54 protein-coding genes and 2 pseudogenes are annotated in these 55,338 nt (G+C 65.6%); 24 read left to right on the top strand and 32 right to left on the bottom strand.

The genetic code is table 11. The features are described from left to right. Positions 1-198 precede the first annotated feature (198 nt). Positions 199-1,461, top strand: coding sequence for a J domain-containing protein (locus ACWRN3_RS00280; RefSeq protein WP_476739543.1), 1,263 nt, complete (start codon positions 199-201; stop codon positions 1,459-1,461). A gap of 79 nt (positions 1,462-1,540) precedes the next feature. Next, entirely contained in the window at positions 1,541-2,290 is a 750-nt protein-coding gene (locus ACWRN3_RS00275) for an SDR family oxidoreductase (protein ID WP_476739542.1), read from the top strand. Between the two features lie 19 nt (positions 2,291-2,309). Here ACWRN3_RS00275 and ACWRN3_RS00270 read toward each other — a convergent pair whose 3' ends face one another. From ACWRN3_RS00270 to ACWRN3_RS00240, 7 genes are read right to left on the bottom strand one after another with little or no spacing between them, the layout of a single operon-like run. Further along, entirely contained in the window at positions 2,310-3,410 is a 1,101-nt protein-coding gene (locus ACWRN3_RS00270) for an oxidoreductase (protein ID WP_476739541.1), read from the bottom strand. Next, positions 3,407-3,745: a hypothetical protein gene (locus ACWRN3_RS00265; RefSeq protein ID WP_324644417.1), complete on the bottom strand. Its 339-nt coding sequence runs from the start codon at positions 3,743-3,745 to the stop codon at positions 3,407-3,409. The genes ACWRN3_RS00270 and ACWRN3_RS00265 overlap by 4 nt, the downstream gene beginning before the upstream one ends. A 41-nt stretch (positions 3,746-3,786) precedes the next feature. Next, entirely contained in the window at positions 3,787-4,527 is a 741-nt protein-coding gene (locus ACWRN3_RS00260) for an SDR family NAD(P)-dependent oxidoreductase (RefSeq protein ID WP_324644416.1), read from the bottom strand. A 37-nt stretch (positions 4,528-4,564) separates the two neighbouring features. Beyond that, complete coding sequence (locus ACWRN3_RS00255) at positions 4,565-5,332, bottom strand: SDR family NAD(P)-dependent oxidoreductase (RefSeq protein ID WP_324644414.1); 768 nt, start codon at positions 5,330-5,332, stop codon at positions 4,565-4,567. Continuing rightward, positions 5,319-6,710: an MFS transporter gene (locus tag ACWRN3_RS00250; RefSeq protein ID WP_159632693.1), complete on the bottom strand. Its 1,392-nt coding sequence runs from the start codon at positions 6,708-6,710 to the stop codon at positions 5,319-5,321. The genes ACWRN3_RS00255 and ACWRN3_RS00250 overlap by 14 nt, the downstream gene beginning before the upstream one ends. Next, a complete protein-coding gene (locus tag ACWRN3_RS00245) occupies positions 6,707-7,597 on the bottom strand; it encodes a polysaccharide deacetylase family protein (RefSeq protein WP_476739540.1) in 891 nt (296 codons plus the stop codon). Before ACWRN3_RS00245 ends, ACWRN3_RS00250 begins: the two co-directional genes overlap by 4 nt. Before the next feature lie 44 nt (positions 7,598-7,641). Continuing rightward, complete coding sequence (locus ACWRN3_RS00240) at positions 7,642-8,661, bottom strand: asparaginase (protein ID WP_476739539.1); 1,020 nt, start codon at positions 8,659-8,661, stop codon at positions 7,642-7,644. Between the two features lie 267 nt (positions 8,662-8,928). Between ACWRN3_RS00240 and ACWRN3_RS00235 the strand changes: the two genes are divergently transcribed. Then, positions 8,929-9,984 carry a LacI family DNA-binding transcriptional regulator gene (locus ACWRN3_RS00235; protein ID WP_324644412.1) on the top strand — a complete coding sequence of 352 codons (1,056 nt, stop codon included), beginning with the start codon at positions 8,929-8,931 and terminating at the stop codon, positions 9,982-9,984. On the opposite strand, the gene ACWRN3_RS00230 is transcribed toward ACWRN3_RS00235, so the two are convergent. After that, positions 9,981-11,426: a PucR family transcriptional regulator gene (locus ACWRN3_RS00230; protein WP_324644410.1), complete on the bottom strand. Its 1,446-nt coding sequence runs from the start codon at positions 11,424-11,426 to the stop codon at positions 9,981-9,983. The two genes, ACWRN3_RS00235 and ACWRN3_RS00230, sit on opposite strands and share 4 nt — an antisense overlap. Positions 11,427-11,526: 100 nt before the next feature. On the opposite strand from ACWRN3_RS00230, the gene pxpA reads away from it, so the two are divergent. The 6 genes from pxpA (at position 11,527) to ACWRN3_RS00200 (ending at position 16,271) form a co-directional block, all read left to right on the top strand. Next, positions 11,527-12,291, top strand: coding sequence for a 5-oxoprolinase subunit PxpA (pxpA, locus tag ACWRN3_RS00225; RefSeq protein WP_255174691.1), 765 nt, complete (start codon positions 11,527-11,529; stop codon positions 12,289-12,291). Between the two features lie 13 nt (positions 12,292-12,304). Continuing rightward, on the top strand, positions 12,305-12,544 hold the full coding sequence (locus tag ACWRN3_RS00220; RefSeq protein WP_018770516.1) for an acetyl-CoA carboxylase: 240 nt from the start codon (positions 12,305-12,307) through the stop codon (positions 12,542-12,544). 9 nt (positions 12,545-12,553) lie between these two features. After that, positions 12,554-13,903, top strand: a complete 1,350-nt coding sequence (locus ACWRN3_RS00215; RefSeq protein ID WP_476739538.1) for an acetyl-CoA carboxylase biotin carboxylase subunit — start codon at positions 12,554-12,556, stop codon at positions 13,901-13,903. Beyond that, positions 13,900-14,805 (top strand): 5-oxoprolinase subunit B family protein, encoded by a 906-nt coding sequence (locus tag ACWRN3_RS00210; RefSeq protein ID WP_476739537.1) that lies wholly within the window; start codon positions 13,900-13,902, stop codon positions 14,803-14,805. The genes ACWRN3_RS00215 and ACWRN3_RS00210 overlap by 4 nt, the downstream gene beginning before the upstream one ends. Further along, positions 14,795-15,781, top strand: a complete 987-nt coding sequence (locus ACWRN3_RS00205) for a 5-oxoprolinase subunit C family protein (RefSeq protein WP_476739536.1) — start codon at positions 14,795-14,797, stop codon at positions 15,779-15,781. Before ACWRN3_RS00210 ends, ACWRN3_RS00205 begins: the two co-directional genes overlap by 11 nt. A gap of 172 nt (positions 15,782-15,953) precedes the next feature. Beyond that, on the top strand, positions 15,954-16,271 hold the full coding sequence (locus ACWRN3_RS00200; RefSeq protein WP_476739535.1) for a hypothetical protein: 318 nt from the start codon (positions 15,954-15,956) through the stop codon (positions 16,269-16,271). A 522-nt stretch (positions 16,272-16,793) separates the two neighbouring features. On the opposite strand, the gene ACWRN3_RS00195 is transcribed toward ACWRN3_RS00200, so the two are convergent. Genes ACWRN3_RS00195 through ACWRN3_RS00180 form a run of 4 tightly spaced genes read right to left on the bottom strand, consistent with a single transcriptional unit; the run spans position 16,794 to position 22,603 of the window. Then, a complete protein-coding gene (locus ACWRN3_RS00195) occupies positions 16,794-19,418 on the bottom strand; it encodes a family 78 glycoside hydrolase catalytic domain (RefSeq protein WP_476739534.1) in 2,625 nt (874 codons plus the stop codon). Positions 19,419-19,473: 55 nt separating this feature from the next. After that, positions 19,474-20,304 carry a carbohydrate ABC transporter permease gene (locus ACWRN3_RS00190; RefSeq protein ID WP_476739533.1) on the bottom strand — a complete coding sequence of 277 codons (831 nt, stop codon included), beginning with the start codon at positions 20,302-20,304 and terminating at the stop codon, positions 19,474-19,476. Then, positions 20,301-21,230, bottom strand: coding sequence for a carbohydrate ABC transporter permease (locus ACWRN3_RS00185; protein WP_476739532.1), 930 nt, complete (start codon positions 21,228-21,230; stop codon positions 20,301-20,303). Before ACWRN3_RS00185 ends, ACWRN3_RS00190 begins: the two co-directional genes overlap by 4 nt. Before the next feature lie 59 nt (positions 21,231-21,289). Beyond that, the gene (locus ACWRN3_RS00180) at positions 21,290-22,603 is read right to left on the bottom strand and encodes an ABC transporter substrate-binding protein (protein WP_476739531.1); all 1,314 of its coding nucleotides are present in this window, start codon (positions 22,601-22,603) and stop codon (positions 21,290-21,292) included. A gap of 206 nt (positions 22,604-22,809) precedes the next feature. Between ACWRN3_RS00180 and ACWRN3_RS00175 the strand changes: the two genes are divergently transcribed. After that, on the top strand, positions 22,810-23,883 hold the full coding sequence (locus ACWRN3_RS00175; protein WP_476739530.1) for a LacI family DNA-binding transcriptional regulator: 1,074 nt from the start codon (positions 22,810-22,812) through the stop codon (positions 23,881-23,883). A 133-nt stretch (positions 23,884-24,016) separates the two neighbouring features. Here ACWRN3_RS00175 and ACWRN3_RS00170 read toward each other — a convergent pair whose 3' ends face one another. Beyond that, positions 24,017-24,337: a GYD domain-containing protein gene (locus tag ACWRN3_RS00170; protein WP_159632709.1), complete on the bottom strand. Its 321-nt coding sequence runs from the start codon at positions 24,335-24,337 to the stop codon at positions 24,017-24,019. 327 nt (positions 24,338-24,664) lie between these two features. On the opposite strand from ACWRN3_RS00170, the gene ACWRN3_RS00165 reads away from it, so the two are divergent. From ACWRN3_RS00165 to ACWRN3_RS00150, 4 genes are read left to right on the top strand one after another with little or no spacing between them, the layout of a single operon-like run. Beyond that, positions 24,665-25,309, top strand: coding sequence for a DUF998 domain-containing protein (locus ACWRN3_RS00165; protein WP_476739529.1), 645 nt, complete (start codon positions 24,665-24,667; stop codon positions 25,307-25,309). After that, positions 25,306-28,017 (top strand): PEP/pyruvate-binding domain-containing protein, encoded by a 2,712-nt coding sequence (locus ACWRN3_RS00160; RefSeq protein ID WP_476739528.1) that lies wholly within the window; start codon positions 25,306-25,308, stop codon positions 28,015-28,017. Before ACWRN3_RS00165 ends, ACWRN3_RS00160 begins: the two co-directional genes overlap by 4 nt. Then, positions 28,014-28,724, top strand: coding sequence for a hypothetical protein (locus ACWRN3_RS00155; RefSeq protein WP_476739527.1), 711 nt, complete (start codon positions 28,014-28,016; stop codon positions 28,722-28,724). Before ACWRN3_RS00160 ends, ACWRN3_RS00155 begins: the two co-directional genes overlap by 4 nt. Before the next feature lie 37 nt (positions 28,725-28,761). Next, positions 28,762-29,364, top strand: coding sequence for a TMEM175 family protein (locus tag ACWRN3_RS00150; RefSeq protein WP_255174683.1), 603 nt, complete (start codon positions 28,762-28,764; stop codon positions 29,362-29,364). A 349-nt stretch (positions 29,365-29,713) separates the two neighbouring features. On the opposite strand, the gene ACWRN3_RS00145 is transcribed toward ACWRN3_RS00150, so the two are convergent. Then, entirely contained in the window at positions 29,714-29,980 is a 267-nt protein-coding gene (locus ACWRN3_RS00145) for a hypothetical protein (RefSeq protein ID WP_476739526.1), read from the bottom strand. Between the two features lie 161 nt (positions 29,981-30,141). Continuing rightward, the gene (locus ACWRN3_RS00140; protein WP_476739525.1) at positions 30,142-30,576 is read right to left on the bottom strand and encodes an SRPBCC family protein; all 435 of its coding nucleotides are present in this window, start codon (positions 30,574-30,576) and stop codon (positions 30,142-30,144) included. Positions 30,577-30,751: 175 nt separating this feature from the next. Here ACWRN3_RS00140 and ACWRN3_RS00135 point away from each other — a divergent pair, with 175 nt between their 5' ends. Beyond that, positions 30,752-31,213 carry a hypothetical protein gene (locus ACWRN3_RS00135; protein ID WP_476739524.1) on the top strand — a complete coding sequence of 154 codons (462 nt, stop codon included), beginning with the start codon at positions 30,752-30,754 and terminating at the stop codon, positions 31,211-31,213. A 6-nt stretch (positions 31,214-31,219) separates the two neighbouring features. On the opposite strand, the gene ACWRN3_RS00130 is transcribed toward ACWRN3_RS00135, so the two are convergent. Beyond that, positions 31,220-32,107 (bottom strand): GmrSD restriction endonuclease domain-containing protein, encoded by an 888-nt coding sequence (locus ACWRN3_RS00130; protein WP_476739523.1) that lies wholly within the window; start codon positions 32,105-32,107, stop codon positions 31,220-31,222. A 357-nt stretch (positions 32,108-32,464) separates the two neighbouring features. Then, on the bottom strand, positions 32,465-32,920 hold the full coding sequence (locus tag ACWRN3_RS00125; protein WP_476739522.1) for a universal stress protein: 456 nt from the start codon (positions 32,918-32,920) through the stop codon (positions 32,465-32,467). Between the two features lie 411 nt (positions 32,921-33,331). On the opposite strand from ACWRN3_RS00125, the gene ACWRN3_RS00120 reads away from it, so the two are divergent. Then, positions 33,332-34,717 (top strand): MBL fold metallo-hydrolase RNA specificity domain-containing protein, encoded by a 1,386-nt coding sequence (locus tag ACWRN3_RS00120; protein WP_476739521.1) that lies wholly within the window; start codon positions 33,332-33,334, stop codon positions 34,715-34,717. A 133-nt stretch (positions 34,718-34,850) separates the two neighbouring features. Here ACWRN3_RS00120 and ACWRN3_RS00115 read toward each other — a convergent pair whose 3' ends face one another. Together ACWRN3_RS00115 and ACWRN3_RS00110 are read right to left on the bottom strand one after the other, a co-directional pair. Beyond that, the gene (locus ACWRN3_RS00115) at positions 34,851-35,882 is read right to left on the bottom strand and encodes a TerC family protein (protein ID WP_255174675.1); all 1,032 of its coding nucleotides are present in this window, start codon (positions 35,880-35,882) and stop codon (positions 34,851-34,853) included. 198 nt (positions 35,883-36,080) lie between these two features. Further along, on the bottom strand, positions 36,081-36,971 hold the full coding sequence (locus ACWRN3_RS00110; protein WP_476739520.1) for a DUF1295 domain-containing protein: 891 nt from the start codon (positions 36,969-36,971) through the stop codon (positions 36,081-36,083). Positions 36,972-37,242: 271 nt separating this feature from the next. On the opposite strand from ACWRN3_RS00110, the gene ACWRN3_RS00105 reads away from it, so the two are divergent. After that, on the top strand, positions 37,243-37,674 hold the full coding sequence (locus tag ACWRN3_RS00105; protein WP_476739519.1) for a DUF2177 family protein: 432 nt from the start codon (positions 37,243-37,245) through the stop codon (positions 37,672-37,674). Positions 37,675-37,905: 231 nt separating this feature from the next. On the opposite strand, the gene ACWRN3_RS00100 is transcribed toward ACWRN3_RS00105, so the two are convergent. The 3 genes from ACWRN3_RS00100 to ACWRN3_RS00090 form a co-directional block, all read right to left on the bottom strand. After that, positions 37,906-38,052 carry an MFS transporter small subunit gene (locus ACWRN3_RS00100; RefSeq protein WP_255174672.1) on the bottom strand — a complete coding sequence of 49 codons (147 nt, stop codon included), beginning with the start codon at positions 38,050-38,052 and terminating at the stop codon, positions 37,906-37,908. A 1-nt stretch (position 38,053) separates the two neighbouring features. Continuing rightward, complete coding sequence (locus tag ACWRN3_RS00095; RefSeq protein ID WP_476739518.1) at positions 38,054-39,439, bottom strand: OFA family MFS transporter; 1,386 nt, start codon at positions 39,437-39,439, stop codon at positions 38,054-38,056. 161 nt (positions 39,440-39,600) lie between these two features. Next, complete coding sequence (locus ACWRN3_RS00090; protein WP_476739517.1) at positions 39,601-40,407, bottom strand: slipin family protein; 807 nt, start codon at positions 40,405-40,407, stop codon at positions 39,601-39,603. Positions 40,408-40,592: 185 nt separating this feature from the next. On the opposite strand from ACWRN3_RS00090, the gene ACWRN3_RS00085 reads away from it, so the two are divergent. Together ACWRN3_RS00085 and ACWRN3_RS00080 are read left to right on the top strand one after the other, a co-directional pair. Further along, positions 40,593-41,045, top strand: a complete 453-nt coding sequence (locus tag ACWRN3_RS00085) for an SRPBCC family protein (protein WP_324644379.1) — start codon at positions 40,593-40,595, stop codon at positions 41,043-41,045. A 62-nt stretch (positions 41,046-41,107) separates the two neighbouring features. After that, positions 41,108-42,783: pseudogene (locus ACWRN3_RS00080) on the top strand (FAD-binding dehydrogenase). Between the two features lie 101 nt (positions 42,784-42,884). Here ACWRN3_RS00080 and ACWRN3_RS00075 read toward each other — a convergent pair. Genes ACWRN3_RS00075 through ACWRN3_RS00065 form a run of 3 tightly spaced genes read right to left on the bottom strand, consistent with a single transcriptional unit; the run spans position 42,885 to position 44,637 of the window. After that, on the bottom strand, positions 42,885-43,457 hold the full coding sequence (locus ACWRN3_RS00075; RefSeq protein ID WP_476739516.1) for a DUF1254 domain-containing protein: 573 nt from the start codon (positions 43,455-43,457) through the stop codon (positions 42,885-42,887). Continuing rightward, positions 43,454-44,128 carry a DUF1214 domain-containing protein gene (locus ACWRN3_RS00070; RefSeq protein WP_476739515.1) on the bottom strand — a complete coding sequence of 225 codons (675 nt, stop codon included), beginning with the start codon at positions 44,126-44,128 and terminating at the stop codon, positions 43,454-43,456. The genes ACWRN3_RS00075 and ACWRN3_RS00070 overlap by 4 nt, the downstream gene beginning before the upstream one ends. Further along, entirely contained in the window at positions 44,125-44,637 is a 513-nt protein-coding gene (locus ACWRN3_RS00065; protein WP_476739514.1) for an N-acetyltransferase family protein, read from the bottom strand. The genes ACWRN3_RS00070 and ACWRN3_RS00065 overlap by 4 nt, the downstream gene beginning before the upstream one ends. Before the next feature lie 50 nt (positions 44,638-44,687). Here ACWRN3_RS00065 and ACWRN3_RS00060 point away from each other — a divergent pair, with 50 nt between their 5' ends. Further along, complete coding sequence (locus tag ACWRN3_RS00060; protein WP_476739513.1) at positions 44,688-45,578, top strand: potassium channel family protein; 891 nt, start codon at positions 44,688-44,690, stop codon at positions 45,576-45,578. Between the two features lie 10 nt (positions 45,579-45,588). On the opposite strand, the gene ACWRN3_RS00055 is transcribed toward ACWRN3_RS00060, so the two are convergent. From ACWRN3_RS00055 to ACWRN3_RS00040, 4 genes are read right to left on the bottom strand one after another with little or no spacing between them, the layout of a single operon-like run. Further along, positions 45,589-46,356, bottom strand: coding sequence for an amino acid ABC transporter ATP-binding protein (locus ACWRN3_RS00055; RefSeq protein WP_476739512.1), 768 nt, complete (start codon positions 46,354-46,356; stop codon positions 45,589-45,591). Then, positions 46,353-47,399 (bottom strand): amino acid ABC transporter permease, encoded by a 1,047-nt coding sequence (locus ACWRN3_RS00050; RefSeq protein WP_255174664.1) that lies wholly within the window; start codon positions 47,397-47,399, stop codon positions 46,353-46,355. Before ACWRN3_RS00050 ends, ACWRN3_RS00055 begins: the two co-directional genes overlap by 4 nt. A gap of 6 nt (positions 47,400-47,405) precedes the next feature. Beyond that, positions 47,406-48,314 (bottom strand): ABC transporter substrate-binding protein, encoded by a 909-nt coding sequence (locus ACWRN3_RS00045; RefSeq protein WP_324644373.1) that lies wholly within the window; start codon positions 48,312-48,314, stop codon positions 47,406-47,408. A gap of 27 nt (positions 48,315-48,341) precedes the next feature. Continuing rightward, a complete protein-coding gene (locus ACWRN3_RS00040) occupies positions 48,342-49,610 on the bottom strand; it encodes an alpha-hydroxy acid oxidase (RefSeq protein WP_324644371.1) in 1,269 nt (422 codons plus the stop codon). Positions 49,611-49,750: 140 nt separating this feature from the next. Between ACWRN3_RS00040 and ACWRN3_RS00035 the strand changes: the two genes are divergently transcribed. From ACWRN3_RS00035 to ACWRN3_RS00025, 3 genes are all read left to right on the top strand, one after another. Beyond that, on the top strand, positions 49,751-51,373 hold the full coding sequence (locus ACWRN3_RS00035; RefSeq protein WP_476739511.1) for a PucR family transcriptional regulator: 1,623 nt from the start codon (positions 49,751-49,753) through the stop codon (positions 51,371-51,373). 54 nt (positions 51,374-51,427) lie between these two features. Then, positions 51,428-51,934: a DinB family protein gene (locus ACWRN3_RS00030; protein WP_476739510.1), complete on the top strand. Its 507-nt coding sequence runs from the start codon at positions 51,428-51,430 to the stop codon at positions 51,932-51,934. Between the two features lie 90 nt (positions 51,935-52,024). Then, positions 52,025-52,762, top strand: coding sequence for a hypothetical protein (locus tag ACWRN3_RS00025; protein ID WP_476739509.1), 738 nt, complete (start codon positions 52,025-52,027; stop codon positions 52,760-52,762). Between the two features lies 1 nt (position 52,763). On the opposite strand, the gene ACWRN3_RS00020 is transcribed toward ACWRN3_RS00025, so the two are convergent. The 3 genes and pseudogenes from ACWRN3_RS00020 to ACWRN3_RS00010 all read right to left on the bottom strand — a co-directional run bounded on the left by ACWRN3_RS00020 (position 52,764) and on the right by ACWRN3_RS00010 (position 54,747). After that, positions 52,764-52,985 (bottom strand): hypothetical protein, encoded by a 222-nt coding sequence (locus tag ACWRN3_RS00020; RefSeq protein ID WP_476739508.1) that lies wholly within the window; start codon positions 52,983-52,985, stop codon positions 52,764-52,766. Between the two features lie 22 nt (positions 52,986-53,007). Next, positions 53,008-53,514 (bottom strand): annotated as a pseudogene (locus tag ACWRN3_RS00015) (CPBP family glutamic-type intramembrane protease); the annotation flags it as partial. A gap of 183 nt (positions 53,515-53,697) precedes the next feature. Further along, positions 53,698-54,747, bottom strand: coding sequence for a helix-turn-helix transcriptional regulator (locus ACWRN3_RS00010; RefSeq protein WP_255174657.1), 1,050 nt, complete (start codon positions 54,745-54,747; stop codon positions 53,698-53,700). A 169-nt stretch (positions 54,748-54,916) separates the two neighbouring features. Between ACWRN3_RS00010 and ACWRN3_RS00005 the strand changes: the two genes are divergently transcribed. After that, the coding region (locus ACWRN3_RS00005; protein WP_476739507.1) for a nuclear transport factor 2 family protein at positions 54,917-55,338 on the top strand (422 nt) is incomplete at its 3' end.

Raw genomic sequence — 55,338 nt, 5'->3', positions numbered from 1 at the left:
TTATATAGACTGCTCAACTCGCCCCTTTCGGTGGCCTTTTGCTGACATTTGAAGGTCAACAATTCGATCAACACGGTGAGGCTGGCTCCGAAGGGCGGTACAAATAGATCTGGAATGAATATTGTTCACATCAACAATTCCGCAGATACGGCATTGTCGCAGGTAGGCTGCCTGAGGGGAACGAGAGGAACAGTCCTGATGGCACAAGCAGCGGTCAGTCATTATGAGGTGCTTGGAGTACCAACCACAGCAGACACAACTGAGATCAAAAAGGCCTATCAACGCAGACTCAAAATGTCGCACCCAGACGTGGGTGGCAGCACAGGACTCTTTAGACTCGTTCAGGAAGCCTACGAGGTCCTGTCCGACCCGGCCCGCAGAGCAGTCTATGACCGTACTGGAAACGAAAGTGACTTTGGGAGAGCCGCAAATAGCGGCAATCAGAGTCGAAACCAGGAACAAGGGCATTCCCGTTCCAGTTCATCTCAGCAAAGTACAAAACAAACTTTTGCTGAAATGGAAGATCCGCCCGTCTTAAGTCCTTGGACCGGACCACCTGTGGAGTACCGGCCTCCGCTTAAACCGGCAACTGGTGACCCTGAGAAGATCCGACGCCCCGCACCAGCGTGGACACGTACCTGGCGCACTGTCTTTTTCGTAATCGGCAGCGTTTTCACCTTCCTGCCGCTTTTCGCCACCGTGTGGTACTTCTTCACCGCTCAATCCAGTCCGACCTGGCTGTCCAAGTGGTTGCCAGGCCTTCTCCTCACGGCGCTGACTGTCTGCTTCTGGTATGTGGTGGCAAAGCTCCCAAAGTGGTGGACAACGAGGAAGCGGCCTGCACCACCAGAGGTCCTCGCTGACGCTTTTCTGATTGAAGAAGTCCTCAACCGCCGAGTCCACGGCGTACCCGGCCGCAGCTTGTCCGTGGGGCGCTTCGGGGACAAAGCAGAGATCGGAGCGGAGGGCGAACGGCGAACAGCGCGGCTGATTACTGCGTCCATCCTCCACGCAATTCCGTCGGCCCGTCTCATCAACGGGCTGCGTTGGCCGGGATCGGAACACGCCGACCTCGATCATGCAGTTATCGCTGGAAACAGAATCGCCCTGATCGACTCCAAAATGTGGGCGGACGGCGTGTATTGGTGGGACAACAAACAGCTCTTCCGCAACGGCCGGGAGCTTAAAGCCTTTGGCCTTGGAGCAGGTGTGGACGCCGTTCGCGCTGCGTACCCCGGATACGTCGTTGAAGGTTGGGTAGTACTGCACTCGGGAACGGGAAGGCTCTCCATGCCATCGGTGGAGCGCGCGGGCATGTTCCCGCTTCCCGGCCGAGCCCCCATCCGGCTCGTTACTCCGTTAGAACTCGCATCCGAGGTCCATGCCTTCCTCATGCAGGCCCATGAACCCAATGTCGTCCATGTTCCCGGACTGGCCGGACTCCTACGCTCCATGTTGTAGATCATGACCGGCACGAAGCCCTTCACGAGCTGAAGAGCCCCGGACCGAGTTGCCGGGGAACCGGCATAGGATTTCTTCCATGAAGATTGCCGTTGCAGGGGGAACCGGTACAGTGGGCCGCCACGTCGTGGCCATCGCCAGGGAGCGTGGGCACGAGGCGGTCAGCCTCAGCCGAGCGGAAGGGGTGGACTTGGTCAACGGGCGCGGCCTCGATCAGGCACTCCAAGATGTCGAGACCGTCATCGACGTCTCCGGCATCCAGGCCATGTCCACCAAGAAAGCCGTGGACTACTTCACTAACGCTACCCAGAACCTGCTGGCCGCTGGGAAGAAGGCCGGCTTAAAGCACCATGTGGCACTGTCCATTGTGGGCATCGACAAAGCCAACTCAGGACTCTACGCCGGGAAGCTGGTGCAGGAGGACGAAGTCAGGCACGGCGGCATTCCCTGGACCCTCCTCCGGTCCACCCAGTTCCACGAGTTCGTCCCGATGTCCATCAAGGCCGCATCAGTGGGCCCGCTGGTCTTCGTTCCCACGATGGTCACCCAACCGGTGGCGGCAAGGGAGGTGGCCGCGGCCCTGGTGGACGCGGCCGAGGCTGGGCCGCAGGGACGCATCCCGGACCTCGGCGGCCCGCGGACCGAACAGCTGAAAAGCCTGGTCGCGGCCTACCTCGCCAAGACGCAGCAGAAGAAACGGATCGTTCCATTGCACCTTCCCGGCCCCATGGGCAAGGCCATGCGCAACGGCTCCCTGATCCCGCTGCCGGGATCCGCCGTCGGACGCCAGACGTACCTGGAGTGGCTCGACGCCATCGAAGCCGCCTGAAAGCCGAGGCTGCCCCGCCCTACCCGTCCTCCAGCTCCCAGTCCTTGACGTCCGCCAGCGGGGCGAAGACGGAGGGGTCCAGCTCCCCGAATTCCAGGTTGTTGCGGACAAGGTGCGGCCAGTTCCGGTTGGCCAAGGCTCCCTTGCCCAGCGCGACAACGTCCGCTGAGCCGTCGGCCAGCATGGACGCGGCCGTATCCGGATCATCGAGCTTGCCGTTGGCGATTACCGGCACCCCGGAGTACCGCTTGGCCAGCGCCGCCAGGGTTTCCTCCGCATCCGCGAACGCGGGCTCGGCGGCACGGTACTCGGTGGTGTGGACAAAATCGATCCCGGCAGCGCCCAGGGTGCCGAAGATGACCTCGGCTTCCGCCACTCCCCCGCCCCACTTGTGCTCGGTGTCGCTGACCTTGGCCTGGGAGATGCGGATACCCACCGTCATATCCGGGCCAACGGCCTCGCGGACGTCGTGGCAAATCTCAGCGGCAAGCCGCACCCTGTTTTCCGGTGAGCCGCCGTACCGGTCGTCGCGCTGGTTCAGGTAGTCCGTGAGGAACTGGTCCAGCAGGTACCCGTTGGCACCGTGGATCTCCACGCCGTCGAACCCGGCCTGCTGCGCGTGCAGCGCCGCCGTGACGAACCCGTCCCGGACCTCTTTCATCTGGGACAACGTGATCGCGGAAGGAACGGGATACGGACCTTCGCCGCGGTAAAACCCCAGCTGCTCCCCCTTCGGTGCCACCGCCGAGGGCCCCACCGAGGAGGTCACATACCGGTTCCCCTGGCTCTGTGCCCCCGCGTGCATCAGCTGCGCGAAGATCTTCGACCCCGCCTCGTGAACGCCGTCCACGACGTTCGCCCAGGACCTGGCCTGCTCCTCCGTCGCGATGCCCGGCTGGAAGTGGTAGCCCTGGCTGTGGGCGGTGTCCGGGTAGATGCCTTCCGTAATCAGCAGCCCAAAGCCGCCGCGCGCAAAGTTCCGGTAGTAGGACGCCATTCTCTCCGTGGCATGTCCGTCCTCGGTGGCGCTGATCCGCGTCATGGGAGCCAGTGCCACCCTGTTGTCCAGCTGGGTGGCACCGATCCGGAGGGGTGACCAGAGCGGGGAATAATCAGTCATTCACAATCTCCTTGATAGTGTTCGGGGTCCGGCAACAGCCCGGCCGCCCGTGCGGGCAGGCCCGCGTTGGCCGGATCCGCTGCGTACGCCTGCCGGCGCCTTCGCAGCCGGTCCACAACCGACGCGTCAGTGAAGCAGCCGAGCACAGCGGACCAGAGTTCTTCGACGGTCTGGCACTGCCGGAAGGCCCCGGCCGCACCGGTCATCAGCCAGCCGTCCTTAAGCGCGGTCACTTTCGGGGCGCCCGGGAGACCGGTGCAGACAGCGTTGACCGTGGCTGCCACGATCAGATGTTGCCGCATGGTCCGCACCGGCCCCAGGGCAGGGTCCGCCACGGTGGTCCTTCCGCAGGCACCGCACATGTCGCTCCCCTTCCTTACGGCATCACGTCGCCGGAGTTGGGCCCCAGCGTCTGCCCGACGAACAGGTTTCCCCCGGGGTCGCTGGCCAGCAGCACGGCGGCAGGCGCCACTTCCTCCGGTGTCCCGAACCGGCCCAGCGGAAGCTCGGCGCGCTTCGCGGCCTTCCAGCTTTCCGAGATGCCCTCCACCAGGGGCGTCTCGATGGGCCCCGGGGCGATGCAGTTGACCAGCACATTGTCCGCCGCCGTTTCCAGGGCCAGGGCTTTGGACAGGCCCACGACGCCGGCCTTGGCCGCACTGTAATGCGTCAGCCCCACGCCGCCCTTGATGGCCAGCTGGGAGGCGATGTTGATGATGCGGCCCCACTTCCGCTGCCGCATCTCCCCCACCACCTCCCGGCAGCACAGGAACACACCCGTCAGGTCCACCGTGAGGGTCTCGTTCCACATGGCCAGGGACATGTCCTCCAGCGGGGACTCCGTCAGCAGGCCCGCACTGTTGACCAGGACGTCGATGCCGCCCAGCCTGTCCCGGGCCTCGGCGAAGGCCGCCCGCACGCTGGCTTCATCGGCAACGTCCACGCGGATGGTGCCAGCCCCTCCGGCCCGGTCCAGCACGGCCACCCGGTCCCCGTTGGCCAGGAAGGCCTCGGCAATGGCCTTGCCGATCCCGCTGGAACCGCCGGTGACCACCACCCCGCGGCCGTTGCCGGGTTGGGTACCACCGGAAGCTTGGTCAGCAGTCGATGTGTTCATGGTGTCCTTTCGTTGTGAGGCGGCTGTCGGGGCGCCGTCAGGCGCGCATCTTCACGGTGAGTCCGCCGTCAACCACCAGCGCCTGGCCCGTGATGTAGCGGGACTCGTCGGAGGTGAGGAACCCGATCACGCTGGCCACTTCCTCCGGTTTGCCCACCCGGCCCCAGGGGATGTCGTTCCCGGCCCGGTGCAGCCCCTCGGGGCCCAGGGAGTTCACCGGGTCCAGGGACTGTGGGGTTTCGATGAGGCCCGGGATCACGGCGTTGGCGCGGATCTGCCGCGGGCCGAGTTCCACGGCCACGCTGCGGACCAGGCCCAGCACCCCTGCCTTGGCCGCGGCGTAGTGGGCGTGTTCCTCCCACCCGTACACCCCGCCGGCGATGGACGAGACCGCAACCAGCGCGCCGCCGTCGGTCATTCTCTCCGCCCCTGCGCGCAGCGTGCGCAGCACGCCGGTGAGGTCCACGTTGAGCATGTCGTGCCAGCGCTCATCGGTCATCTCGCCCAGCGGGGAGTTGCGGAGGATCCCCGCGTTGGCGATGGCGTAGTCCAGCCGCCCGTACTCGTCCACGGCCCGCTGGGCCAGGGCGTCCACCGAGGCGGTGGTGCGGACGTCCACCTCGTGGATCACCGCCTCACCGTTTGCCTCCTTGACCAGCCGGAGGGTTTCCTCCGGATCGTGGGGATCGCCCGGGAAGGTGCCGATGACGGACACCACCCCCTGGCGGGCGTAATGGACGGCGAGGGCACGGCCGATGCCGCTGGCGGCACCGGTGATGATGGCGACTCTGTTAGGCGACGTCATGGGGGTGGTCCTCCATCAGGGCTTCAGCAGGGGGCTTGGCGGCGATCATCAGGAGCCCGGAGACCAGGGTTCCCAGGGCGCCGACCCACAGGGCCGCGGTGCCGGTGCCGGCACCGGCGGCGATGGCGGTGAAGATGGCGCCGCCGAGGATGGTTCCGGGCTGGCTCATGGCGCCGATGAAGGCGGTTCCGGTGGCCCGGCAGCTCACCGGGTAGCACTCGGCCATGAAGTACTGGATGGCCGCGTACGGACCCACCAGGAAGAACAGGCCGGCGCCGTAGGTCAGGATGATCATGAACGGGCTGGTGGCGATGGGGCTGAGCATGATGGAGAAGGAGATGCCCGAGAGGATCCAGCCGCCGATGATGGTCCGCTTCCGGCCGATCTTGTCACCGAGCCAGCCGTGGAAGACGTAGCCGAAGTAGGCCAGCAGGTTGATGACGATCAGCATCCAGAAGGCGTCCGAGAGTTCCACGCCCTTCGCGTTCTTGAGCACGGAGCTGCCCAGGACGCTGAAGATGGTGATGCCGAAGAAGTTCACGATCCAGGCGAGCGAGAAGACAAAGGTGTTCCGGCGCAGGTGCGGCTCCCAGATGCGCTTGAGCGGGGCTGCCGAGGAGTGCTCGACGCCGTACGCGTGGGCCAGGGAGTGCGCGTCTTCAGTCTTTCCGTGCTTTTCCAGCTCGGTCAGCTTGTGGTGCAGTTCGAACTGGGGCGTTTCCTTGAGCTTCCGGGCGATGACCCAGACGATCACGGCGGCCGGGACGGTGGCCATCAGGTACAGGGCACGCCAACCAAGGGAGGGCAGGAAGGCCAGGGCCAGTGCGCTGGCCAGCAGGAAGCCGAGCGGCCAGCCGCCCTGGATGAAGGAGTAGTGGAAGCCGGGGCGCTTGCGCTTGTCCGCGACTTCGGTGACCTGGTAGACCTCGTTCATGTAGGTGGCGTTCACGGCCTGCTCGGAGAATCCGAGGCCGCCGAAGGAACGGACCACCACCAGCATGGCGTTGCTGAAGAACGGGATCCCCGTGGGGATCAGGGCCGTGAGGCCGGAGACGACGGCGGTCCCACCAATGGTGGTCATCATGCCTTTGCGGCGGCCCAGGCGGTCAATGACGGGCCCGATGCCGAAGCAGACGATGGCGGTGCCGACGGCGATCCAGGTGTTGATGGCGTAGGCCTCGGGGGCAGACCAGCCGAATTCCTGCTGCATGGCAGGCAGCAGGGTGCCGAACAGGCCGTAGTCGAAGACGGCCACGGTCCAGGCCAGCAAGGCAAGGACGGTAGCGGTGGTGGTGTGGCGCTTGGAAAAGACCGGGAAGCGGCGCTTCTCGTCCGGGCGGGGCTGCGACAGGTCGACAACCGGTTCTTGGATGCTCATGACTTGTTGTCCTTACGGGGGCTGCGGGAAAGGAAAGAGTCGGCGATCTGGTCGAAGGTGCACCAGGTGACGCCCTCATGGGAGTTGATGTGTTCGATGAGGCGCTCGAGCATGAGGAGCACCTGCGGGCGGCCGGAGACGTCCGGGTGGATGGTCATGGTGAAGATGGCCTGGTCCATTTCGCGGTAGACCCAGTCGAACTGGTCCCGCCACATCTCTTCGATGTCGCGGGGGTTGACGAACCCGTGCGAGTTCGGGGATGCCTTGATGAACATCATCGGAGGCAGGTCATCGAGGTACCAGTTGGCCGGGATTTCCACCAGGTCCGTTTCCTGGCCGCGCTTCAACGGCTCCATCCAGGTCTGGGCGTCCTTGGTGTAATCGATCTTCTTCCAGGAGTCCCCTACGCGGACGTAGTACGGCTCGAAGTCGCGGTGCATCAGGGAGTGGTCGTACTTGATGCCGCGCTCAAGGAGGATCTCGTTGGTAACCGGCGAGAACTCCCACCACGGCGCAACGTAACCGGTAGGCCGGCGGCCGGACACCTTTTCTATCAGTTCGATTGCGCGGTCCAAGATGGCGGTCTCCTGTTCCCGGGTCATGGCGATCGGGTTCTCGTGCGAATATCCGTGCACGCCGATCTCGTGCCCGGCATCCACGATCATCTGCGTCAGTTCCGGGAAGGTTTCGATCGAGTGGCCCGGCACGAACCAGGTGGCCGGGAGGTTGTATTTTTGGAACAACCGGATCAGCCGGGGTCCGCCGACTTCACCGCTGAACAGGCCGCGGCTGATGTCGCACGGGGAGTCCTCTCCTCCGTAGGAGCCGAGCATGCCTGCCACTGCGTCTACGTCCACGCCGAAGGCGACTTGAATGTCCTTAGCCATGAGATTTTCCTTTCAATTCGTTCAAAACCGGGATGTTCTGGGTGTCAGGCGGAAGGTTCAGGGGGCCTCCCTCGTTGGGCAAAAATTTCGGTGATCCGGTCCCGGTCAGGATTGATCCTGAGCAGGAGGCTGAGCAGGATCAGCGACTGTGACGGCCGCAGGTGGCCGGAGCTGATGGCACCGGCAACGCGCAGGTCCTCGCCGCCGCCGCCGGCCCCGTAGATGGGTACCACCGGTCCCGCGTCCACGCGGGTGCTGGTGACCACCACGGCGCCGGACGCGACGGCGGCGGCCACCTCTGCGCAGAGGCTGGCATTTGCATTGCCGCTTCCGGTTCCTTGCAGGACGATGCCTTCCGCTCCTGCTTCAAGGGCGGCGTGCATCAGGGTGGAGTCGGCGCCGGGGTAGGCGGCAACCAGGTCCACCCGTGGGGAGCCGCCGCCCGGCTGGGGCAGGGGCAGGGCCTCTAGCCTGCCGCCGCTGCCGTCCATGGCAACTTCTCCCTGGGCTGATACCTGGCCAAGTACCCCGAAATCGGGGTTCGCAAAGGCATCCAGCCGAAGAGTTTGGCTTTTCCGGACGCCGGCGGCCGGGAAGATGGTGCCGGCAAAGTGGACCATGACGCCCTTGCCCCGCCCGTCCTTCGAACCGGCGACGGCGATGGCCCGGGCCAGGTTGTCCGGCCCGTCGGGAGCGTCGGAGTCTGCTGCCCGCTGCGAGCCGGTGAACACCACCGGCCGCTCGTCCGTGTGCGTCAGGTCGGCGAGGTAGGCGGTCTCCTCCATGGTGTCCGTGCCGTGGGTGACCACCACGCCCAGGACGGTGGGGTCCTTGAGGACTTCCTTGATGGTGGCGCAGATCCTCAGCATGTCGTCGAACGTCAGGAGGTAGGACCCCTTCTGGAATACGTCGAGCACCCGGACAGGGTGGGACACCCGCGGGCCGAGGGCTTTGAACACCTGCTCGCCCGTATCGGAGGCGACCGCGCCGCCGGCCTGGGAAGAACGCGACGAGATGGTGCCTCCGGTAGCCAGCAGCACGACGTGGGAGTCGGTAACAGTCATTTCAGCTCCGGTGGTTTGCTGCGCAATCCGCAACCCAATCGATTGGGTAACTTTCCGCAGAACGGGCATTTGCGATGGAAACGAGGGGCGGCGCCGGAGGTGGGGGCGCCGGGGAAGGTCTGGGATACGCACCTACCCAAACGTTTGGGTAGCGCTGATGAACGACTATAGGATGTGAAGCGGGTCACGTCAAGGGTTGCCTTGGCGCCCTTCCCGGCAGCGCGGGCGGACCTGGGCTACAGTGGCCCCGGTGGGCAGGAGAAGGACATGAAAGAAAAGGCCGACGGCGGCGGAACAGTCACGCTGAAGGATTTGGCTCGGGAGCTGGGCGTCCATCCGTCCACCGTCTCCAGGGTCCTGCATTCCGGTTCCGACGTGGCCAAGGGAGCGGCCTCTGCCGCCACCGCCGAGCGCGTCCGTGAACTGGCCCGCAAGCTGGGCTACTCCCCCGATCCCCAGGCCGCCAGCCTCCGCACCCGCCGCACCAAACTGCTCGGCGTCATCGTCCCCCGCCTTTCGGACCTGGTCCTGGCCATCATGTACGAGGGCATCGACGAAGCCTCGGCCGAGGTGGGGTACTCCGCGTTCGTGATGAACTCGCGCGATGACCCCGACGAACAGCGGCGGAAGATCGACCTCATGCTGGCCCGGCGGGTGGACGGCCTGATCATTGGCGATGCCCACCTTGACGGCGGCCTCCTGCAGGAACTGACCGACCGGAAGGTCCCGTTCGTGCTGATGAACCGCCGGGTGCCGGGCTACCCGTCTGCCACCTGCGACGACGTCGTCGGTGGCGAACTCGTGGCCAGCCACCTGTGGGAAATGGGCCACCGGCAGGTGGCAGTGATCGCAGGCGAGCCCTACGCAAGCACCGCCGTCGACCGCACCGCCGGCTTCCTGGACCGCTGGCGCTCCCTGGGCGGCACCATTTCCGATGACGACGTGGTGTGGTCCAAATTCGATACCGCCGGCGGCCGGGAAGCCGGGGAAAAGATCCTCGCCAGCGGCAAGCCGCGCCCCACCGCCATCTTCGCGGTCAACGACTTCGCCGCCATCGGCGCAATGGGAGCCCTGCGCTCCCGCGGCCTCGCCGTAGGACAGGACGTGGCCGTGGTGGGCTACAACGACACCTCCCTGGCCGCCGAGCTTCCCATTCCGCTGACCTCGGTCCACTCCCCCATGGCGGACATTGGACGGACGGCGGTGCAGCTCATCCAGGCCGTGCTCAGGGGGGAAAAGCCCGAAGCCGTACAGCTGGAACCCACCCTGTTCGTCCGCGAAAGCAGTGCCGCCAGGGCGCCCGCGGAAATGGCGGCCAACTAGGTTCCGGCGGCGACGATCCGCAGTGCCAGCAGGCAGGTGGCCCGCACTTCGCCGTCGTCCAGGTCCACCCGGAGAAGCTCCTCAATCTTGCGCAACCTGTACGTCAGGGTGTTGCGGTGGATGAAGAGCTCCCTGCAAGTCTCGCGGGTATTCCCGCTGTACCGCAGGTAGACCTCAAGCGTTTCACGCAAGGCCGTGCCGCCGTCGGACATCAACGGGGCCAGGAGCCGCCGGGACATGGCCACCAGCCCGGCGCCGGGCAGGCCCTCCACCACGCCGGCCAGGTCAGCGACCGGCGCCTGATGGAGCCCCGGCTCGCCCACACGGCGGCGGGCCAACTGGAGCACCAGCGGCAGTTCGTCCAGGTTCCCGCACCCGGAGACGACGGCGGACAGTTCCGGCCCGTCCTGGAAGGACTTTTGGACGGCTTCCATGAGTTCCATCCCCGCTTCCCCGCGCTGCACCAGCACCGTCGTCAGGCCGGCCTCCTCCATGAACCGCACGGTCCCGAATTCAGCCTGCAGGCCCACCCGCACCCGCCAGGCGATGGTCCGCAGCTTGGCCGGCGCAACATCCCCCGCACCGCCGATCAGCACGACTCCCCACTCCCTGTCCGGCTCGAACCCGGCCTCCGCCGCGTAGCCCCGCAGGGCCGGCGCCGGAGTCCCCCGAGCCTCGTAGAGCGCCTCGATCAACCTGGCAGCTTCCCGCGAATGCAGGGGCGACCGGGACCCCAGGGTGTAGCTCAGCTGCATGGCAATCACCGCAGCCACCGGCCCCAGCAGCGGCTGCAGCACCAGGCTGCTCTTGATTCCCTCGATAGCCAGCCTGAACCGGAGGATTCCGCCGCTGGGCAGGCTCAGGATGGTCCGGGCCGTTCCGCCCCCGGCCGTACCTACCGCCATGAGTTCAAACCCGTTGTGGTCAAGGACCGCCACCCGCGCCCGGATGGTCGTGGCCACCCGTTCCAGGACCTGCGCCAGCGAGTGGCCGCCCGCCGCCAGCCTGGTGCACTCATCCGCCAGGTCCCACCCCGCGCGCAGCTCGGCATAGCGTTCGGCGGCGATAAGTTGATCCACGTGCCGCATCACCTGAATGAACGGCACCTCCGGAGGCAGTTCAAGCAGCGGAAGGCCATGCGCTTCGCAGGCCTTCACCAGCCCCGGCGGCAGTTCCCGGTGCGCTGCGCCCAGGCCGAAGACCAGTCCCGAGACGGGCACGGACATCAGCCGCTCCACGTAGGCATCCCAGATCCGGTAGTCCTTGACGTTCAGGCCCATCCCATTGGTGAGCAGCAGCGCGTTGACGCTGAGGAAGGGCGTGGGGTCCATGTGCTCCGTGGGGGCGCACCAGGCGATGGGCCGGGCCAGGCGTCCCGGACTTCCGGGCACGGCAAGGCGGATGTTCAGCGCGGAATCCGCGGCGAGATCGGCAACACGCATGGCAGGCCCTCCTGGTTAGTGCAAAAAGCATAATCTGCGTGGCCACATTCGGCGATCCGCCCAATTCCGGCCGGGTCCCCGCCTCTGTACCGTTGCCTGCATGCAAAAAAACGTGACGGAAACCACGCCTGCCCAGGTGCTCCTGAATTCGGACATGGGTGAAGGCTTCGGCTTGCACGAGTTCGGCAACGACGCCGCCCTCATGGAAATCATCGACGTCGCCAACGTCGCCTGCGGCTACCACGCCGGGGACCCGGACGTCATGAACCGGACGGTGGCCATGGCCGCCGAACACGGTGTGGCCGTGGGCGCCCACCCCGGGCTCCCCGATCCCATGGGGTTCGGCCGCCGCCGCATGGTGCTCACCCCCGAGGAGGTCGAGTCCATCATCCTCTACCAGACCGGGGCGCTGACTGCCTTCCTGGCGAAGAACGGGCTGTCCCTGAACCACATCAAACCCCACGGCGCGCTCTACGGCATGCTCGCCGGCGACGAAGACCTCATGCAGGCAGCGGCCGGAACCGCCAAACAGTTCGGTGTTCCGTTCTACGGCCTGGCCGGGACCGCCCATGAATCCGTGTGCCGCGCCATGGGCGTGGACTTCGTCGCGGAGCTCTACGTGGACCTCAACTACGGCCCCGGCGGCGAGCTCCTCATCCAGCGACGCCCCGCACCCACCGACCCGGACGCCGCCGCGGAACGCGTCAGCCGGGCTGTGGCAGGCGGGCCCGTGCCCGCCGTCGACGGCACTCCCCTGAACATCGCCTTCCAGAGCATCTGCGTCCACTCGGATGCACCCAACGCCGTCGCCGTCGCCTCCGCCGTCCGCAAGGCACTCGACTCATCCCGATCCACCCACTCCTGAAAGCGAGCAGCACATGGCCACGATAGTTTCACCCCTTCCCGGAGTCTTCTACCGCAAGCCCGGGCCGGGCAAACCCCCATTCGCCAACGAAGGCGACACCATCGAAGTCGGCCAGACCATCGGCATCGTGGAAATCATGAAGCAGTTCACCGAGATCCAGTCCGACGTCGCCGGAACCCTGGAATCCTTTGAAGTCAACGAAGGCGACATGGTCAACCCGGGCGACTCCATCGTCGTCATCCGGGAAGGATAAAGGCAGCCCATGAAACTGTTCATAGCAAACCGCGGCGAGATCGCCGTGCGGATCGCCCGGACCGCCCGCGAAATGGGCATCGAAACCGTCCTGGGAGTCAGCGAGCCCGACGCCGAATCGCTGGCAGCCCGGTCAGCCGACCACTACGTGGTGGTGGGCCCGGCCCAGGCCGCCGGCAGCTACCTGAACCAGGACGCCCTGGTCACCGCCGCCCGGGAACAGGGGTGCGACGCCGTGCACCCGGGCTACGGCTTCCTCTCCGAGAACGCCGACTTCGCCCGGAAGGTGGCCGACGCCGGCCTCACCTGGGTAGGCCCGAATGCGGACACCATCGCCATGATGGGCAACAAATCCCTGGCCCGGGAAGCGGCAGCCAACGCCGGCGTCCCGGTGCTCAAGGGGTCTGACGGCCCCCTTGATCCGGAGGCCGACGCCGTCGACATCGCTCGAGGCATAGGCTACCCGCTGGTGGTGAAGGCATCCGCCGGCGGCGGCGGCCGGGGCATCCGGTTCGTGCACGACGAAAGCGAGCTCCTGGAAACCATCGAGATGGCCAGGGGCGAGGCCGCCGCCGTCTTCGGCGACCCCACCGTCTACCTGGAACGGTTCGTGGAGCATGCCCGCCACGTGGAGGTGCAGGTCCTGGGCGACGGGACCAACTTCATCCACCTCGGAGACCGCGACTGTTCCATGCAGCGCCGATCCCAGAAAGTACTGGAGGAAGCCCCCGCCCCCAACCTCCCGGACGCCGTCCGTGCCACCATCCGGGAATCCTCCGTGGCCCTTGCCCGCCAGTGCGGCTACCACGGAGCGGGCACCGTGGAGTTCCTGTACGACCCCGTCAACCACGAGGCCGCATTCATTGAAATGAACACGCGCATCCAGGTGGAGCACCCCATCACCGAGCAGATTACCGGCGTGGACCTGGTCCGCGAGCAGCTCCTGATTGCCTCCACCGGAGCCATGACCCTTTCCCAGGACGACGTGCACTTCAGCGGCCACGCCATCGAATGCCGCATCAACGCGGAAGACCCCAACCACCACTTTTTCCCCAGCCCGGGAACCATCCGGTCCCTGGACTGGCCATCGGGTGAGGGCATCCGGGTGGACACCGGGGTGGAAGCAGGCTCGGTGGTGAGCCCCTACTACGACTCCCTCCTGGCCAAACTGGCAGTCCACGCACCGGACCGGGATGCCGCCATCGCGGCCACCGTGGCGGCTTTGGAGGCAACACACATCGAAGGGGTCAAGACCACGGTCCCCGTGCACCTGGCACTACTGGCCCGGCCAGAATTCGCCGAGGTCAGCCACCACTCCAAGTTCATTGAAACCGCAGCCGACCTCATGGGGGCAAAATGACCACCGAAGCCGCCGTCCTCCCGGGTGCGCGCTACACCTGGGGCGGGGACGAATTCCTGTTCGTGGAAGTCTCCGAGGCCATGAGCCTGCCCGCGAACTTCAAGGTCATGTCCATCGCCGGCAGGCTATCCGACGCCGGGCTCCCGGGAATCGTGGACATCTGCCCGGCCAACGCATCCCTGCTGGTGCGCTTCGATCCGGACGTCCTGCCTCCTGAGCAGCTGGAAACTGCCGTGCGCGACATCGAGCGGGACCTGACGTCCCACCAGGAACGGGCACTGGAGACCCGGATCGTTGAAGTCCCCGTCTGGTACGAGGACCCGTTCACCGCGGAAGTGGCACAGCGGTTCCGCGAAGGGTTCCACCAGGAGCCCGAAGGCAGCGACATCGACTACGCGGCCAAGGTCAACCACCTCAAGGACGCTGCGGAGTTCATCCAGCGGCACCACGAACAGCCGTGGCTGGTATCCATGGTTGGCTTCGTGGCCGGGCTGCCGTTCCTGTTCCAGCTGGTGGACCGCGAGAAGCAGCTGGAGGTCCCGAAGTACCTGAGCCCGCGGACTGACACCCCCAAGCTGACCGTGGGGCACGGCGGATGCTTCGGCTGCATCTATTCCGTCCGCGGCGCCGGCGGGTACCAGATGTTCGGCGTGGCCGCCGCCCCCATCTTCGACCCCGACCAGGCACTGGCGGACTTCAAGGACTTCATGGTGTTCTTCCGCCCCGGGGACATCGTGAAGTTCAAACCGGTCACGGAGGCGGAATACAACGCCATCCAGGCGGAGATCGCCGCCGGCACCTTCCGCTACCGGCAGGCGCCGGTGACGTTCGAGCTGTCCAGGGCGCTGGCCGACCCGGAAGGCTACAACCGTGAACTCATGGAGGCCCTCAATGGCATTTGAAATTGGAAACCCGGGCCTGGCCACCACGGTCCAGGACCAGGGGCGCACGGGCCACTACAACGTGGGCATCCCGCAAAGCGGTTCCATGGACCAGTACTCGGCCGAGCTGGGAAACGCCCTGGTGGGAAACACCGCACGCGAAGCGGTCCTGGAGTGCACCTACCTGGGCCCGGCGCTGACCACCGACAGCGACGCCGTTATTGCCGTCACCGGAGCCCCTGTGGAGGTGAAGGTCAACGGGGAGCCGCGGCCGCAGTGGAGCCGCCTGCTGCTGAAGGCCGGGGACCAGCTTTCCTTCGGCGTGATCCAGGGCGGCACCCGCTACTACATCGCGGTCCAGGGCGGCATCGACGTGCCGGAGGTGCTGGGCAGCAGGTCCACGTACAGCCTGGGCGCCATCGGCGGGTTCAAGGGCCGCAAGCTCGAAGCGGGCGACGTTGTCCCCGTGGGCGCTCCCCTCAATGGCGGAAGACTCCCCCAGGCCGAAAGCGTCCCGGATGAATTCCGGCCTGTTTTCGCCAAGGAGCAGGAAGTCCGGATTGTGCTGGGGTTGTACGACCACCGCCTGACCGAGGAAGGCCTGGGCAATCTCCTCAACGAGGAGTGGAAAGTGACTCCCGTGGCCGACCGGATGGGTCTTCGCTACTCGGGACCGGGGGTGAAATGGAAGGAGCGGGAACAGCCGTTCGGTGCGGGTTCGGACCCTTCAAACATCGTGGATGCGGGGTATGCCGTGGGATCTATCCAGATTCCCGGTGGCACCCAGCCGATCATCCTGCACCGCGATGCCGTCTCCGGCGGCGGCTACGCGATGGTGGGCACCGTGATCAGCGCTGACATGGACCTGGTGGCCCGGGCGGCGCCCGGAACGGCGACCCGGTTTGCCGCTGTCAGCCTGGCTGATGCCCTGGAGGCCCGCAGGGACCTTGCCGACCGCCGGAACAAGGCCTGGGCGGCACTGGGCGCCAACCGCTGACGGGCAGCGGCGGGTCCCCTGCCCAGGGCCCGCCGCTCCTCGTCGCTGGCCCATTGATCTGCCGCGCGGCACGCTTTCGGCGGGGGAAGTAGGGTAATTTTCCCCCTGTGCGCAGGCCGCCACCGGGTCTACCGTGATGCGCATCAGCGTCCACCGCCGTCGAGGAGCCATCATGGCCGGGTTTGTGCAGATCATCGAATTCACGTCCTCCCGTATCAAGGAGATCGAAGAGCTGGGCCGCCCTTCCCGAACCGAGGGAACCACTCCGCCCACCTTCCGCCACATCATGGCCACCGCTGACCGGGACCATCCCGGGCACTACTTCACGATCGTGGACTTCGATTCCTTTGACTCGGCCATGGAGAATTCCGGCCGGCCGGAGACGTCCGAGTTCGCTGCCCGGATGGCCCAGCTGTGCGACGGGCCCGTGGTTTTCCACAACCTGGATGTCCTGTGGGAGGACACCGGGCACGGTGCAGGCAACGCGTAACAGCAGGACATGGCTTTCCTGACTGTCGCTCCCCTACTACAGGTTTCGATCAAGATTGAGGCAATAAATCCCCTCAATGGACAAAAGCCCTTCCGAATGCAGATGCCGCTTCCTAAGGTGGTCACAGGTTCGACCAGGGGGAAATATCTTGCTCACGACGGACGCATTTCAAGGCAATATCACTGACGGAGCCCGCAACGCGGGACCCGGCAGCCCAAGTAATTCCGCAGCGCACCGCCCCGTTCCGGCACCACCGCGCAAAGGAACCGCGCCCTCCCAGACGCCGGTCCCAAGGGTCAGCGGCCGCGAGCGCGAAGTCCAGCAGCTGATCTACGATCTCGCGCTTCTCGCCGCCAGGCAGTGTCCGCAGTAATTCGGCCAAAGACGGGCCAGCGCACGGCGCCTGATTTCCACCGCTAACCGGCCGGGCCCCGTAGTGGTCGTCGGTCCCGCTGAACTGGTCCAGCCGGAAGGAGACTCTGTTACCGCTGCTGAGGCGGCCAGGCGGTATGCCTTAACCTGTCAGGCTTGTGTTTGACCGCCGGCGCTTGAAAGTACGTTTGCCGCTTCAAAGCTGTGCCGTCCTGAGCCTACTTCCGCCGGTTCCTGCCCCGGGAGCATAACTAACCCGGTGGTACCGGTGGGAATTTCGACGACGACGGACATGTCGCCGCCATCGATCCGCCACTGTACCGCGGCCAGACCGTACGGCGTTTCATGCCGGGCCGAGACCCAGCTGAGGCCACCGCCCGGCTGCGGCTTGATCAGAATCCTGCGGTAACCGGGTTCAAGTGGGGCCAAACCGGCCACCACCCGATGCATCCAATCAGCCACTGCGCCTAAGGCGTAATGGTTGAAGGACGTCATTTCACCGGGGTTGATCGATCCGTCCGGAAGCATGGAATCCCAGCGCTCCCAGATGGTGGTCCCTCCCTGGCCCACGGCGTAGAGCCACGAGGGGCACTCCTCTTCGAGTAGGAGATCGTAGGCGGCGTCAATCTCACCGGACAGCGTGAGCGCATCAGAGACCACCGGCGTTCCCGCAAAGCCAGTTCCGATGCGGTTCCCGTTTTGGTGCACAAGCTCAGCAAGCCGGCCGCCCGCGCGGGCCTTCGAACCCGCATCCGGGAACAGATCAAAGACGATGGCGAGCGCGTACGCGGTCTGGGCGTCGCTGGTCATGATCCCGTCAGGGTGGATGTACTCGCCAGCGAAGGCATCAGCAACAGCCCGCGACAACGTGAGGTAGCGCAGTTCGTCGCCGGACTTGCCAAGCACGGCAGCGGCCTTGGCGAGGTGCCGGGCCGACCACGCGAAATATGCGGTGGCCACCAGGTGCGCGTCCGTCATGGCCTGGGTCGGGTCCTCTGGCGGGGCGCTCGGATCGAGCCAGTCGCCGAGCTGGAAGCTGCCGTTCCAGAGGTGGCTGTCACCGGAGAGACGGTCCAACAAGTCAACCCAGCCCTTTGCGCTCTCATACTGTGCAGCCAGGATTCCTGGATCGTTGAAGCGCTCATACAGCGTCCACGGAGTCAGCACTGCAACGTCTCCCCACACCGCTCCGGGACGGATCGGAGTCCAGTAATTGCCACCGGGGATGACGGGAACGTACCAGGGCACGGTGCCGTCCGGGAGCTGCTCGGCCGCCACATCCTTGAGCCAGGAGGACAGCATGCCGGAGCAGTCGTAAAGGAAGCTGGCCGTCGGGGCGAAGACCTGAATGTCTCCGGTCCAGCCGAGGCGCTCATCACGCTGCGGACAGTCGGTGGGGATGTCCACGAAGTTGCCCTTCATGCTCCACAGCACGTTGTCATGGAGGCGGTTAAGGTCTGGGTTGGAGCATTCGAACCACCCGGTCCGCTGCATGTCTGTGTGGTAGACCCTCGCCACCACATTCGCCGCAACGTCCCCGCCGGTCCAGCCACTGATCTCCGCATAGCGGAAGCCGTGGATAGTGAACCGGGGCTCCCAGGTTTCCTCGCCGGCGCCGGCCAGGGTGTACCTGTCCGTCGCGTCCGCTCCCCGCAGGGGTCGCGTGCACAGCTCGCCGTCCTGCAGGACCTCTGCATGGCGGAGCGTGACGGTGGAACCGGCATCACCGGCAACAGTGATGCGGAGGCGTCCGACGAGGTTTTGGCCGAAGTCGATGAGTGTTTTGCCCGACGGGGACGTCCATACGCTGACTGGGCGTATCTCACCGGTGCAGCGGACCGGCGGTCCTTCGGGGGCCACCAGCGTTTGCGGATCGCGGTCGACGCCCGTGACCGGCGCCCAACCTGAGCCGTCAAAAGCCGCGGTGCTCCAGCCGCCGGGCAGCTGCCGCGCGTCGTACGTCTCGCCCTTGTACAGGCTTGCCTGCAGGATCGGCCCGAACGACGCTGTCCAAGTCCCGTCCGTTCCAATTACGGTGACGGAGCCGTCGTCGTGGGTGACATGGAGCTGGGCCAGCAGCGCAACCTTGTCCCCGTAGAGGTTGCTGTGGCCGCCCCGGAAGCCGATCCGGCCACGGTACCAACCGTCGGCAAGAAGCGCCCCGATGGCGTTGTCGCCGGCGGACAGGTGGCCGGTGACATCGTAGGTGTAGTAGCGCAGCCGCTTGCCGTAAACGGTCCAGCCTGGCGATAAGGCATCGTCGCCGACCCGCGTTCCGTTGATCTCCACTTCGTAGAGTCCGTGGGCCGTCACGTACAAGCGCGCGGAAGCCACGGGCCGGTCAAGGGTGAACGCGCGCCGGAGCAGCGGTGGCCGCCGGACTGCTGCGGGGTCTTCGTCCCAGGCCGGGGTGATGGCCGTAGCCGTCCAGTCTGCAGGGTGCAGAAGTCCGGTCTCGACGGCGGATGGCTGGCTCCATTCGCTGGCGGCCTCATCCGCGGCGCCCCAGACCCGGACGCTCACCTCGGCGCACTGCGCTGAATCCAGCGGCGTACCCTCCCACGGCACGAGCACCGATTCGGCGGACTCGACCCGGCCGCTGGTCCAGGTCCGGCCGCGGGTGGTTACGGAGAGCTGGTACGCGGCCTGTCGCCAGCCCGGCTCTGCCGTGGTCTTCCATGAAATGCGGGGGGCTGCCAGGCCGATGCCGAGCGTGCCGGCGCCAGGGGAAGGGGGCAGGTGTTCGAACGTTGCCGGATGCACTGTGGCGGGCATAGGGAAATCTCCTTGGTGGATGCGGCCTGCTTCGGCCGGCACAGTTTGTGGTCGGTCAGCCCTTGACGGCGCCGGCCGTCATGCCTGCAACGATCTGGCGGTTGAAGAACAGATACATGACGAACGGCGGGATGGTGATGAGCAGGATGTTCATGAAGAGCAGGTTGTAGTTCGTGGTGAACTGGCTCTGGAAGTTGAACAGCGTCAGCTGCACCGTGGCGTTCGCGTCGCCGGGAAGGAAGTAGAGCGGGTGCTGAAAGTCGTTGAAGATGGCCACGGACTGCACCACGATGACGGTGACGATCACGGAACGCAGCAAGGGGAAGATGACCCGGAAGAACAGGCGGACGGGCCCGCATCCGTCGATCACGGCCGCTTCGTCGAGTTCCTTCGGGATGGACGCGATGAAGGCCCTGAAGAGCATGACGCAGAAGGAGAGGCCGAAGGCGACCTCGATGAGGATCAGGCCTGGCAAGGTTCTGAACAGCCCGATGCTTTGAAGCACCCAGATCGTGGGGACGATCGCGGGCGGAATGATCAGCCCGGAAAGGATCAGGAAGTTCGCCACGCCGTTCCAGCGGGACTTGCGGCGCTGCAACACCCAGGCGACCATCGCCGCGAGTACCACCAGGATGGTCACACTGGCCACCGTGAGGATGGTGCTGTTGATGAAGGCTGTCACCAGCATGAATTTTCGGGCAGAGAGCACTTGGGTGAAGTTCTCCACAAACTGGAAGTTGGTCGGCCAGGTGAATTCCAGCTTCGCTGCCTCCTTGCGGTCCTTGACCGCCGTCAGGACCATGAAGAGCAGCGGAACGATGAAGACGACGACGGTCACTGCGATGGCCAGGATGCCAACGGCGTACCTTCTGACGGCGGTGATCACTGTTCCACCTCCTTGCGGTTCAAAAACATGGACAGGGGCAGGATGATGGCCGTCACGATCAGGAACAGCACAACGTTGCCGGCTGTGGAAAGGCCGTAGAAACCGGCCTGGTATTGCTTGTAGATGACCGAGGCGATCACGTCGGACGTGAAACCCGGGCCGCCCTTTGTCATGGCCCAGATCAGGTCGAAGGAGCGCAGACCCCCGATCAGGGAGAGGATGATCACCGTTGCGGTGGCCGGGCGGGCAAGGGGCAGGGTGATGTTGAAGAAGCTCTTGATGGAGGTGGCGCCGTCCATTTTGGCTGCTTCAAAGTATTCCTGGGGGATGGACACGATGCCCGCAATGTAGATGACCGTTGCCAGGCCGACGCCCTTCCAAACGTCCACCAGGGCGACGGAAAGCAACGCCCACGCCGGATCAGTGAGCCAGGCCGGTCCTTTGAGGCCCATAGTGGCCAGCGCTTCGTTGATCATGCCGTTGCGTGGATCCATCAATACTGTGAAGACGATACCGACCCCGATGCTGCTGAGCAGGACCGGGAAAAAGATCACCGAGCGAAGGTATCCGCGGGCAATAATCCGGGATGTCAGCAGCACTGCCAGGAGCATGCCCAGGACCACTTTGAGCGAGGACGTCACCAGGCCGTAGATGAAGGTGTTGGTGAGGCCTTTGAGTAATGCCGGCTCCTGGAAGAACTGGACGAAGTTGTCCAGGCCAATGAAGGTGAATTCAGTGAGGTTCCAGCGGGTGAAGCTGAAGAAGAACGAGGCAAAGGTTGGGACCAGGAACAAGGCGGTGTAGATGACCGCGGCAGGCAGGTAGAACCAGTAGGGGTAGGGCGAGCTGCCCTTGCGGCGCTTGGTGTGCGCAGCGGGCGCCAAGTGGCGTACCGCCGACGGCGTTGGTGCGGTGTTCAGTGTCATGACATCTCTCCAAGGGCTGTCCGGGCCCGGGGGCCCGGACGGCTTGTGGGTTTGGGAGCTTAGTTCCAACCAGGCAGGTTCAGCTGCTTGGCCTGTTTCTTGACGTCCTCGTCATAGAGGGCGGCACCGTCCTTGCCGGAACGGATGCCCGAACCGACCTCGACGGTGATCTGCTCAAGGGCAGGGCCCTTGACCGGGGACAGGAATTCCAATGCCGGGCTGTTCTTGGCCGGGTCTTCGAAGAACGGGAGCATGTCCTTGACCGCGGCGGCAACGTCCGAGGGCAGCTCGCAGTCCTTCACCAGGTACGGTCCTGCCGCGCCGACTGCTGCCGTCTGTGCATCGCATCCTGCCTTGCTGGCGATGAAGGCCTGGAACTTCTTGGCTTCCTCGAGATTCTTTGTGGACTTCGGGATGTACGTTCCGCCGGGCATCCAGACCGTCAGCTTGTTCTTGGCAGCGTCATCGCCCGGAAGCGGGAACAGGCCCAGGTCGTTCAGTTTGTCGGGATGGGTCACCTTGATGTTGTTCAACGCGAAGCTGAGGATTGGGTACTGGGCACCTTCACCACTGACCAGCTTGTCCTGCGCCTGCTGATAGGTGGTGGATGCGAAGTCATCGTTGAAAAATCCCGCCTTCGCTGCCTCTTCCAGGTGCTCGAATCCCTTGACCGCCGCGGGGTTCGTTGCGTACTTGGCTTTGTTGGCGGTGTAGTCCGAGGCAAAGTTCGGGTCAGCTGTCATCACGTTGGCGAAGTCGCCCAGGACGAAGAGCTGGGACGTCCACGTGGTCTGGTAGGACTGGATTATCGGCGCGATGCCAGCGTCTTTGATCTTCCGGCTGTTGGCCATGAACTCGTTCCACGTCTTGGGCACCGACAGTCCGAGCTTCTCGTAAACCTTCTTGTTGTAAAGGAAGGCTCCGGCCATGCCGGTGCTGAAAGGCACTCCATAAGCTTGGCCGCCGGACGTCACCACTGGCTTGAAGGAGTCCGCCACGTTGGACAGGTAGGGCTCATTGGTGATGGGCTGCAAGTTCTGCTCCGGATTGATCTGCTGGAGCAGTGAACCGGTGTTGTAGTTGAAGACGTCGGCCATGTCTCCCGTGGACAGCCGGGTCTTCACGATGTTGTCGCCGTCGCCGCCCTGGGGACGGGTCTCGATGTCGACTTTGATGCCGGGGTTCGCCGCAGTGAATTCTTCAGCCACCTTTTCAGCTGCTGTCACGGTATTCTCGGCGTTGTCCACCAGCCAAGTGATGGTCTTTTCCCCGCCGCCGCTGCTGCCTCCCCCGCTGCAACCGGTCAGGGCCAGCGCCAACACTGTCACTCCCCCAGCCAGAGCGGCCCAGCGCTGCTTGCTCCTTACGGCCATCTTTACCTCCTCGTAGAGCCACGGACCCGGACGGCTCGTGGAACGTTTCAAAAGCGGGTCCTGCTGTCGAACTATAAGCCCGCGTGTGATTGTGTAGATCGGTCTACGTTTGTCCACTGTAAGCCATTTCACATCGGTTGCCAAGAGTTTTTCGTAGATCAATCTACAATTACCGGAGAGCCCATAACTCGGAGGGGAATGCCACCATGGAACAGCTGAAGCGGGCCACCATCAGCGATGTTGCCGTTCACGCCGGAGTCTCCCGGGCGGCCGTCTCCAAGGTGCTGCGGAATGCATATGGGGTGAGCCCGGCGATGCGGAGCAGAGTCGAGGAATCCATGGCGCTCCTCAACTACCGGCCCCTGGCCGCTGCCCGTGGAATGCGCGGCAACAGCTACACCCTGGGCATATTCCTCGTCGACCTTTCCAACACCTTTTTTTCGGTCCTTGTGGAGGGTGTCCGGGATGTAGCTGAAGAGTTGGGCTACCAGGTGCTCATCGGGCAAGCCCGCCACGGGCTTGATGCGCAGCAGAAGCTGATCGACGCAATGGTGGACCGCCGGATGGACGGGCTCCTGCTCATTGCGCCGTTCGGCCCCAACGAAGAACTGGAGAAGCTAGGGCGCAGCATTCCGGTCGTGGTTTTGGGACGGCATGGACCCGCAACGCATTTCGACACGGTGGCCAGCGACGACATCGCGGGGAGCGCGCTGATCGTGGACCATCTGGTCTCGTTGGGGCACCAACGGATCTCGATGCTCGCCAACACCCAGCCGTCCAGCGAGCCCGGCATGCCCCAAACCGTCCGCCGAGAGGGGTACGACCTCGCGATGAAGAAGCACGGGCTTGACGAATGGATTGACCACGTGCCGGGCAGGTGGGGATATGAGAGCGGCCTGGAAGCTGGACGCTCATTGGCACGGAGGCCGCTCGCCAAACGCCCGACCGCCGTACACGGCGGTGCAGATGTGGCCGCCTTGGGAGCGTTCACCGGCTTATTCGACTCCGGAATCGACATTCCCGGGGACATGTCGCTGGTCGGGTACGACAATGTGCCGGCCGCCTCGCTCCCGCCCATCGGTCTGACCACGGTTGACCAGTCCGGCGTACAGATGGGCCGCCAAGCCGCCGAACTTCTCCTCTCGAGAATCGAAGGGCGCCAGGAATCCCAGCACATTCTGGTGCCGCCACGGCTCATAATCCGCAGGACAACATGTCCTCCAGCATTGGCGGACGCATCAACGGCCGGTTCAACACGGCGGTCCTTTCCCGTCGAGTAATTGAGCCAACACGACCTGGCGCCGGTGGTGCGGTGCATTCGATCTCCCCCGCCGCCTGGTCGTGGCTACCACCTGAAGGAGGCCGCCGTCGTAATTTCCGACGGCGGCCCGCCGGCCCAGGCGCGTCACTCCCCTACTGTCCCGGTGCCCGGTAGGACGGGGTCTTCTTGGCGGCCGCGTCGAGGTCCTCCACGGTAAGGAGCGGCTTCAGCCGGACGTTGACGGTCCCCGACGAATTGATCAGCAGTGACAGCGCTGCGGCGCTGGCATCGTCCGGAATCTCAAAAACGCCCAGGACGTCGTAGTACCCAAAGGCGTAGTAGAAGCTTTCCAGCGTGCCTCCCACAGACTTCAGGGCTTCCGTCAGGGCGTCACGCCGCGCGGTACCGCCTTCCTGCATGAGCCCCTTGATGCCCTGGCCCACGTACGTTGCTTCAAACAGATACTTCGGCATGGTCTTTCCTCCTGGCCTGTCCGCCGGCGCCTCATTCCGTGGTTTGCCGGGACCGGCGCCGATAAGGCGGAACGTATTCCCGGGGCTGGGTGCAGTCAAGATTCCCGGATACCCAATAACAGGAATAGGGGTCAGCGTTCCTGCCCTACCGCAGTCCCCAAGGCCGTTCGGCCCTAGGCATGCATCCGCGCTGGGCAGACGCTGGAACAGGTAGGCGTCCAGGCTTCCGCCCGCGTGCCCTGCGCCTACCGGTTGCTGGAGTGCGGGCTCTGAGGACATTCCAAGATGTCAATTGCAGGAGGACGACTCCCCGGACAAAGACCGGCTGTGCCGTTCGAAAGCCGCGGCAAGGAAACCCTGCGCATCGCCCTCCTCGCGGCCGGGCCGCTGTCATCACTGCTCTACGTGGTGTTCACCGACGGCATTGCGGCGTCCCAATGGGCCGGCTACCGGCGCACCGAACAGATGGTGAGCGAACTGTTGGCCGTCGGCTCCCCCGGCTACCAGGTCGTGGCCCCGCTCACCTGGCTCTACACGGTCCTGTTCACCGCGTTCGGACTGGGCGTCTGGACCTCGGTCCGCGGGCACAGGGCCCTGCGCATCGGCGCCGGTCTGCTTACCGCCTACGGGCTCTGGAACATCATGGGCGCCCTTTTCCCGCTGCGCCTCAGCGACGACACGTCCATCCCGGCGCACATCGTGGCCACCAACGTGCAGCTCGGCCTCATGGTCGCCGCCATGTGCTTTGTCGCGGCAGGATTCCACGGCGGGATGCGCGCCTACTCGATCGTCTCGCTCGCAATGTCAGCGCTCATGGGTATGGTCGCGTTTATGGCAGCCCCGGGACCGAACCTCGTCTTGGGCGTCGGCGAGCGCATCAGCATCGGGGCGTTCCTGCTCTGGGTTGCGGTCCTGGCGGCAGTGCTTTGGAAACGGCCGACGGCGATGGACAGTAAGGGAGCACCGTCATGACCTACGTCATGGACCTGGGCGACGTGGACCGGAGCGACATCGCCGGGGCGGGCGGCAAGGCCGTGGGCCTCGGCGGCCTCATCCAGGCCGGGCTGCCGGTCCCGCCGGGGGTGATCCTCACCACCGCCGCGTACGCGGATTTCACCGCCGAAAACAACCTCGATGCGGCCATCCAGGAGTTGGCCGCACTGCCTCCTGATGCGTCGCCGCAGGAGTACGAGCATGCGTCCGCGCTGATCCGGACCCTGTTCCACAAAGGCACCATGCCTGCCGCCATCCAAGCCGAACTCGAGTCCGCCTATGAGCGCCTCGGCGGCGGGGACACCGCCGTGTCGGTCCGCTCCTCCGCCACCGCCGAGGACCTCGCCTCCGCCAGCTTCGCCGGGCAGCAGGAAAGCTACCTCAACATCCGCGGCCTGGACGCCCTGGCCAAGGCCGTCATTAACTGCTGGGCCTCCCTCTGGACGGCGCGCGCCATGGCCTACCGTGCCCGCGAAGGCGTGCTGCCCGGCCAGGTGCGTCTCGCCGTCGTCATCCAGCAGATGGTGGAGGCCGAGGCAGCCGGGGTGATGTTCACGGCCAACCCCTCGAACGGCCGCCGCGATCAGACGGTGATCAGCGCGGCCTGGGGCCTGGGCGAGGCCGTGGTCAGCGGGCAGGTCACCACCGACGACCTGACCGTGGACACCCACACGGGCAAAGTCCTCACGCGGCAGACAGCCGACAAGGAACTCATGACCGTATCCTCGGACAACGGAACGGTCGAGGAAAAAGTCGCGGAAGACCGCCGTCGTGCGCCGGTCCTGGACGATGCCGCGGCGGCCGAGCTCGCCGCACAGGGCCAGCGGATTGCTGACCACTTCGGAGCCCCGCAGGACATCGAGTGGGCCAGGGCGGACGGGAGGTTCTTCCTGCTCCAGTCCCGGCCCATCACCGCGCTGCCCGAACCCGCGGCGGACGTCCCTACGGAATGGCATGTCCCCTACCCCAAGGGCCTCTACTTCCGGGCGAGCATCGTGGAGCAAATGCCGGAGCCGCTCACCCCGCTCTTCGCCGACCTCGTCGACGGCTCAGTGACCCACTCGCTGTCCGCCCTGATGAACCAGGCGCTGGGGCCGGGCTCCCTCCGCGAGGGCGACGTCCGCTTCCCCACCGTCAACGGCTACGCCTACTACTACTACCGCACCTGGGCCATGCTGCGGATGACGGGCAGGACGGTGCCGGCCATGGGGGCACTGTTCGGCGGCAAGGCGCATATGGGCGTCGCGGGCTGGCGCGACTACTCGCATCCGCGCTACGAACGCATCATCAAGGACTGGTCGGCGAAACCACCAACAGAACTTTCCGGAGAGCAGCTGCTCGCGGGCGTGCAGGCCCTCCTGGACGCCGGAACCGTGTACTACACGGCCGTGCAGTCCATCATTCCGATGGCCGACATGAGCGAACTCTCCTTCCGCGCCGTCTACAAGGCCGTCCGGCGGGACGGCGATCCCCCTGCCCAGGAGTTCCTGCTGGGCTTTGACAGCGAGCCCATCCGGGCGGAAAAGTCCCTGTACGACCTCGCGGGCTGGGCGCGCAGCGATCCTTCGCTGGTGAAGGCGTTGCTGGAACGGCCGACGCCGGAACTCGCCGAGTGCCTGCGGACAGGTTCCGCGCCGGAGGGCGTGGAGGACGTTTTGTGGCAAGAATGGCGGTTCACCTTCCAGGAACATCTGGACCTCTACGGGCACGCGGTCTACAACCTGGACTTCGCCACCGCGGTGCCGGCCGACAACCCGTCCGCGCAGCTGGAAACGGTGAAGTTCTACCTCCGCGGGCAGGGCACCGACCCGCATGAACGGCAGCGGCTGCTGACCGAGCGCCGGGAGGCACTGACCCGGGAGGTGGCTTCGCGCCTGGGCCCGCGGCGCCGGGCGCTCTTTCTCCGGCTGCTGAAGTGGGCGCAGGAGACGGCGCCGGTGCGTGAGGACGCCCTGGCCGACGTCGGACTCGCCTGGCCGCTGCTGCGTCGGATACTGCGGGAACTCGGCCGGCGGCTGGTGCTGTCACGTGTCATCGCCGCACCCGACGACGTATTCTGGCTGCGCTTCCAGGAACTTCAGAGTGCGGTGGAGTTTGGGCTCGCGGACGTGGAGGCCAATGTTTCCCTGGCCGGTGCGTCGCGGCCGGTCCGTGCCGCCGCCGTCGAGGAACGCCGGATGCTGTGGCGCGGCCAGGCGAAGGCTGACGCCCCGCAGATGCTGCCGCAAAAAGCGTGGATGGAGAAGGCCTTCGGCTCGATGATGCCGGCGGGACCGCAGCACCAGTCCGGCAACGTGATCAAGGGCGCGGGTGCGAGTTCCGGCCGGGTAACTGCACCTGCCCGGGTGCTGCGGGGTCCGGAGGACTTCGGCCTGATGCAGCCCGGCGAGGTGCTGGTGGCACGCATGACCACTCCGGCCTGGACGCCGTTGTTCGCGATGGCCTCCGCAGTGGTCACCGATGTGGGCGGGCCGCTGAGCCACAGCTCCATCGTGGCCCGCGAGTACGGCATCCCGGCCGTCCTGGGCACCGGGGTGGCGACGCAGCGGCTGGCTGGTGGACAGAAGGTGAGCGTGGACGGCGACGCGGGGACGGTCACCATCGAGGCCACCGCCGGTGCCGCCGCTGGCTCCGGGGCGCCTTCCCTGGACGACCTGAATCCTGGGCATGACGGGAGGGCGCGATGACACACCGCACAGGCAGGGGCGCAATAGTGGCAGGGGGTGCGGGGGCCTGTTGCGCAGCTGCTTACCTGTCCATTGTGCGGCCCCGCCTGCTCCGCTGGGGTGCTACCCCCGACGAAGTCCAGGAGCCATACCCGGGCGCAGACCTGATTCCGGACAGCTCCCGAAGCGCGACCATGGCCGTGACCATCGATGCACCCCCATCCCGCGTATGGCCTTGGCTGGTGCAGATGGGCACAGACCGCGCAGGCTGGTACAGCTGGGACCGTCTCGACAACTTTGGGCGGCGCAGCGCTGAAAGCATCCATCCCGAGTGGCAGGACATCGCCCTCGGCCAGCATTTGGCCGCCAAGCCGGATGGCAGCGAGTGGTGGGAGGTCGCGGCCCTTGAACCGGGGCGGTTTTTGGGTCTCCGCATGTCCCTCGATCTGCGGGGGCGTCCCTTCGATCCGGCGGGGACACGGCCGCGTTTTTACACCGACTCCCTCTGGGGATTCGACGTGCGCAGCCTGCCCGAGGGGCGAACCCGGCTGGTGGTCAGCGGCTACTGGGCCCTGCGGCCCACATGGCTTCAACCCATCATGAGCGCAGCCATCCTGGAACCGTCGCACTGGGTCATGCAGACCCGCCAGTTCTCGAATCTCAAGCGGCTCGCCGGTAGCCGGCTGGCCAGCGCAGACGGCGGCGCCGGGAGGCCGGCAGTGGTTTGACACCCTGGCCACATGAGTTTGCGTGCATGATGTTCGGGTGAACAAAAATCGGCTCGAGGCTTTCAGCGACGGCGTACTGGCCATCATCATCACCATCATGGTGCTGGAGCTGCACACGCCCGAGGAACCCACGTGGGCAGGCGTCGCCGCCATCCTGCCCACGATCTTCACCTACCTCCTGAGCTTCGTGTACGTGGGGATCTACTGGAACAACCACCACCACATGATCCACCTCGCCAGCCGGGTGAGCGGCGGCATCCTCTGGGCCAACCTCCACCTGCTGTTCTGGCTGTCCCTGTTCCCGTTCACCACCCGGTGGATGGACGAGTCCGGTTTCCTGCAGGTCCCCGTGCTGCTGTACGGCGTCAACCTGCTGTGCGCCGCGATCGCCTACTTCATCCTGGAGCGGCGGCTGATCGCAGTGCAGGGCAAAGATGGGGCGCTTGCCCAGGCCGTGGGGAAAGACTGGAAGGGCAAGGCTTCTCCGCTGATCTACCTCACCGGCATTGCCCTCACCCTGGTCCAGCCGCTGTTGGGAGTCGCGGTCTTCACCATCGTCGCGCTGATCTGGCTGGTTCCGGACCGGCGGGTGGAACACTTCGTGGTGGCGGCCCACCAGGACAGCGCCGAGCAGGCGTAACCACGGGTTACTGCACCGGCGCTTTCCCCCTTGTCGGGCCCGCACGGCGCGCGTACCTTGACGCCATGAGTGACCGCGAGGACTTACCGTCAGGTACCTGGAGGACAGCGTTTCCGACTGCACCTCATGGGAGTTCGAGTTGCAGGCATGCGACGTCATCGGGGACATGGCCTACCGCCGGCATCGAACGCATCTCGTTCCGACGGGACGGCGAACCCGCAGGCCTCACGCTCCGGGCCACGCAGGTTTACCGGCGCGAGGACGGCAAGTGGAAGGTTGCGCACCGGCACGCCAATGGGCTTGCCGTGTGACCACCCTCAGGCTTGCCGCTTCCGTAATGCGGCTCCGGCTACTCCCCCATGCCCGGATGCACGGGAACAAAATCCAGTTTGTTGCCTGAGTTGGTCCGGCCTGCCGGGGTCCGGTTAAAGCCCTTCGCGTCGAGACCGTTCTGGGCGCGGAAATCGGCAAGCGCGGCGTCGTAGGCGTTGTTGAGGGTCCGGCCCGAAAACTCGCCGCTGCTGCCGTCGTTGAAGGCAATCCGGATCCGGACACTGGCCGGGTAGTGGCGGTTCATGCGGACGAAGCCGTCGGCATCCTGCTGGAGAGTGATCACGGGGTCCTGCTTTCGTTGGGGAGCACCCCTAAGTCTGCCGCACGAACCGCATGCCGACGGCACCCTGCCGCGTGCCGCCGTCGTGATTCATGACGCGGGAGTCCATCCCTGCCGGTGTTAGTCGCGCGCGGCTTGGGCCCGCCGGCGAAACCCGCCCGTGCCTACCGTGCCTCGAGGACTGTTTTGAGCTTTGCCAGCTGGGCGACCTCCTGGTCCATGGTGCGCTGGACCATCGGCCCGACGAGTTTCATCAGTCCCTTGGGTTGCAGGTCCAGGGTGAAGCGGACCGTTGTCCCGCCATCGGATGGCGCGAGGTGGTAGGCGCCGGACGGGCGGGCAGGACCGGCCACCACCTGGAAGCCGAGGAGCCTGCCGGGTTCGGCGGCGATGATCTCGTAGTCGCCGTCGATGGCCCGGCCGCCCGGTCCGCTCAGCGTCTGCCTGTACACCGCGCCGGGCATTCCGGCAGTACCGCTCTTCAGCGAGATGGACTGAACGCCTGCACGCCACGCCGTGTTGTTCAACCCGTCGGCCAGGAACATGTAAACCTCGGCGGGCGAACGGCTGATGGTGATCTGGTTCTCGGCGTGAGCCATGGCTGCCCCTTGGCGTGTCTTTTCGTCCCCGGTTATCCCCGTGCCAAGGAACAATCTGCCATCTGCAGGCCGTCCGGGGAAGATCATGAAAGGCCTGCACCCCCGCCGGCACCTCAAGTTTGCCGCAACTGCCTTGAAACCCATATGGCACGCACAGCCATACTGGGCGATGGGGATGACACGGCGCGGAACATGGCTGCGGTACGGGCTGCTGTCGGCCCTGTTGATCGGGATCCACCTGGGCACCCGGTGGTTCTTTTCCGAGGGCGTCTACCAAGGCGCCGCGAACGTGCCGCTGCGCAGATTCCCGGACAATGTGCATATCGTGGACCTGCTGACCTTCACACCCATCTTCATCGGCCTGAAATTCGTGGCCTACGACTCGGCAGTGCGGGCCTTCACCAAGGGTTACCGGCCGCCCGCGGTGATGGTCATTTTCGTCACCGGCTACGGGGTGGCCCTGGCAATGGACATTGCCTGCCTCATTGCGGCGTCAAGACCTATTGCGGACTCGGGGTTCGCACTTCTGGGTTCAATTCTCCAAACGCCGTTCATACTCCTCCTGGCCGGCGCGATCATCGCAGGCCTGGCGCTGAACAAGGACGCGCCGCCCCGGACAGGGCCTCACGCGGTATAGCGGGAGCTACCCCTCGCAGGCTACTCCGTCGCCGTCGCCGTCCAGTCCGGAACGGTACCCGGCGGTGCCGGCATACAGCGGGGCAGCCCCGGCAGCCACCGCCTCGGAGCAGTTCGCGTAGTAGACGACCGTGGCGCTGGAGGCGGCCGCTACGGTGGCCGGTGCCTGCTGCCCGGGGCAGGTAGCTAGGATCCCGGCGATGGCGTCGTGCTCCGCCTGCGTCACCCACAGGCTGTACCGCGCTTTCACAGAGACCTGCCGGGCGACGTACTCACACCGGAACCCCTTGGCCGGAGGCAGCCAGGTTGCGGCGTCGCCGTCGCCCTTTTGCTGGTTCGTGGGCCCGTCCGTCGCCTGGAGATTCAGCGGGTCGTTGGCGAAGGCCGTCCGCTGCTCCGAGGTCAGCTGCTGGGCACCCTTCTGCCACGCGTCGCTGAGTGCCACCACATGGTCGATCTGCACGGCATTGCTGGTGGTGGTCCCGCGGACGAAGTTGATGACAGTGCCCGTGTAAGGGTCCGCAAGTACGCCCGTCTTGACCGTGCACGGGACGCCGGTGACGTACGTGATCTCCGTCAGGTCCCGGTTGAGGATGTCGTTCCGGGTGTCACAGCCGTTCTGGTCCACGTCCGCCCACGTTGCCCCGAACAGCGAGCGCTCGTACCCGGTCTTGGGTGCCCGGCCCTTGACCGGCAGGGTCTCGAGCAGGTCCGCGGCCTGGACTGTTGCTGACGGCTCGGTGCCTGTGTCGGCGGCAACCGCCGGCAGGTTTGCGCCGAAGAGGGCCAACAGCGCGGAAAGGACGACGGCGGCCGTCCAGCGGGTTCCGGAGGCAGGCGTGGTGTCGGGCAAGGACGCGTGGCTGGACATGCAGATTCCCCAGGTTGTGTGCATGAAAAGTTTGGTGCGTCAGCCCCCATTACCGCTGACGCCACGCAAGAGCTTAGCGTCGGGGAATCTCCCGGATTGACGGTTCCAGCGGAACTCGGGCAATCCTTCCCGACTCCTGCGCGAACGCTGCGTCTGGGAACGATCCGGGGCATCCACATACGGCGCACGGTGACAGCAAAGGGACGGCCCCACCAGCACCGCAGTCTTCAGACGCAGAACCTGCAGGTACCTTCGCGATCTCGCTAAGAGAAGGCTCGGACATTCTCATGTCCTGAACAACCCGGCGTCATCTGATGGTTACCTGCAGGCGCTTTAAGTGTAGGACGGGACCCGCTTCTCCAACAGGGGGCAGTGCTGGAATCATGCCTTGGAGTGAACCACCAGGACAGGACATTGGGCGTGGTTGACCACCTGGGCAGAGACGGAACCCAGCTGCAACCCGGGAAATCCTCCGTGTCCCCGGGAACCTATGACGATAAGGTCCGCGTCACTGGCCGCATCGAGAATTGCCGACGCAGGTGAATGCGTGTCTACCAGCCGCCCTGCAGCTGGTACGCCTGCATTTTCGGCGGACTTTAGCGCGTCTTCTTGGAGGGTCCGGGCGATGTGCTCCGGAGACTCTTCGGTGGCAATCTCACCCGCCGCTGTTTCCAGGACAGCCGGATACCATGCCATCGCCGGCTTGTTCCAGGCCGTGACCAGGCGGAGCTGCCCGTTGCGCCGGTGTGCCTCGTCCAACGCCCAGGTCAGTGCCGCCCGGGAATGTTCGGAACCGTCCAAACCGACAATTATCAAGAACGAACCGGTGCCAGCCATGTGCCTTCCTTTCACTGCCCCCTGGATGGTGAAGTTCCATCCAGGGTCCTGGGGCAGACGGTGGGACGGGCCGCATGCTTACCTTCCGGCGTCCCTCCCGCTCACAAAGTACAGCGCGTTGCCCGCCTGCCGGCAGGGGCGAAATCCCCTAATCATCGGGACAAACACCTGCGGCCATCCGCGAGCGACGGCCCCCGGCAGGAGGGCCTTTTGTCCCTAACAGCCCAACGTTCGTGGGTATTAACTGGACTGACGCCGGCACCTCAAGAACGCCTTCCAACGGGGTCCTGGAAGTCCGCGCGCCGCTTCCCGACGAAGTGCAGGCCACGGAACCGAAGAAGCTTCCCATCACGCGTGGCTGGCGTGGGAATTTTTTCCTCCACCGCCACAGTGCAATAACAAGGAGCAGTCATGGGAGAACAGCATCCCCCGATGCTGCAGTTTCTCGGCGCAACGGACACCGTGACGGGTTCCCGGTACCTGGTCCGTTCCCAAGGACACCAGGTCCTGGTCGATTGCGGGCTCTTCCAGGGCTATAAGCTCCTCCGCGACCGTAACCGCATACCGTTCCATGTCACACCGGCCGACATCGATGCAGTTGTCCTCACCCATGCCCATTTGGACCACAGCGGGTATATCCCTGCCTTGGTGCGGGACGGTTTCCACGGCCCCGTCTATGCGACGCCTGGTACCGCAGAACTGTGTACTTTGCTGCTTCCCGACAGCGGCTACCTTCAGGAAGAGGAAGCCCGCTACGCAGATCACAGGGCATCATCAACCCACCATCCCCCCAAACCCCTCTACACCGCCGAAGATGCCGTCCGTTCACTCAACAACTTCAAAACCCGGGACTTTGACCGCCCGTTCCCCCTGCCCGGAGGAATCGAAGCATCATTCCTTCCCGCCGGACACATCCTCGGCGCCGCACAGGTGCATCTCAGACTCGCCGGACGCACCATCCACTTCACCGGAGACCTTGGCCGCGCCCGTGACCCGCTGATGTACCCGCCGCGGGGCCTTGAGCCCGTGGACGTGCTGGTCACGGAATCCACCTACGGGAACCGGGCACACCCGGCAGGAGATCCTGAGACTGAACTCGGGGAAATCATTACAAGGGTGGCCAAGCGGCATGGAGTCATCCTGATCGCAGCGTTCGCTGTAGGCCGGGCCGAAACAGTGCTGCTGCACATCTCGCGCCTCCTGGCGAAACAGGCAATCCCCTCCGTCCCGGTCTACCTCAACAGCCCGATGGCCATCGATGCATCCGACATGTACCAGCGCCACCGCGAAGAACACAGGCTCAAGCCACACGAATTCGAGGCCATGTACAAGGTGGCGAAGCCCGTCCGCAGCCCTGATGAGTCCAAATTGCTTAATCTCCGCGGCGGGCCCATGATCATCATCTCCGCAAGCGGCATGCTCACTGGCGGCAGGATTCTGCACCACCTCACTGCCTATGGACCTGACAGGCGCAACGCCATCATTCTCAGCGGATACCAGGCAGGAGGAACCCGGGGCGCCTCCCTCGCCGCAGGCGAAAAACACCTCCGGATCTACGGCCAGGACGTCAATATCGAGGCGGAGGTCATCCAGATGGAAGGGCTGTCCGCGCATGCCGACTCCGACGAACTGATCCAGTGGATGAAGGCCGCGCCCCAGGCGCCGGCAATGACCTACATCACCCACGGAGAGCCGGATGCCTCTGATGCCCTCCGGGCCAGAATCAAACGCCAGCTCGGATGGAGGGTCCGCGTCCCCGAGCACATGGAAACCATCTCACTGGACAAGCCCCTTTAAGGGACGATTGAAAACCCCTGCCCTCCGCCACCCGATTCCTCCGCTACCGGCTCGGGTGCCGGTCACCCGGGCGACGGCGACACCCACCTGGAGTGCCGCCGTCGTACGTCCTGCGCAGGGAGCCAGCCGGCTGCTAGCGCGGGGCCCGGGCCGGCGTATCCGAGTCCTCACCTTCGCGGGCGTCAACATCACCATGGACTGCATGGCCGCCGCGGGTCTTGAGCAGGCTGGCCACCGTGGCCACCAGGATCGTGGCGCCGATGAACAGCAGGGAGAGCCAGATGGGGATTTCCGGAACCCACAGGAGCGGCTGGCCCCCGTTGATGAAGGGGAGCTCGTTGACGTGCAGGGCGTGGAAGACCAGCTTCACGCCGATGAAGGCGAGGATGACGGCCAGGCCCTGGGCGAGGTACACGAGGCGTTCCAGCAGTCCCCCGATGAGGAAGAACAGCTGCCGCAGTCCCATGAGGGCGAAGGCGTTGGCGGTGAAGACGATGTACGCCTCGCTGGTCAGGCCGTAGATCGCGGGGATCGAGTCGACGGCGAAGATCAGGTCCACGAAGCCGATGGCGATAATGGTGAGCATCATCGGGGTCACGAAACGCTTGCCGTCCAGTTTCACGGTGAGCTTGTCCCGGTGGTAGTCCGGGGTGACCGGCAGGACGCGGCGGACCAGCGTCATGAATTTCCCGTCGGCCGGGTTGGCGTCATGGCCGCCGAACGCCTGCCGGTAAGCGAGGACCAGCAGCAGGGCACCGAAGATGTAGAACACCCAGGAGAAGTTTTCGATCAGCGTGGCGCCAATGGCGATGAACCCGCCGCGGAGGATGAGGGCGATGATGATGCCCACCATCAGCACCTTCTGCTGGTACTTCTTGGGAACGGCGAACCCCGTCATCACGATGAGGAAGACGAACAGGTTGTCCACGGACAGGGCTTTTTCGGTGAGGTAGCCGGCGAAGTACTCGCCGCCGTACGTCCAGCCGGAGACCATCCCAATCCCGGCGCCGAAGACGAGCGCGAGTCCAATGTAGAAGGCCGACCAGCGCGCCGATTCACCGATGGACGGTTCGTGCGGTTTGCGGACGTGGGCGAAGAACTCATAAACGAAGAACAGGATTGTCACAGCAATGGTGATGATCCAGACGAGGGGTGTTACCTGCATGGCGGGTACTCCAAAGGGTAGGCGGTGACATGTACGCCAAGGTCTCCTCCGCCCGGTGGGAACCGGAGCCGGTGGCCCGGGATGCTTCGCTGCATCCGTATTGACGGGCCACTCACAGACGGGAGTACTCCCCTTGATGGGTTAAATCGTAACTGATCAACGGGCGACGGCGGCACCCGGTTCCGGATGCCGCCGTCGTCAATCCTGCTGGAGAGAGCCCTGCTTCAACTTGGGCACCAGCACAGGCGTGTTCTTCTTGTACTCCTCGTAGTCCGCCTGGCCGCCCCACTTCTTGTCCGCCTTCTTCTCCAGGGGCGGCACGCCGCTGCCCTTGGTCAGCAGCAGTGCCACGAACACCGGGGAGACCAAGGCCGCCCACTGCCAGCCCTGCAGGACGGGCAGGGCGATGATGGCAACACCCACCCACAGCGTGATCTCGCCGAAGTAGTTGGGGTGACGGGACTTGGACCACAGGCCGGTGCTGATGAAGCGGCCCTTGTTGGCGGGATCGTCCTTGAACCGGTTCTTCTGCAGGTCCGCCGCGGTCTCGATGGTGATGCCCACAAGCCACACCAGCAGGCCAACCCAGAAGAACCCGTCCAGCCCCACCTTCTTGTCCGACGTGATGGCCACCCATGCGAGCGCCGCGGTGAGCACCACCCACAGGCCCTGGATGGTCCAGGTGTTCAGGAAACGGAAGAAGTCCGGCTTGAGCTCGTCAAAGCGGTCGTCCTTGCCATGCTTGCTGATCCGCAGGAACAGGAAGCTCCCCAGCCGCGCGGCCCACAGCACCACCATGGCCGCCAGCAGCATGCCGCGGGCATCCACGCCGGGGGATGCCAGAACCAGGAACACCGTGATGGAGATGTAGGTCAGGGCGCCGGTGAGGTCGTAGAACTTCTCCGTCTGCGCCTTGTAGGACGGAATGAACACCAGCCACTGGATCACGAAGGCGATGGCAACGCCCAGTGCAAACACCGGGAACCCGCCGATCCTCGACCCGCCCTGGCTGCCTGCGAGGGCAATGAGCACCGCGACCACCACGGCAATGACGGTGCTGATGAGGGCCTTGCGGCTCTTTTCGTTCACGGACAGATTCCTTTCCCCTGGTCCGCCGCGCGCTGCTGCACGGCCGGTCCCATCCGCGCCCCTCCGGGCACGGTTGTATCCAACAACAACTCAGCCATGGTGGCCTTGTCCACTAAGTGTTCGGAGCGGCGGCCATCCTGTATGGGGTGGAACCGGCACGGTTGCCGGCTCCACTCCTGCAAGAATGCGGATCCGGGCAGTCCACACCCGGCCGTGGCTGCGAACCACTCCTGAACCGCACCCGAGCCGCGCCCGAGCCAAGGAGCCCGCCATGAGCCCCCGCACCAAGAACTGGCTGACCGCCTACGTGGTCAGCGCCCTGATTTTCGCCGTACTGGATGTGGCATGGATCCTGCTGGTGGCCAACCCGCTGTACCAGAGCCAAATCGGCGGGTTGCTGGCGCCCAAGGCCAACCTGCTGGGCGCGGTGCTGTTCTATGTCATCTTCGTGGCGGGCATGGTGCACTACGGCATCCGGCCCAACGACCCGCTGGCTACGCTGCGGCAGCGCGTCACCGGCGCTGCCCTGTTCGGGTTCTTCACCTACGCCACCTGGGCGCTGACCGGGTTCGCGGTGCTGAAGGACTTCACCGCGCTGGTGGCCGTGACGGACATCCTCTGGGGCGCCGCGGCCTGCAGCCTGGTCACGTGGGTGACGGCCACCATCCTGCGGCGCCGGCTCATGAAGCCTGCCGCGGCCTGACGGCCTGCACCCGCGTCACGGACGGCACGCTTTAGGCTCACGAAACGGTGGCGAACCCCCGGAACCCCGGGGACCGCCGTCGTCCGTTCCCGCCAAAACCCTGCTTTGCGTGACGCCCCGCGCACAGACTGGCCCAGTTTTCAGCGCAGGGCGCGGGAAACAACGGGCAACCACCGCGGTTGGGCCGCCAAAACCGGGCCAGTGTGACACTCGGAGCAAGACCTCAGGAACTCAACCGAACAGTGCGGCCACCTGGGTCAGCGTCTGGAAGACGCCATAGGCCAGCGGGATCCCCACCAGGACCCAGGCCAGGACCAGCCTGCCGGTGGACTTGCGGACCGGCTCGTGTGCGCCGTGAGTGTGTGCGGTGCTGCTCATTTCAGGCCTCCATGGTGGATTCGTGCCGCTCGGGGCGGGATTCGTGGAACCGGGCGTCGACAGGCTTGACCAGCAGGTTGGCCACAAAGCCGATCACCAGCAGTGCCACCATGGTCAGCAGCGCCGGCTGGTAGGACACCGCGTTCAGCTGGCCGGGCTTGCCCTGTGCGTCCAGGATGCTGTTGACGATCAGTGGCCCGGCCACACCGGCGGCGGACCACGCGGTCAACAGCCGGCCGTGGATGGCGCCCACCTGGTACGTCCCGAACAGGTCGCGCAGGTAGGCCGGGACGGTGGCAAAGCCGCCCCCATAGAACGAGATGATGACGAAGGCGAGCACCACGTAGAGGGCCGTGGCGCTGGAGCCGGCCAGCGCCAGCACCGTGTACAGCACGGCACCCACGCCCAGGTACACCATGTAGATCCGCTTGCGGCCCGTGACGTCGGAGGTGGCGGACCAGGCGAACCGGCCGGACATGTTGCCGATGGACAGCAGCCCAACGAAGCCTGCGGCCACGCCGGCGCTCACCAGGGACTTGCCGTCGGACTGCCGGAAGAAGTCCTGGATCATGGGCGCCGCCTGCTCCAGGATGCCGATGCCGGCCGTGACGTTGCAGAACAGCGCCACCCACACCAGCCAGAACTGGCGCGTCTTGATGGCGTTCTTGGCAGAGACATTCTCCGTGGTCACCAGCTTGGCCGCCTTGACCTTGGAGGGGTCGAACCCGGCCGGCCGCCACCCGTCGGCGGGCACCCGGACGGTAAACGCGCCGAACAGCATGTAGGCGAGATAGACGACGGCGAGGGTCAGGAAGAGCTTGCCCACGGCGTCACCACTGGCAACCCAGCCCTGGGTACCGGAGTTGGGATCGTACGCCTTGAGCAGGGCCTGGGATACCGGGCTGGCGATCAGTGCGCCGCCGCCGAAGCCCATGATCGCCATGCCGGTGGCCAGGCCCGGCCGGTCCGGGAACCACTTGATCAGCGTGGACACCGGCGAGATGTAGCCGATGCCCAGTCCGATGCCGCCCACCACGCCGTAGCCCAGGTAGACCAGCCAGAGCTGCCGGGTGAAGATGCCCACCGAGCCTATGAGGAAGCCGCCCGCCCAGAACATCGCGGACGTGAACATCGCCTTGCGCGGGCCGTTGGTGTCCACCCAGGTGCCCATGACCGCGGCGGAAAGGCCCAGCATGACAATGGCGATGGAGAAGATCACGCCCACCTCGGTGAGGCTGGCACCGAAGTGCTTGACCAACGCCGTCTTGTACACGCTGGTGGCGTAGGCCTGGCCGATGCACAAGTGAACGGCGAGCGCCGCCGGCGGGACCAGCCAGCGGTTGAAGCCCGGCGGGGCGATGGAGTGGTCACGGTCCAGGAAGCCCATGGTTGATTCCTTTTACTTGTCGATGACGTCGATGTCTGATCGATCCAGAGGCGAAAGACCTTGATGAGCCCAGGCCCCTTGCCTTGGGCAATCATCATGCAAATCATCAGCAAACGTACTGTTGGCGCGCCGAACGGCGGGGATTTTACGGCGAGCGGCGTTCAGGCGGCCTTGATGGGTGGCTTACCGGACGATGCCGCCTGGCCCTCCCGGGCCAGGAACGCCGAGAGTTCGCCGATGGTACTCATAAGCGGCGCCGGGAAAACAACCGTGGTGTTCTTGTCGACGCCGATCTCCACGAGGGACTGCAAGTTCCTGAGCTGCAGGGCCAGCGGGTGGGCCATCATGGTGTCCGACGCGTCGCCGAGCGCCGTGGCGGCGATGGCCTCGCCTTCGGCGGCGATGATCTTTGCCCTCTTCTCGCGTTCAGCTTCAGCCTGGCGGGCCATGGCCCGCTTCATGCTTTCAGGCAGCTGGATGTCCTTCAGCTCAACCAGCGTGACCTCCACGCCCCACTCAACGCTGAGCACATCGAGGATTTGCCGGATGTCAGCGTTGATCCGCGCGGTCTCGGACAGGGTCTGGTCCAGGGTGTGCTGGCCCACGACTTTCCGCAGGGTGGTCTGGGCGATCTGGTCGATGGCCGCGGCAACGTTTTCGATGGCGACAATGGACTTCACGGCGTCCACGACGCGGTAGTAGGCCACTGCTGAGACGTCCACGCTCACGTTGTCCTGGGTGATGATGCCCTGGGACTGGATGGGCATGGTGACGATCCGCAGGCTGACCAGCGGCAGCCGGTCGATGACCGGGACGATCAGCCGCAGCCCGGGATCCCTGACACCGATGACCCTGCCGAGCCGGAAGAGCACACCCTTCTCGTATTGGCGCACAATCCGGATGGACATCCTCGCCACGATGAGCAGCAGGATGACGACAATAATCGCGATGACAGTGGTGGGGTCCATCAGGATCCCCTCCTGGTTTGTTGAGCGGAAGGTGCCGGTGCCGGGGCCGGCACCGTGACAGGAGTCCTGGCTCCATTGTCCCACCAACTGGCCGAAGGAAGCCTGGCTCGCACAGCCGGAATGTGCCTCCTGCCGGGTCCCACTGCCACCTGTTCGCCGGACACCGGTGGTGGCAGAGTGGAACGATGAGCGAGCACACGTCCGGCCTGGTCCTGAACCTGGAATGCACGGTCCCTGCTACGCCGGAGGAAACATTCCGGCTGCTGACGGAACCGGACGAACTGGCGGCCTGGTGGGGCCCGCACGGCTTTACCATCCCGGCAGTGGAGGTCAATCTGGTGGCCGGCGGCCGCTACCGGTTCACCATGGCCCCGCCGGAGGGCGAGCCGTTCCATCTCTCCGGTACGTTCCTGGAAATCGACCCGCCCTGGCGCGTGGTCTACACGTTCTCGTGGGAAGAACCGGCACCCGACGACCGGGAGACCGTCGTCGACCTCTCCCTGGCCCGGGCCGACAGCGGGACCCATGTGGTCCTCTCGCAGGGACCGTTCCTGACGGAAGAACGGCTGGCACTGCACACCGCAGGCTGGAGCGATTCGTTCCAAAAACTCGGCACGGTCCTCGCGGGACGGGCGTAGCCGCTGCCCTGCTGTAGGTTGATGCTGGACTCTCACTTATCGTCAGGCAGGGCGGGGATCGCATGGACGCGGACGTCATCATTATCGGCGGCGGGCTGGCCGGGCTCGTGCCGCCAACGAGCTGGTCCGAGCCGGACGGCGGGTGGCCATCGTGGACCAGGAGAACGCGGCCAACCTGGGCGGCCAGGCGTTCTGGTCGCTGGGCGGCCTCTTCCTGGTGGACACCCCGATGCAGCGCCGGCTGGGCGTGAAGGATTCCTTTGAGCTGGCATGGCAGGACTGGCAGGGTTCGGCGCAGTGGGACCGCCTCACCGGCCCCTGCCCGGAGGACGAATGGGCGGCCAGGTGGGGGCGCGCGTACGTGGAGTTCGCCGCCGGTGAGAAGCGCGCGTGGCTGCAGCAGCAGGGCATCCGGTTCACCCCGCTGGTGGGCTGGGCCGAGCGCGGTGATGGCAGGGCCGGCGGCCACGGCAACTCGGTCCCCCGCTTCCACGTCCCCTGGGGCACCGGCACCGGGGTGTCGGAACCGTTCGCCGACAAGGCCCGCGCGGCTGCTGCGGCGGGCGCCGTCAGGTTTTTCTTCCGGCACCGGGTGGACGGTTTAACGTACGACGGCGGTACGGTCACCGGGGTGCGGGGCGCGGTGCTGGCGGCTGATGATTCACCCCGCGGGGTGTCCTCCACCCGGGACGTGGTTGGGGAGTTCGAATTGCGGGCGCAGGCGGTGGTGATCGCGTCCGGCGGGATCGGCGGCAACCACGGGCAGGTGCGCCGCTGGTGGCCGGAGCGGTTGGGGACGCCGCCGGCCAGGATGGTCACCGGGGTGCCGCTGCATGTGGACGGGCGGATGCTGGACATCGCCGACGAGTCCGGCGTCCGGCTGGTGAACCGTGACCGCATGTGGCACTACACGGAGGGCATCCGGAACTGGAACCCCATCTGGCCGGACCATGCCATCCGGATCCTGCCCGGGCCGTCGTCGCTCTGGTTCGATGCCCTGGGCCGCCGGCTCCCCGCACCCGGCCTGCCCGGCTACGACACCTTGGGCACGCTCCGCCTCCTCCGAACCACCCCCGACCTTCAGCCGTACGACCATTCCTGGTTCATCCTCAACCAGCGCATCATTGAAAAAGAGTTCGCTCTTTCCGGATCCGAGCAGAATCCGGACATCACCAACCGGAACCTCAAGCTCCTGCTGAAGACCCGGCTGGGCCGCGGCGCGTCCGGCCCCATCGAGGCGTTCAAGGAGCACGGCGCTGACTTTGTGGTGGCGGACAACCTGGCGGAGCTGGTCAGCGGGATGAACGCCCTGACGGACCAGCCGCTGCTGGACCACGGGCACCTCCGGCGGCAGATCGAGGAGCGCGACGCCGAGATCCGCAATCCCTATTCCAAGGACAGCCAGGTGGCCGGCATCCGGAACAGCCGGCGCTACCTGGGAGACCGGCTTTTCCGCACCGTGAAGCCGCACCGGATCCTGGACCCGAAAGCCGGGCCGCTGATCGCCGTGCGGCTGCACGTGGTCACCCGGAAGACCTTGGGCGGAATCCAGACGGACCTTACAGGCCAGGCAATGGGACGGGACGGCGTTTCCGTTCCCGGGCTTTACGCTGCCGGGGAAGCTGCAGGCTTCGGGGGCGGCGGCGCCCACGGGTACAACGCGCTCGAAGGCACCTTCCTGGGCGGGTGCATCTTCACCGGCCTCACCGTGGGCCGCACGCTCGCCGCCGCACTCTAAGCCCCCCGCTGTAGCCCGGGGTGCACCAAGGCCCGGGCCGCGCCAAAGTCAGCTGTGGCACCCGGCCCTGTGCCGCCGTCGTCCGTTGTGCCTTCTTGAAGTTACGGCGCGGGCGCCAGTCGCAGCTGCGTCGAGAGCCTGTGTGCGGTTGCAAGGTCGCCGTCGTCGTAGACCAGCACGCGGCCGATGAGGAGCACCGAGCGGCGCGGCGAGGCAATGTGTCCCATCCCGCCCGGGACATCACCGGTCCATCCAGGCCCCGTGATGAGGAAATCCCCTGCCCCTGTGCCGGTGGTGCGCTTGCCCACGTAGGCGAAATTGGTGTTGTTGGAGGGGTTGGTGAACTGCACGCCGTAGTAGCGCCCTCCCATCTCCGGCACGTGGAGCACCAGCGGACCTTTCGAGAGGTCCAGCCAACCCAAGGTCAGGAGGGTGTCCCGGTTGACGCCGGCCGATGCCACCCGGGAGGTGCCCGCCGGAACATTGAGGGGGTCGGCGAAGAGCGCTTGCGACTGGGTGTACAGGGTATTGACGGGAATGGGACCTTCGCCGAAGCCCTTGACCACGATGGCCCGCTTGAACACGGACAGGAGCATGCGGGGCCAAAAATAGGTGGCAGCGAACCACGTGGCCGCCATGACCGTGAAGAAGATGAGCAGGTGTTCCAGCCTCATGGCGTCCTGCCTCCCGCCCTGGCCACTGCCGGAACCACATAGCTTCCGTCCAGGACTGCCGGCCCGGGCTCGTAGACACGCAGCCAGAGAATGAACTTTCCGTCCGGTGCGGGCAGCCAGTTGCGTTCGCGGCCTGCCGGAGGGGTGGCCTGGATGCAGACCTCAACAGAGCCGTCCGGACGGGGGACCAATCTAGACCTGTCGCTCACGCTGTACCGGCGGAGGGGGTTGGCCACGAAGCGGTTCCTGGCATCGCCCATCGTCAGCGACCAGAAGGCGTTGGTGGGCGGCAGACCGCCCGGCGGGAACCGGAGGACGTACTCGTGCTGGCCGGTCAGTGGGGCGCCCGTCGCATCCGAGTTGGCCCACCAGTAGACCGCCTCATCCGGTGTGTTCACCGGGCCCGGGAACAACTGCGCGCAGGCAGCACGCATCAGCACGCCGTTGCCCGGATCACCCAGGCCGGGCATGGTGATCCACCCGTTCACTCGGACGGCTTTGATCCTTGCGTACACCTGGGCAGTGACGAAAGCCAGTCCAAAGCCAATCAGGAAGCCCTGCAGCACATCGCTGCGGACGGTCCGGTTCAGCGGGAGGAAGAGCATGGCGAGGATGAACGCCAGGCAGATGATGCCAACCAGCGCGGCGAAGTAGGCATAGGCCCTCCTCAACGTTCCATTGCCTCCTTGGCCCTCCGGACCAGCCGCAGTTCGGGAAGTGCCTCCCATTCGGGCGGCAGGGTGTTGCGTTTCCCGTCGGGCCGGAATCCCTGTTTCAGGTAGAAGGCCAGGGCGCGCGGGTTGTTTTCCAGCACCCACAGGTACGTCGGACCGGAGCCGACGGCGGCACGCACCAGTGCTGCCCCCAGGCCGGTTCCATAGGTGCGCCGGAGAGTGTAGATCGAGTAAAGCTCCAGCGCCTCGGGAGCATCCGCCTCCCGCCCGGGTCCGGCGTCCGCGTAGCCCACCAGCTGGTTGTCGGCGTCGAAGGCGAGGATCCGCGGCTCATGGGTGTCCAGGAACACCCGCCGCCGCTCCACCCGTTCCGGGATGCCGGCCCAGCGCCGCTCGAAGAAGGCCGGCGAGAGCAGGTGCGGGTAGCACTCCTCGTGCGCCAGCGTCTGCATGAGCACCACCGCCTCGGCGTCTTCCGGGGTGGCCCGGCGAAGTCGAAAGTCCATGGCGCCAGCCTAGCCAGCGGACCGGCACTCCGCGGCACTTAAGATGAGGCATGGACTTCGAGGGCGTACTTTTGACGGCGGTTGGCGCGGCGCTGATTCTGCTGATGATCGCCGACGTCTTCCACACTCTGCTCTACCCGCATGGCTCCGGTCCCGTAGGCCGGACCATCATGCGCGGTTTCTGGCTGCTGTCCAGGAAACTGCGGGGCGGCGCCTCATCGGTCGCCGCCCCGCTGGCCATGGCTGCGGTCATCGCCGCATGGGCCACCCTGGCTGCCGTGGGCTGGGCGCTCCTGTACCTCCCCCACCTGCCGGCCGGCTTCTCGTATTCAAACGACATCCCCCGGCAGGCCGACTTCGCCGAGGCGCTTTACATTTCGCTGGTGGCCCTGTCCACGGCGGGGTTCGGTGAAATCGTGGCCATCCATCCGGTCCTTCGCCTGGTGATGGCGTTCCAGGCCGTGGCAGGTTTTGGCCTGCTGACCGCCACGGTCTCCTGGATCCTGCAGACCTACCCGGCGCTGAGCCGGCGGCGTGCCCTTGCCCACCGGCTCAACCTGTTCCGGGAAGCGGCGGGAACCTCCGGCATTGCCGCGCTGGAAGCCGGTCATGCGGCGGGACTGCTGGAGGCGATGGCCGAAAACGTGGCCTCCGTCAGCATCGACCTTCTTTCGTTCCACGAGACCTACTACTTCCACGAGGTGGAACAGCGGGGATCGCTGCCGGCCACCGTTGCCTACGCCCACCAGTTGGCCTCGGAAGCCCAGGCCAGCGACAACCCTGAACTGCGGTTTGCCGGGCGGATGCTCTACGCGGCGCTGGATGACCTGGCAGAAGTGCTGCGCGGAAAGTTCGGCCATGTGGGAGACACGTCCTCCGACGTGTTCGACCACTACGAACTCCACCACCGGCACCGGCGGCCCCCGGAAACGCGGGCGTGAGCGCCAGAAGTTACAGCACTTTGGAAAGGAACTCCTGGGTCCGTTGGTGCCGGGGATTACTGAGAACCTCCCGCGGCGGCCCGGCCTCCACCACCACGCCTTCATCCATGAAGACCAGCGTGTCCGCGACCTCACGGGCGAACCCCATCTCGTGGGTCACCACCACCATGGTCATGCCGCTCCTGGCCAGTTCCTTCATGACCTCGAGCACCTCCCCCACCAGCTCGGGGTCCAGGGCACTCGTGGGCTCGTCAAAGAGCATCAGCTTGGGGTCCATGGCAAGGGCACGGGCGATGGCCACACGTTGCTGCTGCCCGCCGGACAGGTGGGCCGGGTAGGCGTCCCCCTTGTCCCCCAGCCCCACACGCTCCAGCAGCTCTTTTGCCCGGGCGGTGGCTTTGGCCTTGGAGAGGCCTTTCACCCGGATGGGGGCCAAAGTTATGTTCTCCATGGCCGTCAGGTGGGGAAAGAGATTGAAACGCTGGAAAACCATCCCGATTTCACGGCGTTGAAAGGCCGCTTCCGAGAGCTTGAGCTCGTAGAGCTTGCCGCCCTTCTGGCGGTAGCCCACCAGCTCGCCGTCGATCGAAAGCCGGCCGCCGTCGACCCTTTCCAGATGGTTGATGCAGCGCAGGAACGTCGACTTGCCCGATCCGCTCGGCCCCACAATGCACAGCACCTGGCCGCGGCCCACCTCCAGGCTTATACCCCGCAGGACCTTGTTCGTACCGAAATTCTTGGAAACCTTCTCGGCAAGCACCATCGGCACGCCCGTCATCCCTTACCTCCAAAGTCATTGCCAAGCGGCGCGCCTGGCTCTCCCGGAAGCACCGCTCCGGGGGCTGCCGTCGGGCCTGCCGCTTGTGCCGTGTCCGACGTCGGTGACCGCCTGCCCGAGTCCGCCCGGCCGGTGCCGCGGGAAAACCTCTTCTCGATGAAGTGCTGGCCCACCATCAGGACTGACGTGAAAAGCAGGTACCAGAGCGACGCCACGATCAGCAGCGGGACCGGGGTGAAGGTAACGGCGGAGATCCCGCGGGACACGCCATACAGGTCGATGCTCAAGGGGATGGCGGCCACCAGCGAGGTGGTCTTCAACATGGAAATCACTTCGTTGCCGGTGGGCGGAATGATGATCTTCATGGCCTGCGGGACCACGACGAACCTCATGGTCTGGCCCCAGGACAGGGCCAGCGCCGTGGCGGCCTCCTCCTGGCCCCGGTCCACGGACAAGAGTCCTGCACGGACGATCTCGGACATGTACGCGGCCTCGTTCAGGCCGAGCCCAATGACGGCGGTGATGAAGAGGTTGGTGAAGATCCCGTTCGGGATGGTGACCCACGGGTCCATGAACGGAATGCCCAGCGTGAACACCGGGTAGATCAGGGACACCAGGCCCCAGAAGACCAGCTGCACGTACACCGGGGTTCCGCGGAAGATCCAGATGTACAGCCAGGCGATGTTCTTCAGCACCGGATTGGGCGACAGGCGCATGATGGCCAGCACCAGGCCGATGACGATCGCGCCGATCATGGCGTAGATGGTCAGCGACAATGTCACCCACGCAGCCTGGCTGATCCGGCGGTCAAAGATGTATTTGCCCACCTCCGGCCAGCCGTAGTCCGGGCGCTGTGCGGCGTCCAGCACAAACACCGCCAGCCCGAGCACCAGGACAACGGCAATCAGAATCCGCCAGGGGTGGCGGAGCGGAATCGCGACGATGGCCTCGGGCGGAGCATCGTCCGCGGCGCGCCCGCTGCCGCTGCGCGGGCCTCTGCCGTGGTCCGCCTCAATCATTCCGTCGGATTCCGCCCTGCTCATGTTCTGTTACCCCTTGGATGCCACGTTGAGTGCAGCCGTCTTTATTCCACCGGCTTCCACTCCCCACTTGGACAGGATCTTGGTGTAGGTGCCGTCGTCGATCAGCGACTGGAGCGCCTTTTGGAGGACCGGAGTGAAGTCGCTGCCCTTGGCGACGGGGATGCCGTATGGAGCCACTTCAAATGCGTCGCCGGCAGTCTGCAGCTTGTCCTTGGTCTTGGAGATCGCATAGAGGGTGACGGGCGAGTCAGCGCTCATTGCATCCACCTGCCCCACGGCCAGTGCATTGGTCGCCTGGTCCTGCGCGTCGAACTTGAAGATCTGAATTGCAGGCTTGCCTGCGTCGGTGCAGGCTTTTGACTTCTTGGGCACTTCGTCGGTGTCCTCATAAGTGGTTGCCTGGACAGCCACCTTCAGTCCGCAGGCGTTGTTAGGGTCCACGGTCTTACCTTTGGGGGCTGCCCACTGGATGCCGGCCGAGTAGTAATTGAGGAAGTCCACCTGCTTTTCCCGTTCTTTGGTGTCCGTGAACGAGGACATGCCCATGTCGTCCTTGCCTGCACGCACCGCGGGCAGGATGTTGTCGAAGGTGCCGATATCGAAGTTGACCTTCAGGCCCATCACCTTGCCCAGTGCATTGGTGAGGTCAACGGACCACCCGGCCGGCGCCCCGTTGTCATCCTTGAACTCGTTGGGCGGGTAGTTGTTGGCCATGCCGACGTTCAGGACCCCGGCACTCTTGATTTTGTCCGGCAGGGACGCCGCGATGGAGTCGTTCTTTTTGACGTCGACGGCGGCGGCGGTGCCGCTCGCCGAGGCGGGCCCGGTGGCGGCCGGCTGGCTGTTGTCCACGCATCCGGAGAGCGCGAGTGCCGAGGCTACGGTAAGGACGGGGAGTACGTATCTGGTGCGCATGGCTTCCTTAGCTTTCAGGGATCTTCTTTAGTTGTTGCCTGACTTCGTTGTCTCAAGAATTTCGCCGGAAGAACGGAGGTCCCGGAGGATCTCCCCACCCCTGGCTTTCAGCTCAGGGACGCTGGAAACACCTACCAGCGTCATGGTACGCCTGAGTTCGTCCGCGAGGATGTCAATGATGCGGCCTACGCCAGGAGAGCCCGCAGCGACCAGACCGTAGAGGTAGGCCCGGCCGATGGAGCAGGCGTCTGCTCCGAGCGCCAGCGCCTTGAGGATGTCGCTGCCCCGCCGGATTCCCGAGTCCACGTAGATCTCCAGCGAGTCACCCACCCGCTGCCGCGATTCCTGGAGGACGTCCATGGGGCTCAGCATGTGGTCCAGCTGGCGGCCGCCGTGGTTGCTCAACTGCACGGCGTCCAGCCCGATCCGGGCTGCCTTGTCCACATCGGATGGGTTGACGCAGCCTTTGAGTACGATCTTGCCCTGCCAGGCCTGACGCAGTGCTTCGAGTTCCTTCCAGCCGCTGGATGCGTCCGAATGGCCCAGGATGTGCTGCCACATGGAGGGGGTGACCATGGAGGTGGCAGCGGCACTGTGTGGATCCAGATTGGGGAAGCTGATGCCCTCTGACTTCAGGAAGTTGACCCACCAGGATGGGCGGCGGGCAATGTCAGCAATCGTCGAAAGCGTCAAGGCGGGCGGAGCGGTAAAGCCGTTGTGGAGGTCGCGTTCCCTTGCACCGAGTGCACGGGTGTCGACGCCGACAATCAGTGTGGTGAATCCCGCAGCTTCGCAGCGTGCCAGTTTGTCCTTCGCGGCCTGCGGGTCCGAGCCCAGCCCGAAGTTGAACCAGCGGTCCAAGCCGGGGTGGCTCCGGGCAATGGTCTCCATAGCCACTGTGCTGAGCCCGGCAAGTCCGTAAGGGATGTGGGCGCGGTCGGCTGCCGCCGCGACGGCTGCCTCTCCCTCGGGGTGGAACAGCCGGGTGGCGCCGGTGGGGGTCAGCGTCAGTGGCAGGGCGCTGGTCCTGCCAAGCAGGGCTGTACTGGTATCAGGTCCCTCGACCGGCCCCCAGCTGGGCATGAGGGCCCAGGAGTCGAAGACAGCGCGGTTGCGGCGCAGCGTCACCTCGTCCTCTGACCCGCCGTCGAGGTAGTCGAAGATTCCGGCGGGCAGGACTTTGCGCGCGGACTTCCGGTATTCCTCCACGTTGTACGCGTTGGCCAGCACGCGGCGCCGCCGGGAAAATACGGGTGCTTTGACCTGGATGAGCTCCTTGGCTTCGCTGATCTTCAATGACGGCCTTCCACTGCTTGCGCTTGCGTTCGTTGACTTCAGCGTAGGAAGCCGCGGGCTGTGCGACTATAGAGAAATCCACAAGGCAGGAGTTTTCGAATTAGCGCAAACTACCAAAGTGACTGCTTCGGCGCTGCCGCGTGACCGCCGTCGAGCCCCTCTCCCTGCCCACGCTTTCGGATGTGGCACGCTCCACGGATTCGGAGATTGTGCGCCTGGTGGAGATGCCTGACCATGACCAGCAGGCGGTGGCGGGCTCTGTCCTGTACGACTCCACGGCCCCGCCCGCGAAGTATCCCGGGGCTCTTGCCCTGGCCATCGGCCTCTCGTTGTCCGGAAAGCGCCTGCGGGCCAAGGTCCAGGACCTCGCCGACGCCGGCTATGTGGGAATCGTTTACAAGACCAATGGAAAACCGGACACCGTGCTCCGGGCGGCCGCCCGCGAAACCGGAATGGCGCTCTTTCGGGCCTCGGATTCAGTGCCATGGAACCAGTTGGCAGAGATCATGGATGCGGCCGTCATACCGCACCGCCAGTCCGGACGGACACTGGTGGACATCCGTCCCGGCGACCTGTTCGATCTCGCCAACACAGTGGCCGCGCAGGCAGGAGGTGCCGTGGCCATTGTGGATCCCGACCAAACCATCCTTGCCTATTCAACACTCCCGGACCAGCCCATCGATGAGACGCGGCGCAGTTCCATCCTGCGCCTGCAGGTACCGCGCTCTGCCGAGACCGACAGGGACTACCGGCGCGTCCATGCTGCCAGCGATGTGGTGGACGTGAAGACCGAAGACCCGGAGCTGCGCCGCACCGCCATATCCATCCGCGCGGGAGCGGGTGTGCTGGGATCTCTCTGGCTCCTGGAACGGGCCGGTCACCAGAATAAGGATGCAGCCCGGATCCTGCGGGAAGCGGCGAACGTGGCTGCACTCCATATCCTGCACAAGCGCACCACTTACGTTTCGAACCTCACGCGGCAGTTGGACATGGTGCAGCCGCTGTTGTTCGAACCGAAACGCGCCGAGCTGGCAGCTATCCGGCTCGGTATCTCCGCGGACTCCATCCGGGTGGCGGCGCTCACGGCGTGGCCCGCGGACGCAGTTGCTGCCCAAACACTGCAGTCACGCCTCCGCCTCTTCGACACCATCCGAACCGCCTGCGCTATCCGGTTGCCCTCTGCGGTCTGCGGACTTTCGGACAACATTGTGTATGTCGTACTGCCACAGGGAACCGATTCCGACTGGCACTTCCAGCGCGGCGCCATCCTGGCCATTGTCAGGAATGCGCGGCGGGCCCTCGGCCGCCCCGTCCTGGCCGCACTGGGCAGCGCGGCTACCGTAAACCGGCTTGCAGAGTCCCGGATCAATGCCGAGACGGTCCTGTCCGAATTGGTCCGCACCGTTGCGGAAGGACAGATCGACCCGGACTCGGACCAGGTGGTGGCCGACGATGAATCGCTGGGCTCGCGCCTGCAGCTGCGCCGGATTGTATCCTCGTTGACCGCGTCCGGGCAGCTGCCCGGAGTGCACGCCATGAGGATTGCAGAGTACGACGAACAGCACAGGAAATCCTTTGAGGAGACCATCCGGGCCTACCTGAGCTGCGGCGGCAACGCCATGGAAACGGCCAATGCACTGAAGGTGCACGTCAATACAGTCCGCTACCGCTTGTCCAGGGTGAAGACGCTCTTCGGCATCGAGCTCGACGATCCCGAGACACGCCTGCTCGTGTGGCTGCAGCTTTGGGCGAGGCACAACTAAAGCGCGGATCAGTCGGGCCACGGCGGCATCCCCCCTGCTTGGTAGGGTCTGCGTATGGCACCCCATTCCCATTCCATGGATGACGTCATTTACGAACCTGAGCGCGTCCAGTTCGAGTTCTTCCTGGACGAGCACCGGGCTGCGCTGGATGAGTGCCTGGACGGGCTGACCGAGGAGCAGGCCAGGCGCCGGCTGGTTCCGTCCCGGACCACCCTTTTGGGGCTGGTGAAGCATGCCACCTTCGTCGAAAAGGTCTGGTTCGATGAGGCCTTTACCGGACGTCCGCGCAGGGAGATCGGCATTCCGGCCACCCCGGACGAATCATTCATCCTGGACGGTGACGATACCGTCGCCTCCGTCCGCGCGGCCCACCGGGAGGCCTGCGCCGCCTCCCGGGCCGCTGCCGCCCCGTTTGGCCTGGATGACCTGGTGACAGGAAACCGGCGGGGACCCGTGCCGCTGCGCTGGGTCTACCTCCATATGCTTCGCGAACTGGCGCAGCACTGCGGCCATGCGGACATCCTGCGCGAGCAGATCATGGCGGAGGCGAACGCGGGCTGAGCGGCGTCCCCGGCCTGTCAGCACAGTCCGTTGTAGCCGCGCGGGGCCGGGCGTAAACTCAGCCCACCATCCATGCGGAGGCGAAAAGCCATGAAGACCATCCGGACGCGGGCCCTCGAAGCGGAACACCACGCCACGCTCAGTCCCGGCGACGACGAACGGTTCTCCGGGTACGGCGTGATGGGGCTGACGTTCAGCACCGGCCACGTCCTGGCCATGCGTCGCTTCCCCGTGACCAGCGTGGGGCCGGGCTACACCTCGGTCTGGCTGCGCCGGCCCTCCGGTTCCTGGACCATTTACGCGAACGCAGCACCGGATGTTTCCTGCGCCCGCTATTTCAGCGCCGGCCTCACTGATGCCGTCCAGTGCGACGTCGGTGTCGACTGGACCGGCGACACGTCCTTCACCGTGACCATCGGCCAGGACGTGAACCTCACCTGGAACGTGGAACTCGGGTCGACGCCCATCACCGCCGCCATGAGCGCGGTGATGACGGCGCTGCCGAACAAGCTTTTGTCCAACAAGGCATTCCTGAAGTCGATGGGTTCCGCCGCAGGCCCCATGCTCAGCGCCGGACACCTCGGACTGACAGGCAGCGTTCCCAACAAACAGGGCTTCCGGGCCAAACCCCGGCGCATGTGGTTCATCTCCCGCAGCACGGCAACCCTCGGCGGCGAGGACCTCGGCACCCCGCAGCCACTCACCGTGCAGACCAGGCTGGGTGATTTCTGGATCCCCCAGCGCGGCATCTTCGTGATTGGCGCCTCGTCCTTCGACCGGTTCGATCCCGCGCAGCATCTTCCCGCCACCACCCGCAGGACCCCGTAAGCTACCTCCGCCGGCGCGGCGGCCGGTGCCGGGACCGGACGTGAATCGGCAGGAACCGCCGCGGACCCGTCATCTCGCCCCGGCTTGTCAGGGCCACGGCGGCAACCAGCAGCCACATGGTGGCCGCCTGCCCCCACGGGTAGACCTGTTGGGGAACTCCCGGTGCCAGCGGGTTGAGGATGAACTGGAATGCCGCCAGGCTGGCGTGCATCACGGCCGCCACGAACACGCTCCCCCGTGTGCTCGTAGACCCAGACCATGAGCACCCGGTAGGCCGTCAGCTGGCCGGCCAGGACACCGGCAACCCACAGCGGCATGAAGACCGCCAGCGGCACTCCGCCGTTCGTCCCGCCACCACCCCAGTAGTTCACGAAGAAGTGCCAGGCGCCCCACAGCACCCCCACCAGGACCCCCGTCCAGAGAACGCTGTAGTGCTGCCTTGCCCTGGGAATGGCGAACCCGGTCCACCCGATCTCCTCGAAAAGCCCGACCACCAGACCCAGCACCACTCCCGTGACGAGTGTCCCGCCCCGGTCCGGCTCCGTGGCAATCCGCGGCGCATAATCCAGGGACGATATCCAGAGCACCAGCACGGGTGCGGCCAGCGTCACGGGAGCGGCCAGCAGGGCGAAGAGGTACCAGCGCCCCTCGACCCGCCAGATCCGCAGCCGCGCCCAAAGCTCCCGGTACCCTTCCCGTCCCGACACGATTCCCGTCAGGACCAGGCCTGCCACCGCGGGCCCCAGCAGCATGGCCGGCACCGTAGCGGGGATGGTGCGCTGGAACTGTTCGGGTGTGGGCGACAGGCCGCCGGTGACCATCCATACGGCCGTCACGATGGCTCCCCAGGACAGGAGGAAGGTCACGGCGAAGTACCACGGCAACGGGTGCCTGCGCATGGGATCCGCCAGCGCATGCATGTGTCCTCCCTTCCCTCAAGCCACGAGCCGCGCCACCAGCTCGCCCCGGCTGCCGACGCCCACCTTTTCGAAGACCGATTTCAGGTGGTCGTGCACGGTATGCGGGGAGATAAAGAGGTGCCCGGCAATCTCCGCGGTGGAACCGCCCGACAGCACCTCCAGGCAGACGTCCCGCTCCCGTGCCGTGACGCCGTACGCCATCAGCAGCAGGCTGGCGAGTTCATGGGTGGTGGCAGGTTCCACGGTCACCACCATCTGCTCCGGGTCATCGCCGGTGATCAAGCGGCTGGCCTGCAGCACCACCCAGCTGTTCCCGGCGTCGCGCATCCTCGCCCGCGCCGTCCCGGATGCTGCGGCGTGCGCCTGCGCCACCACCCAAAGGAGCGTCTGGCTGAAGCGGCCGGGCGCCGCGTCCTCCACCGCGGCCAGCCAGGACGCAGCCGCGGGCGTGGCTGCACGCAGGTCCCCGTGCAGCCCGGCAAGGACAATGACGGGCCCGACGGCGGCAGGCCCGGCGGGGTGCGCCACGCGGACGGCCGCCCTGGTCGCCGCAGCCAGGGTGGCGGATACCGCGCCCAGGAATTCCACCTCGCGGTCGGTGAAGTCGCGGCCGCCTTCCCGGAAGATGCTGCCCACTCCCCAGCACGCCTCGTCCACCCGGAAGGCGGCACGCAGCTCATGTTCCAGGCCCAGGGGCTTGAGCAGATCGTTGATCCGGACACTGCGCACCACCTCCCGGTGCGGCGCGTCCGAAATCCTGGCGATGGGGCGGGGACGCCGCAGCAGTTCCACGAAAGTGTTCGGCTCCCGGCCGGTGTACTCGGACTGGGCAAAGCGCAGGAAATATTCCTCGAACTGGTGGCTGGCCACCGGCCACGGCTGCCAGTTGGTGATGGAGGTCATCACCATGGAGTCGGGGTCGACGGCGGCCCAGCAGCCCTGCTCGAACGGCACCTCCCGTTGCACGACGGCCAGCGCCGCCGCGTAGAGGCCGGCCAGGTCCATCCCGCCTGCGGCCATGGCGGCGATGTCACGCCGGGCACGCTCCGCGCGCTCCTCCCACATACCTCCAGTATCGTCGCGGCGGCCAGCGCCGCAATCCCCTGAATTGGGGGTTTCCGGCGTGACCCGAAACCCCCGGCGGGGGGATCGCAACGGTGCGTTCCGCCGTCGTACGTTTCCTTCGTGGACGCGGGCACCGGGCCCGGCGCCGGCACATCAATTGGAGGCTGTAATGGGACAGGCACGCGACGTCATGGACCGGCTGATGGCGGCCATGGACGCAAAGGACAGGGAAACGCTGGCGGGCTGTTACGCCGTGGACGCCGTGGTCCGCACCCCGGACCAGGACGCGATCACCGGCCGACAAGCCATCGCGGACTATTACTCACACTTCTGGGAAGCGATGCCGGACGTCAGGTACGAACGGACTGCCACGCATGAGGCCGGGGACGTGGCCGTCGTCGAAGGCTTCGTCGTTGGCACGAACACCGGGCAGCTGAGCCTGCCCACCGGCGGTAGGCTGCCGCCCACCGGAAGGCAGCTCAGGGTCAGGAGCTGCGACGTCGCTACGGTGAAGGACGGGGTGATTACATCGCACCACGCCTACTTCGACCAGATGGAACTCCTGGGCCGGCTCGGGCTGCTGCCCGAGCC

The sequence above is a fragment of the Pseudarthrobacter sp. rb genome, from assembly GCF_056389225.1.
This window is presented reverse-complemented; position numbering and strand designations above follow the sequence as displayed.

Bases quoted from the DNA above. Each gene is read 5' to 3' on its own strand.
- ACWRN3_RS00170 (WP_159632709.1), bottom strand. From the start codon at position 24,337: ATGCCGAAGTATCTGTTTGAAGCAACGTACGTGGGCCAGGGCATCAAG.
- ACWRN3_RS00055 (WP_476739512.1), bottom strand. From the start codon at position 46,356: ATGACGGGCGTGCCGATGGTGCTTGCCGAGAAGGTTTCCAAGAATTTC.
- ACWRN3_RS00230 (WP_324644410.1), bottom strand. From the start codon at position 11,426: ATGCGTGTTGCCGATCTCGCCGCGGATTCCGCGCTGAACATCCGCCTT.
- ACWRN3_RS00175 (WP_476739530.1), top strand. From the start codon at position 22,810: ATGGAACAGCTGAAGCGGGCCACCATCAGCGATGTTGCCGTTCACGCC.
- ACWRN3_RS00105 (WP_476739519.1), top strand. From the start codon at position 37,243: ATGAGCCCCCGCACCAAGAACTGGCTGACCGCCTACGTGGTCAGCGCC.
- ACWRN3_RS00195 (WP_476739534.1), bottom strand. From the start codon at position 19,418: ATGCCCGCCACAGTGCATCCGGCAACGTTCGAACACCTGCCCCCTTCC.
- ACWRN3_RS00235 (WP_324644412.1), top strand. From the start codon at position 8,929: ATGAAAGAAAAGGCCGACGGCGGCGGAACAGTCACGCTGAAGGATTTG.
- ACWRN3_RS00240 (WP_476739539.1), bottom strand. From the start codon at position 8,661: ATGACTGTTACCGACTCCCACGTCGTGCTGCTGGCTACCGGAGGCACC.
- ACWRN3_RS00135 (WP_476739524.1), top strand. From the start codon at position 30,752: ATGACACGGCGCGGAACATGGCTGCGGTACGGGCTGCTGTCGGCCCTG.
- ACWRN3_RS00270 (WP_476739541.1), bottom strand. From the start codon at position 3,410: ATGACTGATTATTCCCCGCTCTGGTCACCCCTCCGGATCGGTGCCACC.
- ACWRN3_RS00120 (WP_476739521.1), top strand. From the start codon at position 33,332: ATGGGAGAACAGCATCCCCCGATGCTGCAGTTTCTCGGCGCAACGGAC.
- ACWRN3_RS00050 (WP_255174664.1), bottom strand. From the start codon at position 47,399: ATGAGCAGGGCGGAATCCGACGGAATGATTGAGGCGGACCACGGCAGA.
- ACWRN3_RS00075 (WP_476739516.1), bottom strand. From the start codon at position 43,457: ATGAGGCTGGAACACCTGCTCATCTTCTTCACGGTCATGGCGGCCACG.
- pxpA (WP_255174691.1), top strand. From the start codon at position 11,527: ATGCAAAAAAACGTGACGGAAACCACGCCTGCCCAGGTGCTCCTGAAT.
- ACWRN3_RS00155 (WP_476739527.1), top strand. From the start codon at position 28,014: ATGACACACCGCACAGGCAGGGGCGCAATAGTGGCAGGGGGTGCGGGG.
- ACWRN3_RS00025 (WP_476739509.1), top strand. From the start codon at position 52,025: ATGAAGACCATCCGGACGCGGGCCCTCGAAGCGGAACACCACGCCACG.
- ACWRN3_RS00115 (WP_255174675.1), bottom strand. From the start codon at position 35,882: ATGCAGGTAACACCCCTCGTCTGGATCATCACCATTGCTGTGACAATC.
- ACWRN3_RS00045 (WP_324644373.1), bottom strand. From the start codon at position 48,314: ATGCGCACCAGATACGTACTCCCCGTCCTTACCGTAGCCTCGGCACTC.
- ACWRN3_RS00060 (WP_476739513.1), top strand. From the start codon at position 44,688: ATGGACTTCGAGGGCGTACTTTTGACGGCGGTTGGCGCGGCGCTGATT.
- ACWRN3_RS00065 (WP_476739514.1), bottom strand. From the start codon at position 44,637: ATGGACTTTCGACTTCGCCGGGCCACCCCGGAAGACGCCGAGGCGGTG.
- ACWRN3_RS00260 (WP_324644416.1), bottom strand. From the start codon at position 4,527: ATGAACACATCGACTGCTGACCAAGCTTCCGGTGGTACCCAACCCGGC.
- ACWRN3_RS00180 (WP_476739531.1), bottom strand. From the start codon at position 22,603: ATGGCCGTAAGGAGCAAGCAGCGCTGGGCCGCTCTGGCTGGGGGAGTG.
- ACWRN3_RS00130 (WP_476739523.1), bottom strand. From the start codon at position 32,107: ATGCACACAACCTGGGGAATCTGCATGTCCAGCCACGCGTCCTTGCCC.
- ACWRN3_RS00140 (WP_476739525.1), bottom strand. From the start codon at position 30,576: ATGGCTCACGCCGAGAACCAGATCACCATCAGCCGTTCGCCCGCCGAG.
- ACWRN3_RS00125 (WP_476739522.1), bottom strand. From the start codon at position 32,920: ATGGCTGGCACCGGTTCGTTCTTGATAATTGTCGGTTTGGACGGTTCC.
- ACWRN3_RS00160 (WP_476739528.1), top strand. From the start codon at position 25,306: ATGACCTACGTCATGGACCTGGGCGACGTGGACCGGAGCGACATCGCC.
- ACWRN3_RS00215 (WP_476739538.1), top strand. From the start codon at position 12,554: ATGAAACTGTTCATAGCAAACCGCGGCGAGATCGCCGTGCGGATCGCC.
- ACWRN3_RS00210 (WP_476739537.1), top strand. From the start codon at position 13,900: ATGACCACCGAAGCCGCCGTCCTCCCGGGTGCGCGCTACACCTGGGGC.
- ACWRN3_RS00010 (WP_255174657.1), bottom strand. From the start codon at position 54,747: ATGTGGGAGGAGCGCGCGGAGCGTGCCCGGCGTGACATCGCCGCCATG.
- ACWRN3_RS00250 (WP_159632693.1), bottom strand. From the start codon at position 6,710: ATGAGCATCCAAGAACCGGTTGTCGACCTGTCGCAGCCCCGCCCGGAC.
- ACWRN3_RS00255 (WP_324644414.1), bottom strand. From the start codon at position 5,332: ATGACGTCGCCTAACAGAGTCGCCATCATCACCGGTGCCGCCAGCGGC.
- ACWRN3_RS00220 (WP_018770516.1), top strand. From the start codon at position 12,305: ATGGCCACGATAGTTTCACCCCTTCCCGGAGTCTTCTACCGCAAGCCC.
- ACWRN3_RS00030 (WP_476739510.1), top strand. From the start codon at position 51,428: ATGGCACCCCATTCCCATTCCATGGATGACGTCATTTACGAACCTGAG.
- ACWRN3_RS00095 (WP_476739518.1), bottom strand. From the start codon at position 39,439: ATGGGCTTCCTGGACCGTGACCACTCCATCGCCCCGCCGGGCTTCAAC.
- ACWRN3_RS00275 (WP_476739542.1), top strand. From the start codon at position 1,541: ATGAAGATTGCCGTTGCAGGGGGAACCGGTACAGTGGGCCGCCACGTC.
- ACWRN3_RS00090 (WP_476739517.1), bottom strand. From the start codon at position 40,407: ATGGACCCCACCACTGTCATCGCGATTATTGTCGTCATCCTGCTGCTC.
- ACWRN3_RS00085 (WP_324644379.1), top strand. From the start codon at position 40,593: ATGAGCGAGCACACGTCCGGCCTGGTCCTGAACCTGGAATGCACGGTC.
- ACWRN3_RS00245 (WP_476739540.1), bottom strand. From the start codon at position 7,597: ATGGCTAAGGACATTCAAGTCGCCTTCGGCGTGGACGTAGACGCAGTG.
- ACWRN3_RS00200 (WP_476739535.1), top strand. From the start codon at position 15,954: ATGGCCGGGTTTGTGCAGATCATCGAATTCACGTCCTCCCGTATCAAG.
- ACWRN3_RS00280 (WP_476739543.1), top strand. From the start codon at position 199: ATGGCACAAGCAGCGGTCAGTCATTATGAGGTGCTTGGAGTACCAACC.
- ACWRN3_RS00185 (WP_476739532.1), bottom strand. From the start codon at position 21,230: ATGACACTGAACACCGCACCAACGCCGTCGGCGGTACGCCACTTGGCG.
- ACWRN3_RS00205 (WP_476739536.1), top strand. From the start codon at position 14,795: ATGGCATTTGAAATTGGAAACCCGGGCCTGGCCACCACGGTCCAGGAC.
- ACWRN3_RS00100 (WP_255174672.1), bottom strand. From the start codon at position 38,052: ATGAGCAGCACCGCACACACTCACGGCGCACACGAGCCGGTCCGCAAG.